This window comes from Aeromonas sp. FDAARGOS 1407 (genome assembly GCF_019048725.1).
Taxonomy (GTDB): Bacteria; Pseudomonadota; Gammaproteobacteria; order Enterobacterales; family Aeromonadaceae; genus Aeromonas; species Aeromonas enteropelogenes.
Genome location: NZ_CP077399.1, coordinates 2,052,838 through 2,110,508, shown reverse-complemented (window position 1 = coordinate 2,110,508; position 57,671 = coordinate 2,052,838). Strand labels below are relative to the sequence as shown.

47 protein-coding genes and 1 pseudogene (2 of these 48 only partly in view) are annotated in these 57,671 nt (G+C 61.5%); 24 read left to right on the top strand and 24 right to left on the bottom strand.

Going from position 1 to position 57,671, the window contains the following annotated elements; genetic code table 11:
• Positions 1-214: the final stretch of a DMT family transporter gene (locus I6L37_RS10215; protein WP_216993966.1), read on the top strand. It extends 674 nt beyond the left edge of the window; only the last 214 of its 888 coding nucleotides appear in the window; its start codon lies beyond the left edge, outside the window; the stop codon is at positions 212-214.
• A gap of 106 nt (positions 215-320) precedes the next feature.
• On the opposite strand, the gene I6L37_RS10210 is transcribed toward I6L37_RS10215, so the two are convergent.
• From I6L37_RS10210 to I6L37_RS10200, 3 genes are all read right to left on the bottom strand, one after another.
• Entirely contained in the window at positions 321-1,013 is a 693-nt protein-coding gene (locus I6L37_RS10210; RefSeq protein ID WP_042073085.1) for a response regulator, read from the bottom strand.
• Positions 1,014-1,016: 3 nt separating this feature from the next.
• Positions 1,017-2,585: a sensor histidine kinase gene (locus tag I6L37_RS10205; RefSeq protein ID WP_216993965.1), complete on the bottom strand. Its 1,569-nt coding sequence runs from the start codon at positions 2,583-2,585 to the stop codon at positions 1,017-1,019.
• Between the two features lie 626 nt (positions 2,586-3,211).
• A complete protein-coding gene (locus tag I6L37_RS10200) occupies positions 3,212-3,370 on the bottom strand; it encodes a hypothetical protein (protein ID WP_216993964.1) in 159 nt (52 codons plus the stop codon).
• Between the two features lie 255 nt (positions 3,371-3,625).
• Between I6L37_RS10200 and slyA the strand changes: the two genes are divergently transcribed.
• The 4 genes from slyA (at position 3,626) to I6L37_RS10180 (ending at position 6,770) form a co-directional block, all read left to right on the top strand.
• The gene (slyA, locus tag I6L37_RS10195; RefSeq protein WP_216993963.1) at positions 3,626-4,126 is read left to right on the top strand and encodes a transcriptional regulator SlyA; all 501 of its coding nucleotides are present in this window, start codon (positions 3,626-3,628) and stop codon (positions 4,124-4,126) included.
• Between the two features lies 1 nt (position 4,127).
• On the top strand, positions 4,128-5,183 hold the full coding sequence (locus I6L37_RS10190) for an HlyD family secretion protein (protein ID WP_216993962.1): 1,056 nt from the start codon (positions 4,128-4,130) through the stop codon (positions 5,181-5,183).
• 10 nt (positions 5,184-5,193) lie between these two features.
• Positions 5,194-6,222, top strand: a complete 1,029-nt coding sequence (locus I6L37_RS10185; RefSeq protein ID WP_216993961.1) for a DUF2955 domain-containing protein — start codon at positions 5,194-5,196, stop codon at positions 6,220-6,222.
• A 191-nt stretch (positions 6,223-6,413) separates the two neighbouring features.
• A complete protein-coding gene (locus I6L37_RS10180; protein WP_216993960.1) occupies positions 6,414-6,770 on the top strand; it encodes an MliC family protein in 357 nt (118 codons plus the stop codon).
• Between the two features lie 44 nt (positions 6,771-6,814).
• On the opposite strand, the gene I6L37_RS10175 is transcribed toward I6L37_RS10180, so the two are convergent.
• The 4 genes from I6L37_RS10175 to nrdD form a co-directional block, all read right to left on the bottom strand.
• Complete coding sequence (locus I6L37_RS10175; protein ID WP_026456627.1) at positions 6,815-7,207, bottom strand: energy transducer TonB; 393 nt, start codon at positions 7,205-7,207, stop codon at positions 6,815-6,817.
• Between the two features lie 167 nt (positions 7,208-7,374).
• Positions 7,375-7,545 (bottom strand): YqaE/Pmp3 family membrane protein, encoded by a 171-nt coding sequence (locus I6L37_RS10170; protein ID WP_010673454.1) that lies wholly within the window; start codon positions 7,543-7,545, stop codon positions 7,375-7,377.
• A 64-nt stretch (positions 7,546-7,609) separates the two neighbouring features.
• Positions 7,610-8,119: an anaerobic ribonucleoside-triphosphate reductase-activating protein gene (nrdG, locus tag I6L37_RS10165; protein WP_216993959.1), complete on the bottom strand. Its 510-nt coding sequence runs from the start codon at positions 8,117-8,119 to the stop codon at positions 7,610-7,612.
• A 99-nt stretch (positions 8,120-8,218) separates the two neighbouring features.
• Positions 8,219-10,336, bottom strand: a complete 2,118-nt coding sequence (gene nrdD, locus I6L37_RS10160; protein WP_216993958.1) for an anaerobic ribonucleoside-triphosphate reductase — start codon at positions 10,334-10,336, stop codon at positions 8,219-8,221.
• A gap of 446 nt (positions 10,337-10,782) precedes the next feature.
• Between nrdD and I6L37_RS10155 the strand changes: the two are divergent.
• Positions 10,783-11,756: pseudogene (locus I6L37_RS10155) on the top strand (ABC transporter substrate-binding protein).
• A 63-nt stretch (positions 11,757-11,819) separates the two neighbouring features.
• On the opposite strand, the gene ligA reads toward I6L37_RS10155, so the two are convergent.
• The 3 genes from ligA to I6L37_RS10140 form a co-directional block, all read right to left on the bottom strand.
• Positions 11,820-13,826 carry an NAD-dependent DNA ligase LigA gene (gene ligA / locus I6L37_RS10150; protein WP_216993957.1) on the bottom strand — a complete coding sequence of 669 codons (2,007 nt, stop codon included), beginning with the start codon at positions 13,824-13,826 and terminating at the stop codon, positions 11,820-11,822.
• A 99-nt stretch (positions 13,827-13,925) separates the two neighbouring features.
• A complete protein-coding gene (gene zipA, locus I6L37_RS10145; RefSeq protein WP_216993956.1) occupies positions 13,926-15,041 on the bottom strand; it encodes a cell division protein ZipA in 1,116 nt (371 codons plus the stop codon).
• 15 nt (positions 15,042-15,056) lie between these two features.
• Positions 15,057-18,431, bottom strand: coding sequence for an AAA family ATPase (locus tag I6L37_RS10140; RefSeq protein WP_216993955.1), 3,375 nt, complete (start codon positions 18,429-18,431; stop codon positions 15,057-15,059).
• A 215-nt stretch (positions 18,432-18,646) separates the two neighbouring features.
• Here I6L37_RS10140 and cysZ point away from each other — a divergent pair, with 215 nt between their 5' ends.
• Together cysZ and I6L37_RS10130 are read left to right on the top strand one after the other, a co-directional pair.
• A complete protein-coding gene (gene cysZ, locus I6L37_RS10135) occupies positions 18,647-19,411 on the top strand; it encodes a sulfate transporter CysZ (protein ID WP_026458070.1) in 765 nt (254 codons plus the stop codon).
• 152 nt (positions 19,412-19,563) lie between these two features.
• Complete coding sequence (locus tag I6L37_RS10130) at positions 19,564-20,178, top strand: trimeric intracellular cation channel family protein (protein ID WP_042027855.1); 615 nt, start codon at positions 19,564-19,566, stop codon at positions 20,176-20,178.
• An 85-nt stretch (positions 20,179-20,263) separates the two neighbouring features.
• Here the strand turns inward: I6L37_RS10130 and I6L37_RS10125 are convergent, their stop codons facing one another.
• The 4 genes from I6L37_RS10125 to I6L37_RS10110 all read right to left on the bottom strand — a co-directional run bounded on the left by I6L37_RS10125 (position 20,264) and on the right by I6L37_RS10110 (position 23,592).
• Complete coding sequence (locus tag I6L37_RS10125) at positions 20,264-20,515, bottom strand: lipoprotein (RefSeq protein ID WP_026458071.1); 252 nt, start codon at positions 20,513-20,515, stop codon at positions 20,264-20,266.
• A 47-nt stretch (positions 20,516-20,562) separates the two neighbouring features.
• Positions 20,563-21,108: a DUF882 domain-containing protein gene (locus I6L37_RS10120; protein ID WP_216994146.1), complete on the bottom strand. Its 546-nt coding sequence runs from the start codon at positions 21,106-21,108 to the stop codon at positions 20,563-20,565.
• Between the two features lie 150 nt (positions 21,109-21,258).
• Positions 21,259-22,743 carry a murein L,D-transpeptidase gene (locus I6L37_RS10115; RefSeq protein WP_216993954.1) on the bottom strand — a complete coding sequence of 495 codons (1,485 nt, stop codon included), beginning with the start codon at positions 22,741-22,743 and terminating at the stop codon, positions 21,259-21,261.
• Between the two features lie 72 nt (positions 22,744-22,815).
• Positions 22,816-23,592: an ABC transporter substrate-binding protein gene (locus tag I6L37_RS10110; RefSeq protein ID WP_216993953.1), complete on the bottom strand. Its 777-nt coding sequence runs from the start codon at positions 23,590-23,592 to the stop codon at positions 22,816-22,818.
• A gap of 336 nt (positions 23,593-23,928) precedes the next feature.
• Between I6L37_RS10110 and I6L37_RS10105 the strand changes: the two genes are divergently transcribed.
• The 5 genes from I6L37_RS10105 (at position 23,929) to I6L37_RS10085 (ending at position 29,396) form a co-directional block, all read left to right on the top strand.
• Positions 23,929-24,474 carry a hypothetical protein gene (locus I6L37_RS10105; RefSeq protein WP_216993952.1) on the top strand — a complete coding sequence of 182 codons (546 nt, stop codon included), beginning with the start codon at positions 23,929-23,931 and terminating at the stop codon, positions 24,472-24,474.
• A 55-nt stretch (positions 24,475-24,529) separates the two neighbouring features.
• On the top strand, positions 24,530-25,546 hold the full coding sequence (locus I6L37_RS10100) for a glycosyltransferase family 2 protein (protein ID WP_216993951.1): 1,017 nt from the start codon (positions 24,530-24,532) through the stop codon (positions 25,544-25,546).
• Positions 25,543-25,914, top strand: a complete 372-nt coding sequence (locus tag I6L37_RS10095) for a GtrA family protein (protein ID WP_216993950.1) — start codon at positions 25,543-25,545, stop codon at positions 25,912-25,914. Before I6L37_RS10100 ends, I6L37_RS10095 begins: the two co-directional genes overlap by 4 nt.
• Positions 25,914-27,074: a hypothetical protein gene (locus I6L37_RS10090; protein WP_216993949.1), complete on the top strand. Its 1,161-nt coding sequence runs from the start codon at positions 25,914-25,916 to the stop codon at positions 27,072-27,074. The genes I6L37_RS10095 and I6L37_RS10090 overlap by 1 nt, the downstream gene beginning before the upstream one ends.
• Positions 27,075-27,284: 210 nt before the next feature.
• Positions 27,285-29,396: an alpha-amylase gene (locus tag I6L37_RS10085; RefSeq protein ID WP_216993948.1), complete on the top strand. Its 2,112-nt coding sequence runs from the start codon at positions 27,285-27,287 to the stop codon at positions 29,394-29,396.
• 70 nt (positions 29,397-29,466) lie between these two features.
• On the opposite strand, the gene I6L37_RS10080 is transcribed toward I6L37_RS10085, so the two are convergent.
• The gene (locus I6L37_RS10080; RefSeq protein WP_216993947.1) at positions 29,467-30,102 is read right to left on the bottom strand and encodes a glutathione S-transferase N-terminal domain-containing protein; all 636 of its coding nucleotides are present in this window, start codon (positions 30,100-30,102) and stop codon (positions 29,467-29,469) included.
• A gap of 158 nt (positions 30,103-30,260) precedes the next feature.
• Between I6L37_RS10080 and I6L37_RS10075 the strand changes: the two genes are divergently transcribed.
• The 4 genes from I6L37_RS10075 to I6L37_RS10060 all read left to right on the top strand — a co-directional run bounded on the left by I6L37_RS10075 (position 30,261) and on the right by I6L37_RS10060 (position 33,828).
• Complete coding sequence (locus I6L37_RS10075; protein WP_042027862.1) at positions 30,261-30,905, top strand: response regulator transcription factor; 645 nt, start codon at positions 30,261-30,263, stop codon at positions 30,903-30,905.
• Between the two features lie 128 nt (positions 30,906-31,033).
• Positions 31,034-31,615: a TetR/AcrR family transcriptional regulator gene (locus I6L37_RS10070; RefSeq protein WP_216993946.1), complete on the top strand. Its 582-nt coding sequence runs from the start codon at positions 31,034-31,036 to the stop codon at positions 31,613-31,615.
• A 59-nt stretch (positions 31,616-31,674) separates the two neighbouring features.
• Positions 31,675-32,553 (top strand): alpha/beta hydrolase, encoded by an 879-nt coding sequence (locus I6L37_RS10065; protein ID WP_216993945.1) that lies wholly within the window; start codon positions 31,675-31,677, stop codon positions 32,551-32,553.
• 111 nt (positions 32,554-32,664) lie between these two features.
• Positions 32,665-33,828 (top strand): patatin-like phospholipase family protein, encoded by a 1,164-nt coding sequence (locus I6L37_RS10060; RefSeq protein ID WP_216993944.1) that lies wholly within the window; start codon positions 32,665-32,667, stop codon positions 33,826-33,828.
• 6 nt (positions 33,829-33,834) lie between these two features.
• Here the strand turns inward: I6L37_RS10060 and I6L37_RS10055 are convergent, their stop codons facing one another.
• Positions 33,835-35,787 (bottom strand): monovalent cation:proton antiporter family protein, encoded by a 1,953-nt coding sequence (locus I6L37_RS10055; protein WP_216993943.1) that lies wholly within the window; start codon positions 35,785-35,787, stop codon positions 33,835-33,837.
• Between the two features lie 119 nt (positions 35,788-35,906).
• Between I6L37_RS10055 and I6L37_RS10050 the strand changes: the two genes are divergently transcribed.
• Positions 35,907-36,809, top strand: a complete 903-nt coding sequence (locus tag I6L37_RS10050; RefSeq protein ID WP_216993942.1) for a GGDEF domain-containing protein — start codon at positions 35,907-35,909, stop codon at positions 36,807-36,809.
• 45 nt (positions 36,810-36,854) lie between these two features.
• Here the strand turns inward: I6L37_RS10050 and tilS are convergent, their stop codons facing one another.
• On the bottom strand, positions 36,855-38,216 hold the full coding sequence (gene tilS / locus I6L37_RS10045; protein WP_216993941.1) for a tRNA lysidine(34) synthetase TilS: 1,362 nt from the start codon (positions 38,214-38,216) through the stop codon (positions 36,855-36,857).
• 166 nt (positions 38,217-38,382) lie between these two features.
• On the opposite strand from tilS, the gene I6L37_RS10040 reads away from it, so the two are divergent.
• Positions 38,383-40,416 (top strand): M13 family metallopeptidase, encoded by a 2,034-nt coding sequence (locus I6L37_RS10040; RefSeq protein WP_216993940.1) that lies wholly within the window; start codon positions 38,383-38,385, stop codon positions 40,414-40,416.
• A gap of 45 nt (positions 40,417-40,461) precedes the next feature.
• On the top strand, positions 40,462-40,914 hold the full coding sequence (locus I6L37_RS10035) for a PliI family lysozyme inhibitor of I-type lysozyme (protein WP_216993939.1): 453 nt from the start codon (positions 40,462-40,464) through the stop codon (positions 40,912-40,914).
• 66 nt (positions 40,915-40,980) lie between these two features.
• Here I6L37_RS10035 and pdxY read toward each other — a convergent pair whose 3' ends face one another.
• From pdxY to I6L37_RS10005, 6 genes are all read right to left on the bottom strand, one after another.
• Entirely contained in the window at positions 40,981-41,859 is an 879-nt protein-coding gene (gene pdxY / locus I6L37_RS10030; protein WP_042073125.1) for a pyridoxal kinase PdxY, read from the bottom strand.
• A 58-nt stretch (positions 41,860-41,917) separates the two neighbouring features.
• Positions 41,918-44,059 carry a lysine decarboxylase CadA gene (locus I6L37_RS10025; RefSeq protein ID WP_026457947.1) on the bottom strand — a complete coding sequence of 714 codons (2,142 nt, stop codon included), beginning with the start codon at positions 44,057-44,059 and terminating at the stop codon, positions 41,918-41,920.
• A gap of 78 nt (positions 44,060-44,137) precedes the next feature.
• Entirely contained in the window at positions 44,138-45,472 is a 1,335-nt protein-coding gene (gene cadB, locus I6L37_RS10020; protein WP_042027882.1) for a cadaverine/lysine antiporter, read from the bottom strand.
• Between the two features lie 760 nt (positions 45,473-46,232).
• Positions 46,233-47,762 (bottom strand): lysine decarboxylation/transport transcriptional activator CadC, encoded by a 1,530-nt coding sequence (cadC, locus tag I6L37_RS10015; protein WP_216993938.1) that lies wholly within the window; start codon positions 47,760-47,762, stop codon positions 46,233-46,235.
• Positions 47,763-48,128: 366 nt separating this feature from the next.
• Positions 48,129-49,409, bottom strand: coding sequence for an L-methionine/branched-chain amino acid transporter (gene yjeH / locus I6L37_RS10010; RefSeq protein WP_216993937.1), 1,281 nt, complete (start codon positions 49,407-49,409; stop codon positions 48,129-48,131).
• 268 nt (positions 49,410-49,677) lie between these two features.
• A complete protein-coding gene (locus tag I6L37_RS10005) occupies positions 49,678-50,970 on the bottom strand; it encodes an HAAAP family serine/threonine permease (RefSeq protein ID WP_216993936.1) in 1,293 nt (430 codons plus the stop codon).
• A gap of 498 nt (positions 50,971-51,468) precedes the next feature.
• Between I6L37_RS10005 and I6L37_RS10000 the strand changes: the two genes are divergently transcribed.
• Both I6L37_RS10000 and I6L37_RS09995 read left to right on the top strand, forming a co-directional pair.
• Complete coding sequence (locus I6L37_RS10000; protein ID WP_042027891.1) at positions 51,469-52,407, top strand: LysR family transcriptional regulator; 939 nt, start codon at positions 51,469-51,471, stop codon at positions 52,405-52,407.
• Between the two features lie 73 nt (positions 52,408-52,480).
• Positions 52,481-53,893 carry an MATE family efflux transporter gene (locus I6L37_RS09995; RefSeq protein ID WP_216993935.1) on the top strand — a complete coding sequence of 471 codons (1,413 nt, stop codon included), beginning with the start codon at positions 52,481-52,483 and terminating at the stop codon, positions 53,891-53,893.
• Between the two features lie 84 nt (positions 53,894-53,977).
• On the opposite strand, the gene tyrS is transcribed toward I6L37_RS09995, so the two are convergent.
• On the bottom strand, positions 53,978-55,177 hold the full coding sequence (gene tyrS / locus I6L37_RS09990; protein WP_216993934.1) for a tyrosine--tRNA ligase: 1,200 nt from the start codon (positions 55,175-55,177) through the stop codon (positions 53,978-53,980).
• A gap of 109 nt (positions 55,178-55,286) precedes the next feature.
• Between tyrS and I6L37_RS09985 the strand changes: the two genes are divergently transcribed.
• Positions 55,287-56,612: a peptidoglycan DD-metalloendopeptidase family protein gene (locus tag I6L37_RS09985; RefSeq protein ID WP_216993933.1), complete on the top strand. Its 1,326-nt coding sequence runs from the start codon at positions 55,287-55,289 to the stop codon at positions 56,610-56,612.
• 233 nt (positions 56,613-56,845) lie between these two features.
• Positions 56,846-57,671 carry the 5' portion of an anhydro-N-acetylmuramic acid kinase gene (locus tag I6L37_RS09980; protein WP_216993932.1) on the top strand. The gene runs 284 nt beyond the window's last position, so only the first 826 of its 1,110 coding nucleotides appear in the window; the start codon lies at positions 56,846-56,848; its stop codon lies beyond the right edge, outside the window.

The window sequence follows — 57,671 nt, the reverse complement described above, 5'->3', positions numbered from 1 at the left end:
CTACTGCTGGATGCGCGGCCTGGCCACTCTCGGGCCGGAGCGCACCTCGGTCTTCATGAACCTGATGCCACTGTGCACGGCGCTGATCGCCGTCATCACCCTGGGAGAGCCCATCCACGGCTATCACCTGCTGGGGGGTGGCCTCATCCTGGGGGGCGTCATGCTCGCCCAGCTCAAGCCAAGAGCCCGCCCCGCCCTTGCCCGGGAGGCATAAAAACGACGCTCCCCTCGCAAGGACACGGGACCACAAACAGACAAAAGGGAGCCTCGGCTCCCTTTTGTCTGAATATTCGTTTGTGTATGCGTGGCGAGCTGGCAGATCAGCTCTCCCGGCGCCAGCGATAGCGACGCTCCGGCCGGCCCCGCTGGCCATAGTTGAGCTCCACATCCACTCTGTCTTCCGACTCCAGATACTCCAGATAGCGGCGCGCCGTGGTGCGACTCAGGGAGAGGCGCAGCGCCACGGTATCGGTGGAGAAGACGCTGTCCGGCTCCCCCGCCAGCAATTCAAGCACCTGACGCAGGGTGATGCTGTCGATCCCCTTGGGGGTGATGCGCATCTCTCTGGCCTGGGGTCGCCCCTTGCCCAGCAGCTTGTCGAGATCTTCCTGCTCCAGCCGCCCCCGCTCACACAGCTTGCGATGCAGTTGCAGGATCTCGTCCAGGCTCTGCTGGATGCGAAACAGCCGCAGCGGCTTGATGATGTAGTCATGCACCCCGAGATTGAGCGCTTGCTGTATGGTCTCCACCTCGCGGGAGGCGGTCACCATGATGACATAGGCTTCACGGTTGTGACTGCGCAGGCGGTTCACCCATTCAAGACCCGAGCCATCGGGCAGGGAGATATCCACCAGCAGCAGTTGCGGCACCACCCCGGCCATCATCTCGTCGGCCTGGGCCAGGGTGCCGGCCCGCCCCAGCAGGGAAAACCCCGGGGTCGCCGCCACCAGCTCCGACAGGATGGCGCCGATCCGATCGTCATCTTCAATAACAAGCGTGATTATTGGGTCCATGGCTCACATTAACTGGTTTTTATTCAAATAGATGCCAAACAATGTGGTCCGTTCGGCAGTTCGCCGCCATTCTATCACACCCTGATGTCGTCCCACCGTCTCCTTGACCAGGAACAGGCCCACCCCGTGATCACCGCTCTGGCGAGTCGCCCCGTAATCGAACAGATGATCGGCCAGCTCCTCGTCAACTCCTTCGCCACTGTCTTCCACCTCGATCACCAGCCGGCGCCCCACATCGCACAGTGACAAGAGCACCCTGGGGGGGCACTGCTGGCGGTTGCGCCAGGCGGCCTGCAGACCGTTGTCCAGCAGGTTGCCGATGAGAGTAATGAGATCCGCCGAGACCGAGGCGGAGTACTCCCCGAGCGACGAATCGGGGTCGAGCTCGAGTGTCACCCCAAGCTCCCTGGCACGGCTGAACTTGCCGAGAATGAGACCGGCCACCGGCTTGTTGTCGATGAGCCGCAACAACTCCTGCAGCATGGTCTGGCAGGCTTCATTCTCCTGCTGGATAAGCTCCACCGCCTGATCCACGTGGCCAAGCTGGAGCAGACCGGAGAGGCTGCTCAGCTTGTTGGCAAACTCATGGCTCTGCATTCGCAGCATCTCGGCATACTGGCGCAGGTGGGTCACCTGCACCCCGAGGCTCGCCGCAACTTCGGGACGACTGAAGATGAACAGCCGCCACGGAGCCCGGCCATTGACCACCTGCCAGCGCCCGACAAAGGGCTCCCCCTGGATGGCGAAGCTGAGCTCGCCCCCCTCCTGCGTCAGGCAAGGGGCCAGCGATGGCACCAGTTCGGCCAGCGACAGCCCCAGGAGGGCATGGCGACCCGTACCGGGCAGGCGCAACTGGTAGCAGGCGGTGCTGTTGATCATGCTGATGTTGCCGTTGTCATCGAGCGCTATCACCCCTTCGGTGATGTATTCGAGCAGCAGATCCTGCAGGGTGAAGCGGCGCACGATCGCCTCGGGCTCCAGATCGAGCAGGGTCTTGCGCAGCCGCTGCTGCATCCAGAATGCCAGCACCAGCGCGCAACCGAATACGGCGGCGATGGCGCAGACCAGCAGCGAGATGCGCTGCAGATAGATGCCCTCCACCGCCGTCATCAGGTAACCCACCACGACCGCCCCCATGGGACGGCCATCGGCCCCGATCACCGGAGAGAAGCAGCGGATCGCCAGCCCCAGGGTCCCCTCGTCACGGGAACAATAACTGCGCCGCTCCTGCAGGGCAGGCCAGATATCCTCGCCGCGAAATTGCTGGCCGATCAGCTCGGCTCTCGGATGGCTCAGACGCCGGCCATGTTCGTCGGTCACCACCATGTAGGTGGCATCGGTGCGCCGGCAAATCCCCTCCACATAGTCGCGCAGGGCGGGATCCTCACCGCGTTGCAGGGCGGCGACCACCCGGCTGTCGGCAGACATGATGCGGGCCAGATCGCCCCCCTTCTCCTCCAGATTGCTCTCCAGCAGATGACGGATGAAGAGGGCGAGCAGCGAGCCCAGAATGAGGATCAGCAGCAGGGACAAACCGAGGGAGAGGGTCACCAGTTGGTGGCGAAGTTTCATGCACAAACCTTACAACGTCAGGACGCCACTCAATAGTGCGGATGCCGGGAGGCAGGGTCAATCATGGATGCCGGCGTTTCGACGCGTGCGGCCCGATGATGACAGTATCACCCGTACGGAGCAGGTACATCACCGGGCGGATATTATTGGCGACCCCGGACGGGGTCGCCGTTTATTGTGATACTGCGTGTGTTTCATCCTGCACTCTATTGCGTGTCATCCCTGTCGTCATTTAACCAAGCGACAAAATCATATAAAAACATTAAAAACTTAAACACCACGGCTCCCATCCCGACATGCTTTACCGACACCGGGGCATGGCAACCAGGCGGCCAGTCTTTCACACTATTGCTCCATGCAGCATTCACCTGTGAGAAACCGGATCAACTGCCAGTGCCAATCAGGACGCCAGGCCCAACAATAATAAAGAGGAGTATGGCGACCCCAGATTCTTCTCGTCAGCAACAGACCGTCATCCAGGCCGTATCGCCATACAGGGAGCCAGCGCTCCCGTCGGCAGAGCGCGGGAAAGGTGATGGGAAAATGAGTGCGTGAGAGAGAGCCGGAACAAACCGGCCAATACCTGCATATCGGTTTATTCATTCGAGCAGATATAGATGCTCCAGTTATTCCGCCAGCAACACAGGAATATTGGCAGGGTCAAATTCATGACATATTTCGCTACTATCCCAAGCCACTCCCGCATGAAATTCAGATGCATTTTCTGCATCGCTTAACAGGCATTCCAGTACCAGATATCCCCCATCCACCTCATATTTATCCATCGCAAAATGCCTCCCTGATCCAGACCTGAATAATATTAGCGAATAAAAAACAAGCTGCACGATAGACATGAAAATACGCTGAAAATAATGAGTCACTATTTTCCTCTGTCCGTACCATTGCAAAAAAAGACTCCATTGACCCCACTCAAGACTCACCTGCCACCCTGCGCAAAAAGATGATCCACATCACACTATTTACTTAGCCTGCTAAATAAATATAATGCTTAGCAAGCTAAGTAAACTGAGGTGACCGACGTGAAGGATTTGGAAAGGTTGCGCGAGCTCTCCCTCGCCGAACAGATAGCCCGCATGCACCGGCTCTGGCGCACCGCCGCAGATCTGGAGCTCGCGCCCCTGGGCCTCACCCATCCTCGCTGGACCGCCTTGTGGAAACTCTCCCGCATGGGGGGAGAGGTGAGCCAGAAGACCCTGGCCGATGCCCTCGAGATCGAACTGCCCTCCCTGATGCGCACCCTGGGCCAGCTGGAGGAGCAGGGGCTGATCGAGCGCCACTGCTGCAGCCAGGACAAACGGGCTCGCATCGTCTGCGTCACCACCGAGGGCCAGGCACTGCTCGACCAGATTGCCGGTCGCATCATGCGCGTTCGCCAGGAGCTGCTGGTCGGCATAGATGAACAGAGCCTGCGCCAGTTTGAAGCCATAGTGCAGCGCATCTCGGCCAATGCCCTCGGCAGGATCGAGTGGCACCACGAGCAACTGGCCGGCCACCAGAAACACCCTGAAGCAGGAGAGTAAAATGACCCCGGATCAACAATTTGCCCGCTGGATCAGATGGTCCATGGCCGGCTTCGTCATCCTCTTTGCCTACTTTCTGGTAGCCGATCTGCTGATGCCCCTCACCCCCCAGGCCATGGCGACTCGGGTCGTCACCAAGCTGGCCCCCCAGGTTAGCGGCAAGGTGGTGGAAGTGACCGTCCACAACAACCAGCATGTCAAGAAAGGGGATCTGCTCTTTACCCTGGATCCCGTGCCCTTTGAACTCGCGGTGGAACAGGCCCGGCTCGCCCTGGATCAGGCCGAGCAACAAAACAGCGAGCTGGATGCCGCCCTGGCCGCCGCCGATGCGGATATCAAAGCCAAGGAGGCCCTGGCCAGCCAGAAGGGACGGGAAGCGGCGCGGATCGGTTCCCTCTACCAGCGCCACATGGTGTCACTGCAACAAAAAGACGAAGCGGACAGCGCCCTGCGCAACGCCCGGGCCAACCTGGCGGCCAGCAAGGCCAAACGGGACGAGATCAGGGCCAGCCGCGGTGCCCACGGTGAGGACAACCTGCTGCTGCGTCAGGCGCGCAACAAGCTGGCCCAGGCCGAACTGGCGCTGACCTACAGCCGGGTTCATGCCGATCAGGATGGCATCATCACCAACCTGCAACTCAAACCGGGCAGCATGGCGACGGCAGGTGGTCCGCTGCTGGCGCTGGTGGCGGATCAGGTGGACGTGATCGCCGATTTTCGCGAGAAGAGCCTGCGCCATGTGGGAGATGAGACCCGGGCACTGGTCGCCTTCGACGGCAATCCAGGCGAACTCTACCCGGCCCGGGTCAGCAGCCTGGATGCCGGGGTGAGCGCCGGCCAGTTCGATGCCAATGGCACCCTGGCGGCCCCGGTGGAGTCGGATCGCTGGGTGCGGGATGCCCAACGCCTGCGCCTGCACCTGACCCTGGAGCAGCTGCCCAGCCATCTGCCGGCCGGCGCCCGCGCCACCGTGCAGTTGCTGCCGGACAACGGCCTGACCGCCATGCTGGCTCGCGCCCAGATCCATCTGCTCAGCCTGCTGCACTACATCTATTAAGGTGGCAACCATGACTCTGTGGCACAGGCCCCTGACCGGCAACGAGTTGCGCCAATGCCTGCGCATCGCCTTTGGCAGCACCACGGGGTTCTTGCTGTGCAAGATGTTCGGCTGGAACTATGGCGTCTTCTACACGGTGACGCCCGTCCTGCTGCTGGGCATGGTGCCGGTGATGAATGGTCATGCGGCACGCCAGCTGATCGCCTCCGCCATCGTCTGCGGGGTGGAGGTGGGCCTGCTTGGGGGGCTGTTTGGCAGCCACCCGGCGCTGATGACCCTCCTGGTCTTCTTGCTGTTTCTCTATCGCTTTGCCGCCATGTCCCGGGGTAGCCTGTTCCTGTTCGGTGCCAATGGCGTGCTGAGTCTGAGCATCATGCTGCACTTTGCCAGCTATCCCCAGACCGATCTTAACGACCTGATCCTCAACAACCTGTGGGCCAGTGTGCTGTCGGTGCTGATCGCCTACCTGATGACGGCCCTGCTCCCAGATGTGGAGCCACGCCCGACGCCGGCGGCTGCCCCCAAGGCTCCGCACCGGATGCGCCACGAGGCGCTGCTGGGAGCCAGCATCGCCACCCTCTCCTTCCTGGTGTTCCAGGCCTTCGATCTGCGCGACTCCATGTCGGCCCAGGCCACCACCCTGCTGCTGCTGTTTCCCATGCACTGGAATGGCGCCCTGAGTTATGCCCGCAAGCGGGCCATGGGCACCCTGCTCGGGGTGAGCTTTGGCCTCATCGGCCAGCTGCTGCTCTATGACTGGTCCGGGCAGCTGATCCTGGTCGCGCCCCTGCTCTGGCTCGGCGCCATGCTGTTCAGCCATGCCCATGTGAAAGAGGCGAGCGGTTCCGGCGTCGGCTTCGGCGCCCTCACCACCCTGGGGATCCTGTTTGGCCAGTACCTGACTCCGGGCAACGATCTGGTGTTCAGCGCTCTCTACCGGGTGAGCAGCATACTGTTTGCCATCGTCGCCACCCTGCTCGCCTGCTACCTTATCCATCGCCTGCTCAACCGCTTTGAGGCGACCCGCTTCGGCTACTGACTTTTCATGGTGCTTCAAGGATGATCCGCTTTTCGCCCCGCAGCCTGCCGGGGCGATTTTTTATGGCCAAGCCCTATGGCGTGGCGGCAGATGCGCTATGGACAGCCGTCGACGCATCCCAAAAACGGACAATTGCAGATCCTGCCCAACCTGTTAGGCTCACGGCGTTAGATAGCAAAGGAGTCCACATCATGCGCCGCATTTCCCTTTTCACCACCTCGGCTTTGGCGTTTGCCCTGCTCACCGGCTGTGCCCAGAATGGCACCCTGGTCGCCACCGGTGGCGAGCCAGTCAACTACCTGTGCGAGCAGGGGCAAAAAGTACAGGTACGCTATTTCACCCTCTCCGATCAGAGCCTCGACTTTATCAAACTGGCACTGCCGGATGGCAAGGATTACACCCTGCCCCAAGCCGTCTCCGCGTCGGGGGCCCGCTATAGCGACGAGTTCCAGGCTGTCTGGTGGAACAAGGGGGAAGAAGGTTTTGTCGAGCTTAGGGATCCGCAAGGGGAGTGGCAGATCGCCTATCGGGAGTGCAAACAGCAATAAGAGAGACCCCGGCACGGCCGGGGTCTGATGTCATCGCGCTCGGGTCAATTGACCTCGATGTTGAAACGGTTGGTCACCTGCACCGGAATGGCGTCTGGATTGTCCTCTGCCGGGCTGTAGCGGATCCGCGAGAGAGTCGCCAGGGCGCTCTGCTCCAGCTCGCCGGGCGGCTCGGCCGCCACCACCTCGGGTTTGGTCGGCCTGCCATCCTCATCAATCACATAACGCACGTCCACATAGCCCTTGACCGGTTTGGTGGGCAGCGCTTCTTCATCGCTGGCAAACCATGAGCGCTGGTTCTGCTGTATCCAGTAGTTCGGCAACTGTTCCAGCGTCACAGCGACAGGCTCACGGTCGACCACCGCCACCTCGCGGGACAGGCACCCTTGCAGCAGTGCCAGCATTACCCCTGACCAGATTGCCATCTTCCACTTCATACCACGCTCCTTGTTCTCTCTGCCGGGCCTGCAAGCCATCGGGCTTCTCCATTTGGTCAGTGATGAATCCTAACGAAAAAGCTGTCGGCTGAACATGTACAAAAGGGCCAACCCGTGAGGTTGGCCCTTCTTTTTCAACAATTGAGCGGGATGACGAGGGAAGATCGTCAGGCGCGCTTGTCGCTCACCACCAGCCAGAGCGCGTGAACCATGCCGGGCAAGCCGCCGAGCAGGGTCAGCACTATGTTGATTAAGAAATGCAGGCTGAAGCCGACCTGGATAAAGGCGCACACAGGGGGCAGGAAAATGGCCAGCAGGATCTTGAGCAGATTGTTCATCTCGCAATGCCTCATCAAAGATTGTCACGATACTTGGGTGGCCTAACCATAAACAGCATTGGCCTCAACTGCAAACCAGACAGGGAATGCGCTCACCCCCTTCCCGCCAGGCGTTGAGATCGTGGATCTGCTGATTGCTGCTGCCGCGCCAGAGCAGACCGGGATCCGCCAGCCCCTTCTCGAACCTGCCATCCACCAGCACGTCCAGCAAGCAAACCAGCTCGCGCTGGGCATCGGAGAGCTCGCCAAGCAGATAGCCGGTCCAGCACCAGATGTCCTTGCCGGGGCACTCGGCACGCACCCGCTTCACCAGCGCCAGCACGTGGGGCACGTTGGCCGGATGGAGCGGATCACCGCCGGAGAGCGACAGACCCCGCCGCTTGATGCGGGTGTCGTTGAGATCCGCAATGATGCGATCGCTCATGGCCTGATCGAACGAGTGGCCACCGTCGAGCCGCCAGGTGCTCTGGTTGTAGCAGCCGGGGCACTGGTGTTCACAACCCGAGACAAACAGGGTGGCTCGGGTGCCGGGGCCATTGATCACGTCGACCGGGTAGTACTGGTGGTAGTGCATCGCTTCTCTCCTGCCTCGCTCGGGCAACGACAGAGACCTGTCGCCGCCCAATGAAAATGGCCCCTTGAGTCAGGGGCCAGCTCTTCATCACGATTGCGCTTACATATGCTTGACGCGGCGCTTGACCTCTTCCTGCTTGCCCGCGTTGAAGGGGCGCGCATCCGGGCTGCCGAGGTAGCCGCAGACACGGCGGGTCACCGACACCTTGGCCGGGTCGTGGTTGCCGCAGCGCGGGCAGGTGAAGCCCTTGGAGGTGCACTCGAACTCGCCGGTGAAGCCGCACTCGTAGCACTCGTCGATGGGAGTGTTGGTGCCGTAGTAGGGCACCTTGTCATAGCTGTAGTCCCAGACGTTCTCGAGCGCCTCCAGGTTGTGCTGGATGTTGGGGTACTCGCCGTAGCAGATGAAACCGCCGCTGGCGATGGGCGGATAGGGCGCCTCGAAGTCCAGCTTGTCATAGGGGTTCACCTGCTTCTCCACGTCGAGGTGGAAGCTGTTGGTGTAGTAGCCCTTGTCGGTCACCCCCGGCACCACGCCAAACTCTTTGGCATCGATGCGGCAGAAGCGGGAGCAGAGGTTCTCGCTCGGGGTGGAGTAGAGGCTGAAACCGTAGCCGGTCTCCTCCTTCCACTCGTCGGTGGCGGCCTTGAGGCGCTCGACGATGGCGATGGCCTTCTGTTGCAGCTCGCCATTGTCGAACAGGTGCACCTTGTCGCCAAACAGGGCGTTGATGGTCTCGTGGATCCCGATATAGCCGAGCGAGATGGAGGCGCGACCATTCTTGAAGATCTCGCTGACGTTGTCGTCCGCTTTCAGACGCACGCCGCAGGCTCCCTCCATATAGAGGATGGGAGCAACCCGCGCCTTGACACCATCCAGACGCTTGATGCGGTACATGAGCGCCTTCTTGGCGACCCGCAGGGCGGCATCCAGCTTGTCCCAGAAATCCGCCTCGCCCTTGGATTTGAGGGCGATGCGCGGCAGGTTGAGGCTCACTACCCCCAGGTTGTTGCGCCCCTCGTGAATGAGCTCGCTATTCTCCTCGTAGGCACCGAGGAAGGAGCGGCAGCCCATGGGGGTCTTGAAGGAGCCGGTCACCTTGACCACCTGGTCGTAGTTGAGGATGTCCGGATACATGCGCTTGGAGGCGCACTCCAGGGCCAGCTGCTTGATGTCGTAGTTGGGATCGCCCTGTTTGTGGTTGAGGCCATCCTTGATGGCGAACACCAGTTTCGGAAACACGGCGGTCTTCTTGTTTTTACCGAGGCCGGCGATGCGATTTTGCAGGATGGCGCGCTGGATCATCCGCGACTCCCAGCTCTCTCCCAGGCCAAAGCCGAAGGTGACGAACGGGGTCTGGCCATTGGCGGTATGCAGGGTGTTCACCTCGTATTCGAGGGACTGGAAGGCGTCGTAGCACTCCTTCTCGGTGCGGGCCATGGCGTAGCCCTCGGCGTCCGCAATGCCCCACTCCTCGGCCACCTGGCGATTCTTCTCCCAGCTGATGGTCACATAGGGTGCCAGCACTTCATCGATGCGGTTGATGGTAGTGCCACCATAGATGTGGCTCGCTACCTGGGCGATGATCTGGGCGGTTACCGCGGTGGCGGTGCTGATGGATTTGGGGGTGTCGATCTCGGCATTGCCCATCTTGAAGCCGTGGGTCAGCATCCCTTTCAAATCGATCAACATGCAGTTGAACATGGGGAAGAAGGGGGAGTAGTCGAGATCGTGGAAGTGCAGATCGCCGCTCTCGTGCGCCTGAACCACATCACGGGGCAGCATGTGGCTGGTGGCGTAGTGCTTGGCAACGATGCCCGCCAGCAGGTCGCGCTGGGTCGGGATCACCTTGGAATCCTTGTTGGCGTTCTCGTTGAGCAGGGCCGCGTTGGTCTGCTCCACCAGGCCGCGGATCTCCTGGGCCAGACGGCCGCGGGCCTCGCGGGCCAGATCCCGATCGTGACGATATTCGATATAGGCACGGGCAATGGCCTTGTCGTCGGAAGCCATCAGATGGTTTTCGACCCGGTTCTGGATCTCGTGGATATCAACTTCACCACGCCCCTCCAGTTCCTGGCTGACCGCATTGGCAATGCGCTCCGCCAGGGCAGGATTGGCCTGATTGACCGCTTCCGCCGCTCGACTGACCGCTTCGCCGATCAGTTGGGCATTGAATGGTGCGCGACATCCGTCACGTTTGATCACAACCGGTTTCATGGATTTTCCCCGTTAAAAGGCCAGGCTCTGTGCCGATGGCTCACCCTTGTTGAGCTCCCCTCCCCGCATCTCGTCCTGGACGCAAATAAATTCAGCCGAGGCTTGACAAGCCAGGGCTGAAGATAGAAAGGGAACAGCTTATACACAGCTTAATAACACAACATATAGGGATTAAAATCGAATGCAGACCTATATGTGGGGTCTATTAGGCCCGAAAGCCGATCATCATTTATTGATCCAGAACAGGTTTTGCCATTGGCGGGACAGATCACAACCAGCCAAAAAGAGCGCCAAACAGACCTCTTCTCAATGGGGATGCGGGCTGGCGTCCGATCCGGCCTCATCAGAAAATTTGATGCCTGCGCCAGCATGCGACACATGACAACCCGCCCCCTGCCCCCGCATACTGGCAAGACACACACCACATACAAAAAACGGGAAACTGCATGCTCAAATCCCTGATGCTGGTTCTGCTTTGCACCCTGCCGCTTCCCCTGTGGGCGGCCCATATTCTGGTGATCAGCAGTTATCACGCCGGCTATTCATGGGATCAGAGCTACAACGAGGGGCTACGTGAAGGCCTCAAGGGTGATCACACCTTCAGCCACTTCTACATGGATACCAAACGCCACCCCGCCAGCAATTACGACGAGGTAGCCGACAGGGCCCTCGCCTACTACCACAAGGTCAAACCGGATCTGGTGGTATTGGGAGACGACATCGCCATCCAGTATCTGGCCAACGATATCGCGTCCTTCGGTACCCCTGTGGTCTTTCTCGGGATGAACGAGAACCCCCGCAACAACGGACTGGTCGGTCACGTCAAGATCACCGGGGTACTGGAGCGCCCCCTGCTCAAGCGCAGCATCAGCGAGATGAGCCAGCTGATGGGCGGCCTTGGCAAAGCCCTGGTGCTGTTTGATGCCAGTCATGTGGCACGCACCGCCATCGAGTACGAATTCAAGCAGCAGACCAGCCTGCGCATCGGCCGTACCCTGATCGACAGTCAGCAGATAGGGGACTACGCCAGTTGGCAGAAGGCAATTCTCGATGCCAGGAAAAATGGTTACCAGGCCATCTTCATCGGCCTCTACCACACCCTGGCGGACCCCAACGGCCAGCATGTCAACGAGCAGACTGCGCTGGCCTGGGCCAGTGCTCACAGCCCGGTTCCCCTGTTCAGTTTCTGGGAATTTTCGGTGGGCAAGGGCAAGAGCATCGGCGGTCTGGTGCTGGATGGCCACGAGCAGGGGATCAAGGCCGCCGAACTGATCAACACCATACTGGCCGGTACCTTCCCCGACGCTTATCCCCCAGGGCCGCGCTGCGCGGGGAGTATGTCTTCAGCAAGTACGAACTGGCCCGCTGGGGCCTGACCCTGCCAGAAAGATGGCAAAACAAGGTCCAATGGCGTGACTAATCCCCCAAAATGAAAACCCGGCCTGATGGCCGGGTTTTCATGATGGAACGACGTACCCAATGGTCAGCCCTGCAGCGCCGCCTGCAACTCCTCTTCGGTCCAGATGGTGATGCCGAGCTCCTGAGCCTTGGCCAGTTTGGAGCCCGCCGCTTCACCGGCGACCAGCACGTCCGTCTTGGCCGATACCGATCCCGCCACCTTGGCGCCAAGCGCCTGCAGCGCCGCCTTGGCATCATTGCGCGACAGGGTAGTGAGGGTGCCGGTCAGCACAAAGGTCTTGCCGGCAAAGGGTTGCTCTGCGGCCTCCTTCTTCTCGATGGCGGGCCAGTGAATGCCGGCCGCCAGCAGGGCCTCCAGCACTTCCACGTTGTGGGGCTGGCGCAGGAAGTAGTAGACATGCTTGGCCACCACGTCCCCCACGTCCGCCACCTCGAGCAGCTGCTCGACCGAGGCGGCGCGCAATGCATCCAGAGTCAGGAAGTGGTTGGCCAGGTTCAGCGCCGTCGCCTCCCCCACCTCGCGGATGCCGAGGGCAAACAGGAAGCGCGGTAGCGTGGTACTGCGGGCCTTGTCGATGGCAGCCACCAGATTGAGGGCAGACTTTTGCCCCATCCGCTCGAGCCCGGCCAGCTGGATGGCGTTGAGGGCAAACAGATCGGCCGGAGTCTTCACCAGCCCCTTGTCCACCAGCTGCTCGACAATCTTGTCGCCAAGGCCGTCCACGTCCATGGCACGGCGGGCGGCAAAGTGCTTGATCGCCTCCTTGCGCTGGGCTTCGCAAAACAGTCCGCCAGAGCAGCGGGCCACCGCCTCCCCTTCCAGCCGCTCCACCGCAGAGCCACACACCGGGCACTCGGTCGGGAACAGGATCGCGCGGGCATCCGCCGGGCGCTGCGCCTCCACCACGGCGACAATCTGCGGGATCACATCCCCCGCCCGGCGCACGATCACGGTATCGCCGACCATGACGCCGAGCCGCTCGATCTCGTCGGCATTGTGCAAAGTAGCGTTGGAGACTGTCACACCGCCGACAAACACCGGTTTGAGCTTGGCCACCGGGGTCACGGCGCCGGTGCGACCAACCTGGAACTCGACGTTCTCGAGGAGCGTCATCTCCTCCTGGGCCGGGAACTTGTGGGCGGTGGCCCAGCGCGGGGCTCGGGCCACAAAGCCCAGCTCCTGTTGCAGGGCAATGTTGTCGACCTTGTAGACCACGCCATCAATCTCGTAAGGGAGCTCGCCACGGCGGGCCAGGATGTCGTCGTGGAAGGCCTGACAACCGGCCGCCCCTTCCTTGAGTTTCACCTCGGGACTGAGCGGCAGTCCCCAGGTTTTCAGCTGATTGAGGCGGCCGAAGTGGGAATCCCCCAGCTCGTCGCCACCGACCCCGACACCGTAGGCATAAAAGGCCAGCGGACGGGCGGCGGTGATACGCGAATCGAGCTGGCGCAGGCTGCCGGCGGCGGCGTTGCGCGGGTTGACGAACACCTTCTCGCCCGCCGCCAGCGCCTTGGCATTCATCGCCTCGAAACCGGCCTTGGGCATAAAGACTTCGCCACGTACCTCCAGCCTTGCCGGCCAGCCCGTGCCGCGCAGGGTGAGCGGAATGGCCTTGATGGTGCGCACGTTTTCGGTGATCTCCTCACCGGTGGTGCCATCCCCCCGGGTGGCGGCCTGCACCAGCTGGCCATCCACGTAGAGCAGGCTCACCGCCAGACCGTCCAGCTTGGGCTCGCAGCAGAAGGTGAAGCGAACCTCGCGCTTGAGGCGATCGCTCATGCGCTGCTCGAACGCCTGCAGCTCCTCATCGCTGAACACGTTGTCCAGGCTCAGCATGGGGATCTCGTGGCGCACCTGCTTGAACGCGGACAGCGGCTGGCCTCCCACCCGCACGCTCGGGGATGCCGGGGTTTTCAGTTCGGGATGGGCCGCTTCCAGCTCAAGCAGCTCGCGCATCAGGCGATCGTATTCGGCATCTGGCACTGTGGGGTTGTCCAGCACATAGTACTGATGCCCATATTCGGTCAGCAGCTCACACAGTTGACGGTGGCGGGAGAGGATATCGCTCATGAAAAAGTCTCGAAGTGTGATGGGTAAAACCTGCCAGGGGACAAATAAAAATGCGGCACCCAGGTACCGCACTTTTTATTGCTCAGAGCCCGTGGCGTCTTAGTCGCGACTGGCCTCGTAGGCCGCCAGTTCCTGGCGGTAACGGGCGATGGTCTCGTCGCTCAGGGGGCTGCGCTCCATGTCGGTCAGCATGGCATCCAGATCGCTGGCCAGCTGATCGGCGGCCTGCAGCATGTCTTCGAAGGCGAAGGCAGCGTTGCTGCGCAGGGGCAGCTGCATGAAGAGCGACACACCCGGGGTGGAGAACTGCTCCATCCGGTACGGATTGAAGGTGCCCGGCTTGACCATGTTGATCATGGAGAAGAGCACCTCGCCCTTGCCGTTGGGATCTTCGTGGCGGTGGAAGATGTCCATCTCGCCAAACTTGAAGCCTAGCGCCATCAGGGAGGAGAGCAGGGTCGCCCCTTGCAGATCGTGACCCGGACGACCCATCAGGTTGATGACATAAACATCCTGCCAGATTTTCTCAACCGGCTGCGGGGCGAGACGCGGCTCTTCGGCCACGGGCGCTTCATAGGCCGGCTCCTCATGCACGGGCTCGGGGGCCACATGACGGGGCTGGGCCTGGTATTCGGGGGCATGAGCCGGTTCGCGGGCACCGAAGGTCGGTGCGGTGGCGTAAGCGGGCTCGACCAGCGGTTCATCGTCGGCCACCGGCATCACGGGTTCACGCTGGGGACGGGAACGGTAAACCGGAGTACGGCGATTGACCTGGGCAGGCTTGCGCACGGGGGCAGCAGGCACCTCTTCCAGCGGCTCGGGCAGCGGCTCGTCGAAGGCTTCCTCTTCCTCGTAAACCGGAGGGGGCGGAACCGGACGGGCGGCAGGCTTGCGCACGACGGGGGGCGGCAGATCGTCTTCTTCATCTTCATCGAAGGCAGGGGCGGCAGGACGACGGCTCAATTCGGGCTGACGCTCTTCGCGGTGGAGCTTGGGCTCGGCACGACGGCCACCACTGACTACACGAACCTGACCTATGCCATCGCTGTCGAAGGCATCGTCATCACGATCCCGCGATTTGGAGTCCATCCGGCCAAGCGGTTTTTCCTTGATCGGTGCCTGACGATTTTTTCTGTTGCTCCACAACCCGTGAATGAGCAATGCCGCGATGGCAATACCGCCCAGGGCAACCAAGATGTAACGCAATTCCTGCATTAGCTGCTTCTCTTTCTAGTTTTGCTCAGCCAAAGCGACGGCTTCACCGATATCGACCGACACAATGCGCGAAACTCCGGGCTCTTGCATCGTGACGCCAACCAGCTGCTCAGCCATCTCCATGGAGACCTTATTATGACTGATGTAAACGAACTGTACTGTGCTCGACATCTCTTTGACAAGAGAACAGAAGCGACCGACGTTCACTTCATCGAGCGGTGCATCCACCTCATCCAGCAGACAAAAAGGTGCTGGATTGAGTCTGAAGATGGCAAAAACCAGCGCAAGGGCGGTTAGCGCCTTCTCCCCCCCGGAAAGCAGGGCAATGGTAGCATTCTTCTTACCCGGAGGTCTCGCCATGATGCTCACTCCGGCCTCCAAAAGATCATCCGAGGTCAGTTCAAGCCAGGCACTGCCTCCCCCGAACACTTTTGGAAACAGGGATTTTAAATCTTCGTTGACCTTATCGAAAGTGTCCCGGAACCGTATTTGTGTCTCTTTATCAATTCTTTTAATGGCTTGGCTCAAGGTTTCGAGGGCCTGCTCAAGATCCTGGCACTGGTTTTCGAGGTAGGTTGCGCGGGTTTTCGCCTCCTCATACTCCTCCAGCGCCGCCAGGTTGATGGCGCCAAGCGCTTCCACTTGCGCCTCCAGGGTCTGGATCTCCTGGCGCAGCTTGCCGCGATCGGCGGCAATCAACACCGCCTGATCGAGATCCACCAGCCGCACGCCCAGCTCCTCGAACTGTTCGTGCAGTCCCTGGCGGCGGGTCAGGTTGCGCTCGCGCTCGAGCCTGAGCTGGGCCAGCTTCTCCTGCAAGGCCACCAGCTGCTTGTGATCGGCACTGCGCGCCTGTTCCAGCTCGTTCAGCTGACGTTCCAGCTCCGCGAGCCGCTGATGACAGGCCAGCTGCTGCGCCTCCAGATTGCGCTGCTCGGCGAGCAGGGGAGCGAGATCCGGCACTCCTTCGCTATCCGGCCCTTTCAGGCTGGCCAGCTCCAGCCCGAGTCGTGCCAGCTCCTCCTCCCCCAGGGTGATCAGCTGACGCAGATTCTGCTGCTCCAGTTGCAGACGCTGACAGACCCCCCCTTGCTGCTCGCGCCGCACACGCGCCTCTTCCAACATTCGCTCACATTGGCTGACCCGCTCCTGGGCGGCCTGCAGCCCTTGGGTCAGCGGCTCGCCCTGCTCCTGCAACTCGGCAAGCTGCGCCTCCTCCTGCGCCAGTTGCTGGCAGGCAAGCTCCAGCCGCTGCACCTCGTCGGCCTGCTCCTGGTCAAGCCGGGCAAGCTCTTCACCCAGCTGGCCGAGCCGCTGCATTCGCTCCTGCCGTTGCCCCTGTTGCAAACTCCAGGCTTCCCGCAGTTGCTGCCACTTTTGCTCCTGCTCGCGCAGGGTTCGCTGCGACAGCTCCTGCGCACTCGACAGCCGGGCTCGTCCGGCCTCGGCCGCGGTTAACTGCTCGGCCAGCCGCGCCAGATGCGCCATGGCAGTGCTTTGCTCAGTATGCAACCGCTCACGCTCGCCGAGCAGCGCCAAGGTGCCCAGGGTGCTGCCCTGCCCCAGATCGGCCCAGTTGGGGCCAAACCAATCTCCGGCAGGAGTCAGCACCGACTCACCGGCCAACAGCGTTGGCTGGCGGGCCAGGGCTGCGTCCCGCGTATCGGCCAGCCAGATGGCGTTGAGAAAGGCGGGAATATGGTCGCCATTGAGTTGCGCCGCCAGGGTGCCGGGAACCACGGGCTGGGCTGGACCAATCCAGAGCCCTTCTTGTGCCAAATTGCACTCATCGGACGGGGTGGCCGTGAGCCAGCGGCCAAGCACCTTGTCCAGGGCCTGGGCCCACTCGGGGGCTACCTGCAGCCGGTCTGCCAGGGTATCCCCTTCCATCTGCTCCCCGAGGATCTGATCCAGGGTGGTCAGCCTGGCTTCGAGTTCGCGCAGCAAACTCTGCTGCTGACCATGCTCCTGCCTGAGCCGCTCATGTTCATCCACCGCCTGTTGCAATTGTGCGGTCAGCTCCCCCAATCCGGCCCGGGTCAGCTCCAGCTCGGCGCCCAGCTCGTCGAGACGGGGTTGCAGCATCTCATCGTCCCCCTTGATGGGACCGGCACGCTCATCTTCCAGCTTGAGTCGCGCCAGCCGGGTCTTGGCTTGCAACTCCTGCAAGCCTCCGACCCGGGCGCGAGTCTGGTTGATCTGCCCCTGCAGTTGCGCCAGTTGCTGTTGCCACAGTTGTTGTCGCTGACGAGCCTGCTCCAGCTGTTCGCTGGCGATAAGTCGCGCCTCCTGCTGCTCGGTGAGCAACTGCTCACACTGCTCCAGCCTGGCATCCTCAAGTTCGGCTTTGAGTACCCCGTCGGTCAGTTGTTCCTGCTGGCTGGCGAGCTGGGCCTTGCGCTGGGCGATCCGCTCCCCCAGCGTCTGCTGGCGGGCCTGCCAGTCACGGCCCAGTTCGTGCTGGTGAAGTTGCTGCTGCTCGAGACGGGCGATGGCCTGGCCGCCGAGAAAAATCTGCTGCTGGCGGCTAGCCTGCTCGGCCTGGGCCTCCTGGCGGGCCACCGACAGAGTGACGTGGCGCCCCTCGTCGGCAGTGCGCTTGGCATCAAGCGCCGCCAGCGCCTGTTCGGCCTGGGCCAGCTCGCTTTTCGCCTCGCCAAGGCGGGTCTCCAGCGCCCACAGCTCGGAGCCAATCAGCTCGGCACGGGCGGCGCGCGAGCGGCTCTTGAGCTGCTTGTAACGCTCGGCGGTCTCGGCCTGGGACTTCAAGTGCTCAAGGCGAGATCCCAGCTCGCCGCGAATATCGCCGAGGCGTTCAAGGTTTTCCTGGGTGTGGCGGATACGCTGCTCGGTTTCCCGGCGCCGCTCCTTGTAGCGGGAGACCCCGGCCGCCTCTTCCATAAAGAGTTTGAGGTCGGCAGGGCGCGATTCCACCAGCCGGCTGACGGTGCCCTGCTCTATGATGGCGTAGCTGCGCGGCCCAAGACCCGTGCCGAGGAAGAGATCGGTGACATCCTTGCGGCGGCACTTCTGGCCGTTGATCTGGTAGTGGTTGGAGCCGTCGCGCAGCACCTCGCGGCGTACCGAAATCTCGGTGAAGCGGCCGAACTCGCCGGGCACCCGGTTGTGGGGGTTGTCGAATACCAGCTCCACCGAGGCGCGGCCATGGGGACTGCGGTTGATGGAGCCGTTGAAGATGACATCCGTCATGTTCTCGCCGCGCAGGTGGCGGGCCGAGCTCTCTCCCAGCACCCAGCGCACCGCGTCGATCACATTGGACTTGCCGCAGCCATTGGGCCCGACCACGGCGGTCATGTCAGCATCAAGCTCGATACGGGTCGGTTCGACAAACGACTTGAAACCGGCGAGTTTGATCAACTTCAGACGCATGGAGGCCTACACAAATAAAAAATAAAGAGGGGGGCGAGCAGCCGACGTTACCAAATCCAAACCGGAGCCTGGTTTGTCACAGGCAGGCGGCTTCTCCGCAACAACATCCGGAGCCCGGCTGAACCGGGTCGGAAAAGGAATGGACTGGCGACTTTACCAAATCAAAGGCTTGTTTGTAATATGCAGGCACTTTCCCATGAACAGATGGAGCTCATATGAGCCAATCACCCCGTATGGTAAAAGATTCAATCAGCGGCGCCGATTACTTCCTGCGCGGCTTTTCTCTCATCCGCCAACCCGGTATCCGCACCTTCGTCCTGATCCCCCTACTGGTCAACTTCGTGCTGTTTGCCGGCGCCTTCTACGCCCTGCTGCTGCAGCTGGACGGTCTGTTCGCCTGGCTGCACCAGCAGATCCCCGCCTGGCTCGACTGGCTGGACTATCTGCTCTGGCCCATCGCCCTGGTGACCATACTGGTGGTCTTCTCCTTTGTGTTCAGCTCGGTGGCAAACTGGATAGCCGCCCCCTTCAACGGCCTGCTGGCGGAGAAGGTTGAGCAGATCCTCACCGGCGAGACCCCGAACGACAGCGGCATGCTGGATATCGTCAAGGATGTACCGCGCACCTTCGGCCGCGAGTGGATCAAGCTGAAGTACTACCTGCCCAAGGCGATCGGTTGTCTCATCCTGTTCCTCATCCCCGTGGTCGGCCAGACCCTGGCTCCCGTGCTCTGGTTCCTGTTCAGTGCCTGGATGATGGCGATCCAGTACGTCGACTATCCGTTCGACAACCACAAGATCGATTTCATCACCATGCGCGACGCCCTCAAGCAACGCCGCGGCAAGTGCCTGAGCTTCGGTGCCCTGGTCACCCTCTTCTCCGCCATCCCGGTGGTGAACCTGTTCGTGATGCCGGTCGCCATCTGTGGCGCGACCGCCATGTGGGTTGATCACTACCGCCAGGAACAGCTTGGCCGCTGATCCCCAAACCTGATACAACCAAGGCACCTTCGGGTGCCTTTTTCTTTTTCGCCCCATTTCACATGAATTAAACTAATGAATACATTGCTTTCCTTGTCCCATATGGCGCGACTTGTTAGGATGCAGGCCTGAAACGCACCCTGGGATAACTCATGTTACATGCTCTCTTCTTGCTCGGCCTGGTGGCCGAAGGGATGACCGGCGCGCTGGCAGCGGGTCGGCGGCGGATGGATCTGTTTGGCGTAGTGATCATCGCGTCTGCGACGGCCATCGGAGGGGGTACCATCCGCGATGTGCTGCTGGGCCACTATCCCCTGCTCTGGGTTGAGCATCCGGAATATGTGCTGTTGGTGGCAGGCGCCGCCATGGCGGGAGTTATCTCGGCACCGCTGATGCGCTACCTCGGCAAGCTGTTCATGGCGCTGGATGCCCTGGGGCTGGTGGTCTTCTCCATCTTCGGTGCAGCCCGGGCTCTGGATATGGGCCATGGTGCCGGCATCGCCTGCATCATGGCGGTGGTGACCGGGGTGTTTGGCGGTGTGCTCAGGGATCTGCTCTGCCAGCGCATTCCGCTGGTGTTTCGTCGCGAACTCTATGCCGCCATCTCGCTGGTGACAGCCGCCCTCTACTGCTTTGCCCTGGAGCAGGGCCTGCCCAACGACTGGGCTGCGTTCGGGTCTATCGGTATCGGTTTTGTGTTGCGCCTGCTGGCGGTACGTTTCAAGTGGGGACTCCCCACCTTCAACTACCAGTACGCAACCCACTGATTACGCCAGCTTCTGGCAAAGCCGCTTAAATTCAAAACACAAAAAAGCGCCCTCGGGCGCTTTTTTGTCATGACAGACTAAGGTGTCAGTTGATCCCTTCCGAGCTGAAGAAGGTCGCCTTGTCAGCGATGAAGCGGATCTTGATGTTCTTGCCTTCCCCGCCCCAGACGCAGCTGGTGGTGCCCAGCGCATCGTCACACCGCTCCGCCTTGCCAAGGATTTCACTGGCCTGCGCGTACGTCATGCCCATCTTCAACTTGTCGTAATTGTCGCGGTTGAGTTTGCTGCAACCGGTCAGCAAGAGGGCGACCAGAGCGCCAATCATTATCTGTTTCATCGTTATCTCCTCACTGGAGCGACGATCTTGTCAGCTTGTTGATACATTTACCAGCTACGAACCGGGCCGGTATCGAGATGGACAAAGTTGTCATGGGGATAATAACCGACCCCGCCGACCCCCAGATTGAGGGCGGCCTTACGCAGGTGGGCCAGTTGCACCCCGGGGATCCGTACATCCACCGCCTGCCCCAGGGTGTGATAGCTCTGCTTGGCCACGCCGCGGCTCTTGCTGCGCTTCTGGCGATTGGTGGCCGGTGAACGATAGCCGGAAATGAGCTGGATCTCGCTGCGCCGCCCCAGTTTTTGCTGCAACAGATAGAGTTGATCGAATAACCGCCTGTCGATATTGAACACTTCGTTGCGACGGTAATCCCGCAGTATGTGGTTGAGCTCGGCCAGCCCGTCGCTCAGGTAATGGCCATTCTCCCAGTAACTGGCGCGCACCCGCTCGCCGGTGTTGAGATTGAAAAAGCTCAGTTCACGCCCGGCCGTACTGCGGCTTGCCAGCGTCGGGAGGGGGAGCATGGCCCCGCCCAGCAGACAACCGGCTCCCAACAGCAGACGACGTCGACTTATCTCTTGTTCCAGCATAAGGAGTTGATCCATCGCTCATTGATGCAAAACGGGTAAGTAAATGTGACAAAGACGCTTGAAACTACCCGTGTGCGAGGGACTATGTCAAACCGCAAGGCCCCATGAAAAAGCCCGACCGGGGTCGGGCTTTTCACACTGTGGCAGGGATCACAACAAACGGCTCTGGAAGCTGACTCGATCAAATCCGTAAATATCGTTGCGCAGTTGCTGGCGCCCGGTCTCGTCGACCCAGCTGCTCCAGTAGACGGTAAACACCGGGATCGGGGAGGTCAGCGGCAGCCACTTGGTCTGGGACTGCTTGAGGATGCTGGCGACCTTGTCCGGCTGATAGCGGGAGTCCGCCAGCAACAGTTCAGCCAGATCGTCGGCATGTTCCACCCGGATGCAACCCGAGCTGAAGGCCCGCGCACCCTGCTCGAACAATCCCTTGCGGGGGGTGGAGTGCAGATAGATGGCATCGTTGTTGGGCAGGTAGAACTTGTAGCGCCCCAGGGCGTTGTGATCCCCCGGCTTTTGCCGCAGGCGGTAAGGGAAGCCTGAGGCCAGCGCCTGATGCCACTCCTCTTCGGTGAACTGCACCGGATTACCTTCACCATCGACCACCTCGAACTGCTCACGGCTCAGGTAGGCGGGATCCCGCCCGAGTTTGGGCAGAATATCCTTGCTCAGAATGGATCGCGGCACATGCCAGGCCGGGTTGAGCACGATGGATCGGATCTCGCTGGCCAAGATGGGGGTCGCCCGCTGCTCCTTGCCGACGATCACCCGGCTGGTAAACACCTCGCTGCCGGACTCCACCACGCTCAGGCGGTAATCGGGGATATTGACCAGTACATAACGGGGCTTGGCGAGCTGATCCACCAGATCGCGACGCCACAGGTTGCGCAGCAGCAAGCTGGCGCGCACCTCGGGGCCGGTATTGAGCCAGGTTCGGGTCTGACGGCCTATGATGCCGTCGGCGGTGAGGCCATGACGGCGCTGGAATGCCTTGATGGCCTGTTCTGTTTCGGCATCATAAACGGCATCCTGATGCAGGGGGGCGACATCCCCCAGCTCGTTCAGCATGGCGCGGATCGTCCCGAGCTCGGCGGAGGTTTCACCGGCACGCAGGGTAGGAATGTCGAGGGAAGGCCACTTGCGAGCCATCGGCATGGCCAGCAACTTGCGCACTTTTTCCCGCACAGCCTCATACTCGGCGACCTGCGGACGCAGCGCCCTGACCTGAGTCAGCAGATCATCAGTCGTCGGGGCCAGGTTGATTGGCTGATTGAGATCCAGTTTGAGGGTCTTCATCTGCTCGCGGGAGACCAGATCCATCCCCCGCCAGGCGTGCTGGAAACGGGTGAGCTTGGTAAAGACCTCGTCATAAATGGCGCCACGCTGGGAGGCGGGTGTGGCGTTCAAACGCTTCCACAACGCAAAAAAATCCGGATGCAAGCGGGCCAGCACAGCCTCCTGCAACTGCTGTTCCAGTTCGGCCCGGGCCAGTTCGGCCTGGGAACTTTGATACCAGTCATGCCGGGTTTCACCGACAGTCACCACGATGGGCGTCTCTGCAGCCTGTGCCATAGTCGCGGGCAGGCAGCCCAGCCACACCAGATTGGCCAGAGCCAGCCAATACTTCATCCCCATGGATACCTCAAAAACGATTTATTTACTCTGCCCGACCCTGCGGTCGGGCTGCTCATGATGCGCGAATGGCTATCACTTTGCCAGTTCCGGCGACACATAACGTCGCCAGATGGCGTCATACTCGCTCGTCACCTTGAAGGCGGCCAGCTCCTGATTGAAACGCGCAATAAAGTCCGGAGAAAAACGCTTTTTGCTGAAAAGAAAGAAGGTGGGCAACTCATGCACCGGCTTGCCATGAGGGACTATCTGGCCGGCCAGCCCTTGCTCCTTGAGCCCCCAGGGGGTGGCCAGCATGTCACCGAGGAAACCGTCGATCCGCCCGAGCACCAGTTTGCCGTAGTTCTGCTCATCGTTGACCGTGCTCACCTGGGCACTATGGTAAGCCAGCAGGGCCATCACCTCGTCACCATAGAAGTAATCCTTGGTCACCCCGAGTTTGTGACCACTGACCAGCCAGCTCGCCAGGTCCTGCTCGTGATAATGCTGCCCCTTGCGTACCCACAGGAGCGTGCGTCCCGGGTTGTAGGTATCGGAGAAATAGCCGTAGCGGGCCCGGTCCTCGTTGAAATAGACCTCCATCGCCATATCCAGCTTGCCGAGCTCAATCTCGTGCAACACCCGTTTCCAGGGCAGTTCCACATAATTGGCCTGGCAGCCGATGCGGGCCAGCACGCCGTTGAGCGTCTCGACGGCAAACCCGTGCACCTGCTGGCGTGCATCTCCGTCATCGTAGTAGTGATAGGGTGGCCAGTTGTCAAAACCGACCCGAAGTGGAGCCGGGCAGAGGCTGGCGGCAAATGCCTGCGACATCCAGCAGCAAAGCAGCAAACAGTAGGCAGTCCATTTCATATGTCGTCCTTGACAAACAGATGAGTCATCATAAAACGGCCTCGCCAAAATGGCGATAGCACTCCTATGACGATCTATATGTGCAGGAAGCTGACGCAGCAAGCAATCGGGTCGTATTTCTTCCCAGACCGAAGCCCCCCTGCCGTCAGCACGTCTTGCCGTCCGAGCGGCAGATTACCGAGTCCTGCCTTTTGAACTCCCGGGGTTGGGCACAGGAAGTGAAGGGGTTAATATGTGAGCAAATATTTTTTTGTGATCCACTATGCTTTTTTTGCAATTGGATTAGCATATGCGCGAAATCGGCCTACCTATTTTTTGTCAGGCGTAGAGAGTGATATGACGTACAAAAAGTTTGGTTTTCTGACTGCAATCCTGGCGTTGAGCGGTTTTTACCTCTACACCCTCTATCTGGCCGCTCACCCCAACGTGAGCCTGGCCTACCGGCTCTATTACCTGGAGGGCAAGACCCGCTTCTGGGAGCACAACTCCAGCATGACCTATCAGCCGGGCAACGAGCTCAATCTGACCAAACCAAGCCGTTTTCTCTCCAGTGAAGGCTGGGCCAAGAAACCCGGCGCCGAGGGCACCCAGCTTAGCGGTCAGGGTGGCCTCTATTTCGTGTTGCCCAAGCAGGCAGCCAACCCCGATGAGCTGACCGTGCATGCCCGCATCAACAGCCCGCAAGCCGGCACCCTGCTGAAGGTGGCTCTGGGCAACAACTTCACCACCACGGTGAAGCTGGCGAAAGCGGGTATCAACGAGATCCGCCTCAGCCTGCCGGGCAATTCACTGACGGCAGACCCAAAACACCCCAACTTTCTGGCCCTGTCGGCACCGACTCCCATCAATGTGCAGTCGGTACGCATGACCCTTGCCCAGTGAGCCTTGCCCCGCGCACGGTTTGATAAAAGCAACTATCCAAAATAAGGACGTTCTTATGTCGTATCCAGATTTTCGACTCTCTCTGGTCGTTCCCGTATACAACGAGGAAGAGAGCATCGATGCCTTCATCAATGCGATAGACAACGAACTGGCCCCGCTGAAAGACCAGCTTGAAATTGTATTCGTCAACGACGGCAGCCGTGACCGCACCCGTGACGTGGTCGAGCAGGCCATCGCTCGCGATCCCCGCGTAACCCTGGTCAACCTGGCCCGCAACTTCGGCAAGGAGGCGGCCCTCACTGCCGGTCTGCACCAGGCCAAAGGGGATGCCATAGTCCCGATGGACGTGGATCTGCAGGATCCCCCCGCCCTCATTCTCGAATTCGTCAAGCTGTGGCAGACCGGCGACTATGACACCGTCTACGGCATCCGGGTGGATCGCAGTGCCGACACCCCGATGAAACGTGTCACCGCCGGTGGCTTCTACCGCTTCTTCAACGCCCTCTCCACCAGCACCAAGCTGCCGGAAAACGCCGGCGATTTTCGCCTGATCGACCGCCGAGTGGTGGAGGCGATCAAACAGTTGCCGGAGCGCAACCGCTTCATGAAGGGGCTGTTTGCCTGGGCCGGTTTTCGCGCCGTTGGCGTTCCCTACGAGCGCCCTGCCCGCCACGCGGGTGAGACCAAGTTCAACTACTGGAAGCTGTGGAACTTCGCCCTCGACGGCCTGCTAAGCTTCTCCAGCTGGCCGCTGCGCGTCTGGAGCTATGTGGGTGTCGGTGTCTCCTTCATCGCCTTCCTCTATCTCATCAAGATCATCACCCAGGTGGTCTTCTTCGGCATTGACGTACCCGGTTATGCGTCCCTCATGTCCGTGGTGCTGTTCCTCGGCGGTATCCAACTGTTGTCTCTCGGCATCATTGGCGAGTACATCGGCCGCATGTTCGTGGAAGTGAAGCAGCGCCCTGTTTACCTTATCGAAGGGGTCTATGGCCAGTATGCCCGGCAGGAGGCCCGGCAAGGGCAGGATGCCAATCCAGAAGCTGACAAGCAGGAGCAGGCGTCCCAATGATCTCCCGCGAGGAATTCTGGCGGCTGGTACGGTTCGGTTTTGTCGGCGGGGGCGCGACCCTCGTCGATCTCGGCACCTCGTTCGCGCTGTTTCACACCTGGCCCACCATCTCCGAGCATCTGGTCACGACGTTGGCGTTTGCCATCGCGTTCTGGTTCTCCTTTTTCGGCCATCGTTACATCACCTTTCAGAAGCAGGGCGCCGCCAGCAAGTTTCTGCTGGTCGCCCTCTTCTCGCTGGCGGTACGTAACCTCATTCTGAGCGGCCTGCTGTTTGCAGGGCTCTCCGGTCTGTTGCCCGTGGTGATCGCCACGCTGACCGTGACCGTGCTGACCTATCTCCTCTCTCGCATCTGGGTGTTTGCCTGATGAATGACATGACCACCATAGCCCCCGCGCAGGCGGGCCCCTATCGTCCATCACTGCGGATCAGCAGCCGTGACTGGCTGATGATCATCGCCGCCTTCGTGCTGAGCCGGGTTGCTCTCTATGGCATGGGCTATTTCGGGGTCCAGCTCTACGGCGCCACCGATATCGGTCCGCTGCAGGCCTACTGCCAGTTCGACTGCGTCTGGTTCCAGCGCATCATCGAGAACGGCTACGACCTCTACCCGCGCTGGCTCAGCAAGGGCAATGCAGCCAACTGGGCTTTCATGCCCCTCTATCCCATGCTGGCCGGCTCCCTCTCCAGCCTGCTCAACGTAGAGAGCCTGATCGGCCTGATGCTGGTGGCCAACATCGGCTTCTTCGCCAGCATGCCGCTGATGCTGCTGGTGCTGCGTCAACTCAAGCTGGGTGACGAGACCGCCCGCTTCGGTGTCTGGCTGCTCGCCTTCTCCCCCTTCTCTGCCTATTTCGTCTCCGGCTACACCGAATCGATGTTCATGGCGCTGATGCTGGGAATGTTCCTGTTCGCCTATCGGGAGCAGTGGCTGATGGTGGCGGCGCTCGGGGTCTGTATCTCGGCCACCCGCAACCTGGGGGTCATGATGGTGTTCCCGGTGCTGATCCTGGCGCTGCAAGCCTACGGCTGGCGCGAGTTCTTCCGCTTCACCGAGCGCGCCTTCAAGGTGGTATTCACTCTCTGGCTGATCCCGTTCGGCCTGTTCGCCTATATGCTCTACCTCTATCACCTCACCGGGGATGCGTTTGCCTTCAAGCACATTCAGGTGGCCTGGGGCCGTTCCATGGACAGCCCGCTGGACTGGTGGCTGAGCGGTTTCGAGCTCGGCGGTCGCAAGGCTTACCTCTCCATCATGGTGATCTTCGGCTGGTGCCTGAATGCCTATCTGTTCAGCCAGAAGCGCTGGGCCGAGGCGACCCTGATGTTCATCTGCTGCACCATACCGCTGATGACGGGGCTCAACGCCATGCCGCGCTACATGTTCGGCCTCTACCCGACCCTACTGGCCATCATACTGATGACTCATCGCTGGCCGGCCATTCGTCCGGCAGTGCTCTGCATCAGCGGCATGGTAGCCTCCTTCATCGCTGTCGCCTTCGTCAACTTCAAGTTCTTTACCGTCTGACGACACCACAGCCTGACAATGCCGGTCCCTGGACCGGCATTTTTTATGGCAGCGGTTTTTACACCGACACGGCAGGCATCACACTTTCCCCTTCTTGAAAACGTAACCATTTGAACTAACGTCACAAATCGGCGTTTTAGCGCTCCAGGGCCAAGGGCCTGCCTCCTAGAATGGGCGCACCTTCATCTCGCCCCGCTCAAGGAATGGCTTATGCGTCGCGCTAATCGTCTCTCCCCCTTGTGGCTCGCCCTGCTGGCCAGCCAGCCCTTTGTCTCCCAGGCTCTGGCCGCCCCCGACATCCACCTCTATGTGGATGGCCAGGCAGTGGCGACCCCGCTGGCGCTGGACAATGGGACGGTGACGCTGACCCATCCCCTGGCCAAGGGGAGCCATCAAATTCGCATCGGCGACGCCGCCAACAGTTGTGGCTCCAGCTTTGGCCCGAGCGAGGCCAAACCGCTCCCCTTTGGCACCGCCCAGCCAATGGACAAGTGCAGCAAGGGAGAGAGCTTTACCCTGCGGGTGATGCTGGCAGGGGACTACGAGTTCACCTTCAACCCGGATATCCCCAGCCTCAAGGTGCTGCGCGCCACCAAAAAGAGCGAGTTCAAGCGCCAGCCACCACAAGAGCCCTGCATCAGCTGGGATGGCGGCCCGGTTACGGTATCGCTGGACGGGGTCTGGCCCGACGGCACCCGGTTGCGAGATGCTTATTCGGGGCAGGAGGGCGTGGTGAAACAGGGCAAGCTGACCCTGACGCCAACCAAAGAGAGCGGCGGCCTGCTGCTGCTCGAGCCGGTCAAGGCGGCCAAACCGGCTCCCTTCAGCTGGGATCAGGCGAGCGTCTATTTCCTGCTGACCGATCGCTTTCACAACGGCGACCCCGCCAATGACCACAGCTTCGGCCGCCAGAAGGATGGTCAGGACGAGGTGGCCACCTGGCACGGTGGAGATTTCAAGGGGTTGACCGAGAAACTCGACTACATCAAGAGCCTTGGCATCAACGCCATCTGGATCACCCCCATGGTGGAGCAGGTGCACGGATTTATTGGCGGCGGCGAGCGAGGCAACTTCCCCTTCTACGCCTACCACGGCTACTGGGCGCTGGACTTCACCAAGATAGATCCCAACTACGGTGACGAGGAGAGCCTGAAAACCCTGGTGGACGAGGCGCACAAACGCGGCATGCGGATCATCCTGGACGTGGTGATGAACCACGCCGGTTACGCCACCCTGGCCGATTTACAAGATCTGGGGCTCACGGACCTGGCCCAAAATACCGGAAATTTGCCAGGCCGCTGGAGCGAGTGGCGCCCGAGCGGCGGCCTCGACTGGCATGGCTACAACCAGTTTATCGACTATCAATCACCCGCCTGGAGCAAGTGGTGGGGCCCCGACTGGGTGCGCGCCGGCCTGCCGGGCTACCCGCAACCCGGCACTGATGACGTGACCGGCTCAGTGGCCGGGCTCCCTGACTTTCTCACCGAGTCCACCAAACCGGTGGGCCTGCCGCCTCTGCTCACGGCGAAAAAGGATACCAAGGCCAAAACGCTGCCCAACGCCACTGTGAGCGACTACCTGATCGCCTGGCACACCGACTGGGTGCGCCGCTTTGGTATCGACGGTTTTCGCGCCGATACTGTCAAGCACCTGGAGCCCGAGGTGTGGGCCAAGCTCAAGCAAGCCGGCACCGCCGCCCTCAAGGAGTGGAAGGCCGCCAACCCGGACAAGAAGCTCGATGACCTGCCCTTCTACATGGTGGGCGAGGTGTGGGATCACGGGGTCGCCAAGGACTTCTGGTACCAAAATGGCTTCGATTCCCTGATCAACTTCGACTACCAGCGTGAGTTCGCCCTGCCCCAGGCCCAGTGTCTAGCGGGCGCCGAGCCCACCTATGCCAGCTACGCCAGCCGTATCAACCAGGATCCCGGGTTCAACGTGCTGAGCTACATCAGCTCCCACGACACCAAGCTGTTCTTCGGTGACTATCAGGACGTGCCGCTACAGCGCAGGGTCGCCAGCAGCTTTATGCTGTTGCCGGGGGGCATTCAGATCTACTACGGCGATGAATCGGGCCGCGGGCTCGCCAGGGATGGGGGCGTGTTCGACCAAAGCGTGCGCTCCGACATGAACTGGCAGGAGTTGGCAAGCGGCGAGAAGGCCGAGCTGGTCAGGCACTGGCAGCGCCTCGGCCAGTTCCGCGCCGCCCATCCGGCCATTGCGGCAGGCAGCCACCAGAAGCTCGAAGATGCCCCCTACGCCTTCGTGCGGGAGAAGGGAGATGACAAGGTGGTGGTGGTGTTCGCCGGGCGCCAACCGTAAGCCAGCCGGTTTAACACCCGCCATTTGACAGGAGGGGAGCCCATGGCTCCCCTCCTCTTTTTGCCGAATGCTAGGCGCTGGCGTCCTGGCGCTGTGCCTCGGCCGGCCACTGCAGCCGTGCCTTGACCAGGGTTTCCTGCCACAGGGGCCAGGCCAGCAGAGCTTTTTGATACTCTCCCGCCAAACCGGGCAACTGGATGCCATAGCTCGCCAGCCGGTAGGCCATCACGGCGTAGAAGGCATCCAGGATGCCCGCATCACCAAAATAGAAGGGACCCCGCGCCTGCCCCCAGATCTCCTGCAATCTGGCCAGCTCGCCGATGGCCTCCACCGGCGGGTCGATGCGGGTCGGCGCTCCCAGAAAGAAGGGCAGCAGGGTGCGAATGTGGCGAAAGCCGGCATGCAGCTCGGCACACAGACTGCGGGCCAGGGCCCGCTCGACCAGCGAGGGGGGATAGAGCTGGCGATCCGGGCACAGCTCGTGGATATATTCGGCGATAGCCAGCGAGTCGTGTACCCGCACCCCGTCATGATCCAGCCAGGGCACCAGCCCGGCCGGTGCCTGCCGTTTGAGCCGCGCCAGGGCGGCTGCGTCGTCCAGATCGAACACCTGCACCTGCCACTCCAGTCCACTCATGGCGAGCACCAGCGCCGCCCGCATCGCCCAGGTGGAGCCCGTGCCCACCGTCAATACCAGGGATCCCATCTTTTGCCTCCTGCATGAATCCGTGCCAGCCATCCTGTCTACCCCAGTGGCATCACATCCGATGGTCACCTCACATTTGCACACCAGCGGGTTTGACCCCCTTGGGGAGCGATGCTAGTTTGAGTTTTCAAAACAATCAGTTAGCAACCATGTGAGCTATGGATAGCCAATTTACCATCGTCATCGCAGATGACCACCCCCTGTTTCGCAGCGCCCTCTATCAGGCAGTCCACATGGCCATCGACGAGGCCCAGTTGCTGGAAGCGGACTCCATCGACAGCCTGACCCAGCTGCTGGGGGAGCACCCCGAGGTCGATCTGCTGCTGCTCGACCTCAAGATGCCGGGGGCGAATGGCTTCGAGGGGCTGGCCCATCTGCGCGGTCAGTATCCGGATCTGCCCATCGTGGTGGTCTCTGCCTCGGAAGATCCCGCCATCATCCAGCAGGTGCTGCGGCTGGGAGCCCTCGGTTTCATCCCTAAATCCGCCCCCATGAAGGAGCTGGTCAGCGCCCTCAATACGGTGATCGGGGGGGACAACTGGGTGCCTGAGGGCATCTCGCTGCACCCGGAATCCGAGGACGGTCCCGATTTTGCCAGCAAGCTGGCAAGCCTCACGCCCCAGCAGTACAAGGTGCTGGTGATGCTGCGCGATGGCAGCCTCAACAAACAGATCGCCTGGGAGCTCAACGTCTCCGAGGCCACCATCAAGGCCCATATCACCGCCATCTTCCGCAAGCTCGGCGTCAAAAACCGCACCCAGGCAGTGATCGCCCTGCAACAGATGGATATCAAGGACAACTGAGCCGCTCCCCCTTGGCGGCTCCTCTTCTTTCGTAGACCCGACAGAAAGCAACAGCGCCCCGAGTGCTTTGCCGCTCGACAATTAGCACGATCGTACTTTATGCTGCCCGGGCAATGGAGGAGAGAGCGATGAGCAAGGGGCGCCTGACCCGCGACAACATTTTGCAGACTGCGTTCGAGCAGGCGAGCCGACAAGGGCTGGAGAGCCTGACCATAGGCTCGCTGGCAACGGCATGCGAGATGTCCAAAAGCGGCCTGTTTGCCCACTTTCAGTCCCGCGACAACCTGCAGATCGCCGTGCTGGAGTATGCCGCCCAGGTGTTTCGCGAGCGGGTGATCCAGCCGGTGCGCCAGCAGCAGCACGCCAGCCAGCACGACAAGCTGACCGCCCTGTTGCAAGCCTGGCTGGCCTGGAACCAGTGCTTTGCCGGTCGCTGCATGTTCCTCGATGCCTGGACCTCGGCCCAGGATGGTGAGGTGCAGCAGGCGGCCCGCCAGCTGGTGCGTTTCTGGCTCGACTACCTGGCTCGCCAAGTAGTGAAGGGCCAGGCGCAGGAGGAGTGGCGCGGCGACATGGATCCCTGGCGCGCCGTCTACCGGCTCTACGGCCTCTATCTGGCGGATCAGGTGTTCAATGCCCTGGATCTTTGCCAGGATCCGGCCCGTCACTTCTGGCCCGAGGTGGAGAAGGTGCTGGCCAGCTGGCGCTGATCCTTTTAAAAACCGAAAAAAAAGCACGACCGTTCGAACACAAAACCGACAGGATTATCATGAGCAGCAAGATCTACTTCAACACCCGCCGCTTCAACCCGAGCAAATGGTTGCTGGGGATCGGCACCCGTCTGCACCACAGGATCGCTCCCGCCCACGCCAAGCGCACCGCCAGCAAGCTGCTGCTCACCCCCCAGCGCAGCCAGCGGGACGAGACGCCCCCGGCCGGGCTGGTCAAACAGGCCGTGCATACCAGCGAAGGCGTCTTGATGAGCTACCGCCTCGGCCAGGGGCCGGTCTGGCTGCTGATGCACGGCTGGTCCGGTAGCGCCAGCCAGTTTTATCCGCTGATGAGCCATATCGCCGCCCAGGGCTTTACGGCGATTGCCTACGATCATCCGGCCCACGGCCACAGCGCTGGCCAGACCGGTCACCTGCCCCGTTTCGTGCGCGCCTTTGACGAACTGGCCGCCAGCGTGGCCGACGAGCTGGGCCCCATCGCCGGCATCATAGCCCACAGCATGGGAAGCGCCGTCACCCTCTCCAGCCGCCAACCGGCCATGGATACACTGCCGCTGCTGCTCATCTCGCCGGTGCTTGACTATGTGCCCCAGCTCTACGGCATGGTGGCCCGCTCCGGCTATTCCATCCGGCTGTTCGATGCGGTGGTCAAGGAAATCGAGCAGGAGTACCAACACCCCTTGAGCACGGTCGATCCCCTGGGCCGGCTCGCCAGCCGCCACGGCCCCGCCATGATAGTGCATGATGAGGAGGACAGATTTGCCCCCCACGACGATTCGCTTCGCGCCAGCCAGGAGGGCCACACCCGATTGGTGAGCACCCGGGGACTCGGCCACGGGCGCATCCTCGCCAGCGCCCCTGTCTTTGCCGCCTTCGACCAGCTGGCAAGGCCCGAGCATCCTCATCGCGACTTGTAAGCAAGGGGCGAAAAAAAACGCGTCAGCGCCCTTTTTTATATTTGATACAGCGCTTTATAGTTAACTTGTCAGTGGGAAAAACGGCATGGATAACGATAAGGCGCACCCCCTATGGCCAGACCCAACACCGCATTGTTGCTCACCGGAGGCGGCGCCCGGGCCGCCTATCAGGTCGGCGCCCTCAAGGCGATTGCGGAGCTCTATCCCCGCAATCTCGGCATCCCGTTTCCCATCCTGTGCGGCACTTCGGCGGGGGCCCTCAATGTCACCGCGCTGGCCTGTTACGCCTCCTGCTTTCATCTTGGGGTGCGCAAGCTGGAGTGGGTCTGGCGCCGCTTCGAGACCCACCATATCTTCGACTTTCATCCCGGCCGTCTGCTGTGGCGCCTGATGTATGAAGGGTCAGCGGGGCTCATCACCCCCAACACCAACCATGCCTTTCACCTGTTCGACAATGCCCCGCTGCACCGCCTGCTGGATCAGCTCATCGACTATCACCGCATCGACGACAACATCCTCTACGGCAGCCTGGAGGCGCTGGCCATCACTGCCTCCGACTATGACGACGGCCTCTCCACCACCTTCTTCCAGGGGCGCAACGAGCACCATCCCTGGGAACGGGCCAGACGGCGCGGAGTGCGTACCCTGCTCACTTCGGATCACCTGCTGGCCTCCGCGGCGCTGCCCTTTGTCTTTCCGGCGACCCAGATAGAGGGCAAGTTTTACGGCGATGGTTCCATCCATCAGTTAAGCCCTCTCAGCCCGGCGATCCATCTGGGGGCGGAGCGGATCCTGCTCATCACCCTGGATCCGCCGACTCGCACGGCGCCCACCCAGCACCATGGTCACCTGACCAGCTCCAACATCGCCAGCCACCTGCTCGATACCGTGTTCACCGACACCCTCAACTCGGATCTGGAGCGGCTGTGGCGCATCAACCAGACCCTGGATCTCATCCCCGAGCGCGAGCGCCGACGCCTCAAGCTCAAGCGGGTGGAGACCTGCGTGCTGAAACCGAGTCAGGATCTTGACGAGATGGCGCTTCCCTACTTGCGCAAGTTGCCGCTGCATCTGCGCCGCCTGTTGCGGGTTCTGGGAGTGAAGGGGGACGAAACCAGCAGTCTGGCCAGTTTCCTGATGTTCTATCCGGGCTACTGCCAGCAGCTCATCAAGCTGGGCTATCAGGACACCCTGAAAGAGCGGGCGCGGGTGATCGAATTTCTCAATCTGGAGGCGCTGCTCAGAGACGAGACCATGCTGGAACCCCAGTTGTAACTGGGTTCAGTGCCCTTCCAGCAGTCGCTGCTCGGCCTGCTCCATGGCCACCGCGGTGCCAAACAGGATCAGCCGGTCGCCGGCGGCGAGCCGCAGCTCGGCCCTGGGTTCCAGGGTCTGATCGCCGCGCTGCACCTCCTTGATCCTCACCTCCCCCAGCGGCAGCTCCTGCACTTCGCGTCCCACCGCCCAGGCCTGATCGTGCAGCAGCAGCGGATGGAGCCGTTCGAGCAGCTGATCGGCCTCCATGTTGCTGGCACTTTGATCCCCCCAGTAGAAGCCGTGCAGGAAGCGATACTGGCTGCTGCGCTCGTGCTCCATGCGCCGGATCACCCGCCCCAGTGGGATGTCGCAGTTGACCAGCAGATGGGATACCAGCATCAGGGCCCCCTCCTGGGATTCGGGGATCACCTCGAACGCCCCCGCCTGTTTCAGCTGCTCGAGAAAGCTGTCATCCCGGGTACGCACCAGCACCTTGAGATCCCCGGCCAGCTCGCGGATCAACGCCAGCATGGCTTCGACCCGCTTGCGATCGTCGAAGGTGATGATTACCAGCCGGGCCCGCAGCAGGCCGGCAGCCAGCAGGATATCGCGCCGGCTGGCATCGCCGAAGGCCACCTGTTCCCCCGCCAGTTTTGCTTCGCTCACCCGCTCGGGATCGAGATCCAGCGCCAGAAAGGGGATCTCTTCGAGCTTCAGAAAGCGGGCGCAGGTCTGCCCGGCACGGCCGAAGCCGGCGATGATCACGTGCTGGGTTTTGCTAAGGCCCGACTGAGCTACCTCGGAGCGAGTCAGCAGGGCGGGATCGGTCAGACTGCGGGCCAGGGAGTGAGCCTGGATCACCAGCCAGGGGGTCATGGCGATGGAGATGATCCCCATGCCGATCAGCAGCGACACCAGTTCCCTGGCCAGCAATCCATGGTGGCTGGCCAGCGCCAGCAGCACGAAACCGAATTCGCCGACCTGGCTCAGCATGATGCCCGCCGCCAAGGCGTCGCGCTTGCGCTCCCCCATCAGACGACCGGCCAGCAGCACCAGCAGGGCTTTGCACAACACCAGTCCCAGCACGCAGAGCAGTACCAGCCACCAGTTTCTGGCCACCAGCTCCCAGTTCATGGCCATGCCGATGGTGATAAAAAAAAGCCCCATCAGCACGTCGCGAAACGGCTTGATGTCCACCTCCAGCTGGTGGCGATAGTGGGACTCCCCCAGCATCATGCCCGCCAGAAAGGCCCCCAGCGCCATCGACAAGCCCAGCGAATAGGTCATGGCGGCAGCCAGCAGGGCCACCAGCAGGGCGCTCAGCACGAACAGCTCGTCGGAGCGGGCTCGCGCCACCTCATGAAACAAAAGCGGCAGCAACCACTTGCCGACTGCCAGCAAGCTAAACAGGGCGAACAGCCCCTTGAGGGTGGCCCAGGCGATCTCCGCCAGCAGGGCGCTGCCCTGCACCTCGGGCCGGGCTAGAATGGGGATCATCACCAAGAGCGGCACCACCGCCAGGTCCTGAAACAACAGCACGCTCACCCCGAGCTGGGCACGGCGGGTATGGAGCTGTTTTTGCTCCCCCAGCTGCTTGATCACCACGGCGGTCGAGGAGAGCGCCAGGGTGCCGGAAACCACCAGCGCCTGGGGCAGGCTAAGCCCCCACCAGCGGGCAAGCCAGAAAAACAGCAGGGAGGTGAGCAGCACCTGCAACCCGCCCACCCCCAGCACCAGCCGGCGCATCGCCAGCAATTTGGGCAAGGAGAACTCCAGCCCCAGGGAAAACATCAAAAAGACGATGCCGAGCTCTGCGATGGTCTGCATGGTGGACTGGCCGGTCACCATGGCAAGTCCGTGCGGGCCGAGCAGTACCCCGGCGATCAGGTAGGCGAGGATCACCGGCAACCCGAGGCGCCGGAAAATCGCCACCAGCAAGACGGCGGCAAACAGCAGGATCAGCAGATCTGTATACAAATTTTCCTCTCCTTTTATCAACTTAAGTCTAGTCAGCCGGGCCGGGAGGCAGGAAAGATATATTGGGCATGCCAATTGCAGGGAAGGGGGAGTAGTCAGGTGTTTACAGGTGGAAAACCATGGAAAATACGTCGTCACTCAATGGTTTTGCCCATAGCCTCGAGCTGTGGGTGCACCAGAGCGAGCGGGTCGTGCCGTTACATAGCGTCGAGCGTAACCAGTTGCTGGAACAGTTGCTGGGGCAGCAGGATCTCGACGCTCTGCTGACAACCTTTGCCGCCCAGGCGGCAAAAATTGTCAGGATCCACAGCCTCTACTTCGAGCACGAGCAGCCCCGCTCCCTGATCCAGCATCCGCCCCTGGCGACCCTGACACCGCACAACCACTCCTTCGAGCTGCGCGGCCAGCATGGCCAGCTGCTCGGCCAGCTGCACTACGAGCTGGATCTGCCCATGAGCAGCCACCAGCAACGGCGGCTGCTGCAGTGCCATCAGTTGCTGAGCCTGCTGCTGCCGCTCTATCTGCGGCTTGAAAAGCTCGATCAGCTGGTGCGACTCGATCACCTGACCGGCCTTGGCAACCGCTCCTACTTCGATGAGGCCATCGGCCGCGCCATCGAGCAGCATGGCCGCGAGCCCCACGGGTTGGTGCTGGTGTTGCTGGATCTGGATCGCTTCAAGCAGATCAACGACACCTGGGGTCATCCGGTGGGGGATCTGGTGCTGAGCCGCTTCGCCCTGCTGCTCAAGGGGTGTATCCGCAGCACGGATCAGGCCTTCCGGCTCGGGGGGGACGAGTTTGCGCTGCTGCTGCAACCGGCCGAACCCGAGGCATGGCGTCCGGTCTGGCTGCGTCTGCAGCACATGCTGATGACCAGCAAGGAACTCTCAGCCTTCTCGGTTGGCTGCAGCCTGGGGGCCGCGACCTGGCAATCCGGGGTCGACGTGCAGAGCCTCTACGAGGCGGCCGACAACCACCTCTATGCCCGCAAGAGAGCAGGCAAGACAGAGCCCGGCGAATAGACAATCTGACGGCCCCGCCATGGCAACAGGATGGGGGGCCGCGATTCAATCCAGATCGCCTGATTCCGGCATGACGGGGGCAAGCCGGGCCGTCTGCCACTCACATCTCAGCCCCTCCTCCTGCGCCAGAAAACCGTCACAGACAAAGAACCCCACCACGGCCGCCACCTGATCGCCATAGTAGAGGATGGGAATGCGCCCCCGCTGCCAGGAGGGCACGCCATACTCCTGCAGCAGTTTTTTCAGACGGCGACTGCCGGCGCGCCCTACTGGTTTGAGCATGGTGCCGGGCACCACCTGAAAGCGCACCGAAAGCGGTTCGTCCCCCCGGGGCAACCGCAGCAATCCCTCCCCGCCGGTTTGCCGGCGCAGCAGGAGCGAGCCCAGTCCGTCAGGCAGTGAAATCACCTCTCCCGTGGTCAATGGCAGCACCTGCTGGCAGGGCTGCAGGTCGGGGGCGACTAGATAGAGGCGATCCTGGAAGCGGCGACAGCTCTGCTTGCCCCAGTTGAGCTGCGGGTTGGCATCCCCGCGGGCCAGTGCCACCTCCTGCCAGAGCCGGTTGAGCTGTTCGCGAGAGGGCATCTCACCCCCCTGGCGACGGATCCAGTAGCGCAGCAGATTGTTGCGCCGCGCAAGCGAGAGGGACTGCAGGGCCGCGATATGGAGCGCCTCCCCCTCGCCCGCCAGATGCCAGTCCTGTTCGGCCAGCTCCTCCAGCAGTGCTTCTTGCTCCGCGCAGATCGCCATGGTGCGGCTCGCGGTCTGGGCCATGGCGGGCCAGCGCGCCTTGAGCCGGGGAATCAGCTCCTGGCGCAAAAAGTTGCGATCGTAGCTCACATCCCGGTTGCTCTCATCCTCCACCCAACCATAAGGCAGGGTGGCGGCCACCTCGGCCAGCTCACTACGGCTGATATCAAGCAAGGGGCGCAGCAACTGCCCCCCGGCAAAAGGCTGGCGTGGCAGGATCCCGGCCAGGCCACGTAGCCCGGCGCCCCGTTTCAAGGCCAGCAACAGGGTCTCCAGCTGATCGTCCTGATGATGGGCGGTGAGCAGCCACTCCCCCTCCCCCATATGCGCGGTCAGACACCGGTAGCGCGCCTCCCGGGCCTGTGCCTCCAGGCTCTCGCCATTGCCGCGCACCAGCTGCACTCGCTCCACCATGAGGGTTACCGCCAATTGCTGACAGACGGTTTTGCAGTGGGCAACCCACTCATCGGCGTGGGGGCTCAGACCATGGTGAACGTGGAGGGCGCGCAGGCCAAGGCCGTGCTCGCGGGCGAACTGCGCCGCCAGCACCAGCAGCACGGTGGAGTCGAGCCCGCCGCTGAACGCCACCAGCAGACGGGTGGAACCTTCCGGCACAGGCAGGGTCTGACAAAAGCGAGAATAAAGATGAGAAATCATAGGCTTCCCCGAAACGAACCGGCCGATCTTAACAGAGTCAGGCTTATCAAGCTGCAGCCCGACTGCTAGAGTGAGCCGCATCCCAGTACCCAAGATGGTACCGAAAGTGGTACCAGGATGCCCCCGTTGCAAGGGAAGCAAACAACCGGAATTGGAATCAAACAGCATGAACAACAAGAAAAGCATACTGGCCGGCCTCATTGGACTGGCCCTGCTGGCCGGCTGCAGTCAGGCACCGCAAGGCGACCCCAAACACTCGGGACTGGCGCTAGCCAACATGGACACCACCGTCAGCCCGGGCGACGACTTCTTTCGCTACGTAAACGGCAAATGGCTCGCCAGCGCCAAGATCCCCGACGATCGCCCCGCCGATGGCGCCTTCTACATGCTGAGGGACAAATCCCTCGCAGACGTGCGGGTGCTGGTCGAGGGGCTGGCCAACCAGAGCGCCGCCAACGGCACGCCTACCCAGCAGATACGCGATCTCTACGCCAGCTATCTGGATCAGGCGGGCCGTGATGCCAAGGGGCTGTCACCACTCGCTCCCGCCCTCGCCCAGATCGATCAGATCCACGACCAACGGGATCTGGCCCGCGCCTTTGCCGAGGCGAGCAAACTCGGGGGCGGCGCCCCGTTCGGGATCGGGATCGGCCCCGACGCCAAGGCGCCGGATCGCTACGCTGTCTACCTCTATCAAGGGGGCCTGGGACTGCCGGATCGGGATTATTACCTCAAGACGGATGCCGACAGTCAGGCCCTGCGCCAAAAATATGAGCGCCACATCGTCAGCATGCTGACCCGGCTCGGTGAGTCCGACCCGAGCGGCAAGGCCAGACGCATTCTCGCCCTCGAGACCCGGCTCGCAGCTATCCAGTGGGACAACGTCACCCTGCGGGATCGGGAGAAGAACTACAACAAGCGCCCAGCCAGCGAGCTGGCCCGCCTCGCTCCCGCCATCGACTGGCAGGCCTATCTCGATGGCGCCGGCATCGCCGCCCAGCCCGAGCTCATCATCGGCCAGCCGAGCTACCTGAGCGCGCTGGACAAGGTGATGGCCCAGACTTCCATCGCCGACTGGCAGGCCTACCTCAAGTGGCAGCTGCTGACCGACTACGCCCCTTACCTCGACGGCGAGACGGATCGCGCCAACTTCGCCTTCTACGGCACCATCTTAAGCGGTACACCCAAGCAGCGCGCCAGCTGGGAGCGGGCACTGGGGGTGCTCAATGAGCACCTGGGCGAGGCCGTCGGCCAGCTCTACGTGGCCCGCTACTTCCCGCCAGAGGCCAAGGCCCGGATGGAGCAACTGGTGGAAAACCTGCGCACCGCCTACGGCCAGAGCATCGAAGAACTCGACTGGATGTCGCCAGAGACCAAGGCGCAAGCCCTCGAGAAGCTGGCCAAGTTCAGACCCAAGATTGGCTATCCGGACAAGTGGAAAGACTACAGCGGTATCGTCATCAAGCCGGACGATCTGGTGGGCAACCTGCAGCGGGCCCAGGCATTTGAATACGCCGACGATCTCGCCCGCCTCGGCAAGTCGGTCGATCGGGACGAGTGGCACATGTCGCCCCAGACGGTGAACGCCTACTACAACTCGAGCAACAACGAGATCGTCTTCCCGGCGGCCATACTGCAACCCCCCTTCTTCGACATGACGGCGGACGATGCGGTCAACTATGGCGCCATCGGCGGAGTGATCGGCCACGAGATGGGCCACGGTTTCGATGATCAGGGGGCCAAATCCGACGGCGACGGCATGATGCGCGACTGGTGGACACCGCAGGATCTCAAGGAGTTCCGCTTCCGCACCAGCCGGCTGGTGGCCCAGTACAACCGCTTCGAGCCCATCAAAGGACAGTTCGTCAACGGCCAGTTCACCCTGGGCGAGAACATCGGCGATCTCGGTGGCCTCACCATCGCCCACAAAGCCTACGAGCTATCGCTCGATGGCAAGGAGGCACCGGTACTGGACGGCTTCACCGGCGAGCAACGCTTCTTCCTCGGCTGGGCCCAGGTGTGGAAGGGGATGTACCGCCCCGAGCTGATGCAGATGCTGCTGCGCTCCGATCCCCACTCCCCGCCCGAATACAGGGTCAACGGCGTGGTACCGAACATTCCCGCCTTCTACGAGGCATTCAACATCCAGCCGGGTGACAAGCTCTATCTGCCGCCCGAGAAACGGGTGAAGATCTGGTAAACACCACCAACGGGGGCGCCCCACCGTCCCCGTAAGGAGTCAACGATGAAAAACAGGATGATGGCGCTGGGGCTGCTCGCCCTGCCTCTTTTCGCCCTGCCCATGGTCGCACAAGGGGCGGAAGGGGCCTCCCGCCAGCTGACCCTTCCCTCCGGCCAGATCCTCATGGTTAGCGAGGGTCGCGGCGAGCCTGCCTCCATCGGCAGCTATGACGTGCGCCTCTACACCGGGGCCAATCCCCAGTTTCCCCTCGACCAGTTTGTCGAGGGCAAGGTATTGCCCCGGGAGGGCAGCATCAAGGAGTTGAAACTGCTGGATCTCAACGGTGACAAGCAGCCCGAGCTGGTGGTCATCATGGAGAGTGCCGGCAGCGGCAGCTACCTGAGCGGCGATGCCTTCACCATAGGCCCCCAGGGGGAACTCGAACTGTTTCACCAGATAAGGGATCTGCCCCCGGGCGAGGACATCATCAAGGCGCTCAAGAGCCCGCAAGACTGACCACAGCCCAAACCGGCACGCAATAAAAAGCCCTGATCATCAGGGCTTTTTGCTATCTGGCGCCAATCAGGCGGCACAGGTCAGGGCAAGCCGGGTCGCCCGGATGCGCACATGGGGCTGCGCCATCTCGTGCTGGGCCGCCACCAGTTGCAGCTCATAGGCATTGACCAGCCAGGTCTGGGCCAGCACCGCATCCACGCTGGCGTTGGTCCGCTCGAACGCCACCACCGGCTCGTATCCGGCCAGCAGATTGGCCAGCATGGTGGCACTTAGCAGATCTCCCACCCCGATGGGCTGGCGAGCAAACGGATAGAGGGGGCGCGAGATATGAAAGGCCCCCTCGTCGCACACCAGCAGCATTTCGAAGCGATCGTGGCCAAATCCGGCCCGCCCCAGATGCTTGACCAGCACCAGCCTGGCCCCCCGCGCCCGCAGCTGCTGGCAGGCCGCCACCGCCTCGGGCACGTTGTGGATCTCGCGGCCGGTGAGCCGCTCCAGCTCCAGCAGGTTGGGGGCCAGCATGTCGGCGCAGGCCAGCGCCCGATCCTTGAAGAACTCGGCGACGCCGGGGGCGACGATACACCCCTTGTCGGGGTGGCCCATCACGGGATCGCAAAAATAGAGGGCGCGCGGATTGCACGCCTTGAGCCTGGCCACCGCCGCCAGTATCTCCTCCCCCTGAGCGGCAGAGCCGAGATACCCGCTGAGCAGCGCATCGCACTGCCCCAGCACGCCGATGTCGGTGAGGCCCGCCATCAGCTGACCGATGTGGCCCGCCGGCATCACCATCCCCTGCCACCCCTGGCTGTACTGGGTGTGATTGGAGAACTGCACCGTGTTGACGGGCCACACTTCCACCCCCAGACGGCGCATGGGGAAAACGGCGGCGCTGTTGCCGGCACAGCCAAAGACCACGTGGGATTGAATGGAGATCACTCGCTTCATGATTGGCGACTCACACAAGAAAACCGAAGGAAAAAACGGGCCTCGCGGCCCGTTGTGATTAGTCTGCCTGGCGCAGCACCTTGACGGTGTAGCTGCCATCGGCCTGGCGATAGAGGCCGTGGATGTCGGTCTCGAAACCCGGATAGTGGGCACCGATCTCGCACAGCATCTCGAGGAACTCGAGCACCGGCAGGGAGTCGGTGGTCACCATCTCGCCCGGCAGTACCAGGGGCACTCCCGGCGGGTAGGGCAGGATCATGTTGGCACTGATGCGGTCAACCATGTCACGCAGGGGCACTTCTTCCACGTTGCCGGCCAGCTCCTGCTGCCAGGCGGCGTGCGGGGTCATCTTCATCTCCGGCAGCACGTCGAACGCCTTGAACATCAGCTCCGGCAGACGGTACTTGCGGGTCAGATCGTGGATGCGCTGGGCCAAATCCTGGATGCGCATACCTTCATAGAAGGCCGGATCTTCACGATAGAGGCTCGGCAGAATGCTCTTGATGGTGAGGTTCAGATCATAGCCGCGCTTGAACTCGGTCAGGGCGCGCAGCAGCTGCATCGCCTTGGACTTGTCGATACCGATGGAGAAGAGGAACAGCATGTTGTAGGGGCCGGTCTTCTCGACCACGATGCCGCGTTCGTCCAGGAACTTGGAGACCAGGGAGGCCGGGATACCGCTCTCCAGCAGCTGGCCATCGCGGCCCATGCCCGGAGTGAGCAGGGTCACCTTGATGGGATCCAGGTACATGTGCTCGTCGTCGATATCCTTGAAGCCGTGCCAGTCATCTTTCGGATCCAGCTTCCAGCACTCCACGGTGTCGATGTTGTCCGGCTGCCACACGTCGAAGAACCAGCCTTCGCTCTCGGTACGCAGGCGCTTGATCTCTTTACGGAAAGAGATGGCGCGATCGATGGAGTCCTTGATCAGCCGCTTGCCGGTGTTGCCACGCATCATGGCCGCAGAGATCTCGGTGGACGCGACGATGCCGTACTGCGGCGAGGTGGAGGTGTGCATCATGAAGGCTTCGTTGAAGGTCTCTTCCTCCACGTCGCCCTTGATGTGGATCATCGAAGCCTGGGAGAAGGCCGCCAGCAGCTTGTGGGTAGACTGGGTCTCGTAGAACACCTTGCCCGGGATGGCGTCGCCGCTCATGCCGCACTTGCCCTCATAAATCGGGCTGAAGTTGGTGTAGGGCACCCAGGCGCTGTCGAAGTGGATGAAGGGGGTATCCAGCGCCTCCTTGATGAAGCCGGTGTTGTAGAGCAGGCCGTCATAGGTGGAGTTGGTCACCACGGCGTAACGCGGGGCCTGGGCACCCGGAGTCGCGGCCACCTTGGCGGCAATGGTCTCGCGGCGGAACTCGCTCTGCGGGATGCCACCGAGGATGCCGTAGGCGTTGCGGGTCGGACGGAAATAGATCGGGGTCACGTCGTTCATCATCATCAGGTGAGTGAGCGACTTGTGGCAGTTGCGATCCACCAGCACTGTGCTGCCCGCCGGTGCGGAGTACATGCCGACAATCTTGTTGGCGGTGGAGGTGCCGTTGGTGACTATGTAGGAACGATCGGCGTTGAAGGTGCGCGCAATGTACTCTTCGGCATCCTTGTGGGGGCCGGAGTGATCCAGCAGGGAGCCGAGCTCCGGCATGGAGATGGAGACGTCCGCCTTGAAGGCGTTGGGGCCGTAGAAGTCATAGAAGAGGCTGCCGGCCGGGCTCATCTGGAAGGCGGTACCGCCCATGTGACCCGGAGTACAGAAGGTGTACTTGCCCTCTTCCACATACTTGAACAGCGCCTTGGTGAACGGCGGCAGGATGGCGTCCTGATAGTCCTGGGTGGCCTGGTTCATCTTGAGGGCGATGTCGTCGGCCATGCCGAGACGGTACTCGAAGAAGTGCACGTTCAGGCGCAGATCGGTCAGATGGATATCCAGAGTGGACTGATCGTTGGCGAAGGCGAAGATCGGCAGCTTCTCGTTGCGATCGTGGATCTCCTTGCACAGACCCAGGGAATATTTGTCCCAGTCGAAGATGGCGCCGCAGACGCGGGGGTTCTTCTCGATAAGCTTGAGCAGATCGGCCACATCGACCGGATAGACGACCTCGAAACCCTTGCGCTCGAGGGAGGCTTGCAGCTGGCGGATGGGTTCTTCTTTAAAGAAAACGCCCAGGTGGTTGAGGATGGCAATGATATTCATCGTAATGCTCCACACGTAAGGGGGCGCTCTCCATCAGGGATGGTGAGTGAAGAGCGCACGGAAGATGAAAAGGGAGAATTAGTGGCTGGTCTGCTCTTTGAGCAGGGCGTCATGCTGACGCAGCCCCTGTTTTTTGGCGTAGAACATCAGGATGATGAGCGACACCACGAAGGTAGCGGTGAGGTTTGACCCCTTGGCACCCATCAGGGCCACCAGACAGAAGACACAGGCGACACCGGAGAAGATCATGGCGCCAACGCTGCGGGAGGTCATGCCCTCGAAACGGATCAGGTTAATGCTGGAGTAGAAGTAGGGCAGCATGGTCAGCAGCACAGCATCCGTGGTCAGCACGTTGAACAGGTCGGCCGCGTGGGCGGACTGAGAGGTGAAGGCGGTCAGACCGATCATCAGGGCAGTCATCTTGAGGGAAGCCAGGATCAGCCCCTTCTTGGCCACGCCGTTCTTGTCCACTTCGCCATAGACTTTCGGGAAGTTGCCGTCATGGGCGGCGCGCTTGCCCGCCTCGCCCACCAGCATCATCCAGGAACCCAAAGAGGTGAAGCAGGCCAAGGCGGTGAAGGCGGAGACAAACGGGGCGGACCAGCTGCCGAAGATGGCGGAAGAGGCCATGGCAAACGGAGCGCCGGAGGCGGCCACTTCATCGGCCGGGAACATGCCGCCGATCACCTGGGTGGAGAGGATGTAGATGACACCCGCGATGCCGGTACCCAGCATGGTGGCAAGCGGTACGGTGCGCTTGGGATTTTTCACCATGCCGGAGGAAACGGCAGCGGACTCCACCCCCACGAAGGACCAGAGGCAGATCAGCACGGCGCTGATGACCGCATGGATATCGCTGCTCCCTGTGGTGTTCCAGTTCTGGCTGTAGAGGGCGCTGTCAAAATGGCTCCAGCCGATCAGGGCAGTGCCCACCACCGGCAGCAGAATCAGCACCAGACCCAGGGTACAGAGCCGACTCACCCAGCTACCGCCAAGCAGGTTGACGAAGGTGAAGATCCACACCGCAGCGATGGTGGCCACGGCGGCCGGGATCGGGCTGTTCAGGATGGGGAAGAAGACGGAGAGGTAGGAGACGCCGGTGATGGCGATGGCCAGGTTGCCAATCCAGTTGGCGTGGTAATAGAGCACGCCAGTCTGGAAACCGAACACCGGGGAGATCTCGCCGGCGTAGGCGATGGGGCCCCCTTCCTGCGGGTTCTTGGTGGCGAGGCGGGCAAACACAAAGGCCAGGCCCATGGCGCCAACCAGACAGATGGCCCAACTGAAAATCGAGATGGAGCCAATAGTGGCCAGGGCAGAGGGCAGCAGGGCGATGCCGCTCCCCATCATGTTGCCGGCCACCACGCCTGTACAGGCGATAAGGCCGATCTTCTTGCTCGTATCTAGGGACATAAGATCTCCGGTGCTATAAAAAGTCGGGTCGTCACAGACATATCTGACGGCGTCACCCGCCAGGGAATGGCCACAGACTAGGCTCCCGGTCACCGGAAAACATAAAGTCCCGCTAAGAGATAAAAATATGAGTGAAGTTTTTTTCGCCTTCTTTCCCGTGGATATAAAATTGTTTAAAAACATAAACTTAATTGATTCATCAAGCTCCACCTTGATAAAACCTTGATACCGGCAGCGCCTCTTGATGGGCCTTGATAATCCCCTTATCAAGCCGCCTTGATATTTTTCTCATCCCCTTGATAAGTACAAAGGGCCGATGGCATTCCCCTGCCCTCCCCATCGCCAGTCGGCAACCGGATACGGCTTCGCAGCGATCGACAAAATCGCAGCCGGATGACACTCATCTCCACCAAGACGACAACCGCAAGCGTGAAAGGTGGTGCGCCGGACAAGCCATCCCAAGGCACAAAAACGGACCCCCTTCCCAAAGAGGCACAAAGGCAGAAGAAAGCGCGCAGTCGCTCAGGGTAGAGAGGCTGCAACGGGACAAGAGTGGCAAGTCGCAACCCGACCGGGCTGCGTCATGGCAAGAAGAAAGGGAGCAAAAGAAAGAAGGGACAAGGGCAAGCTAACACACCATCTGGTCTGCGAGCGACTCTTGCAGCCATCCCTGAATAGCGGACGCCAGACAAGCAAAAGGCCGCCCGCAGGCGGCCTTCACGACTGACCTGAGTGGCGGTCAGCCGGTTTGTGCAGGCTCTCAGAACAGCTTTACCTTGCTCTGCCCCAGAGTATTGAACAGCGCCGGGGTCAGGGTCTCCATATTGCTGTAGAAACCGAGTTGCTGGCAGAGCAGATAGGTCTGCTCGGTGGCCTCCATCAGGAAAGCGTGGCTGTAGGCATCCCCCGCCGCCTCGGGGCGGCCATCCAGCTCGGCCAGCTTGCCCTGCAGTATGTAATAGAGCACGGAACGGCCCCGACCGGCGGCCTGCGCCAGCAGCTCGCCTGCCTGTTGCTGCTGGCCATTCAGGATGGCTCTCAGGCTCAGTGCCTCCCAGACCCGGGCGGGCAAGGTGGCGCTCTGGAGCTGCACCACATGGGCCAGATGATCGCCAATCTCCTGCAGGGGGTCGCTCTCGGGTTCACCCGTGAGCGTCGCCAGCACTTCACCGGCCAGATAACGCTCCGCCAGTAGCAGGGGCTGATCCGGCTGGCTGGCCAGGGATTTGTCGAGCAGGTCGACCCCCTGCTTCAGCGCCACCGGGTCGCGGCTGTTGGTGTAGTAGCGGGCCTCCATCATGGCGATCAGGGAACCCGCGTCTGTAGGCCAGCCCATGCCCGGCTGCGCCTGTGGCTGTTCGAGCACCTGCAGCAAATCCCGGCTGCTCGCCTGCAGCACCTCGTGAACGTTGTCGCGACTGAACAGATACTGGTGGCTGAACAGCACCCGGTTGGTATTGAGATTGCGATACTCCAGATCCAGATAGGCGCCTCTCGGCTGGCGGGAGACCCGCACGCTCAGCTCCTTGCCGGGCCTGATCCCCCCAATCAACCGGGTAGCCCCATACTGCACCCGCAGCGGCGTGGCGGCAGCCACCTCCCCCATCAGGGTGCGGGTGATGCCGTCGGCGAGGCGCACATCCTGGTTGTTGCCATCCAGGCCGGCGTGGAAGCGAAACACCAGCAGATCCGGATCCAGCATGGTGTGCACCTGGGGAGCGGCATGCTGGTAGCTGAGCATGCTGACGATGGCGACCAGCACCAGGGCGACGAAGATATCGAAGCTCGCCATCTTCCAGCGGCTGCGACCGTCCTTGCCATGGGTGGAAATGGCGCGGGTCAGCGGGCCGGCCGGGAAGGGGGTCACATTCTGCGCCGTCTCATCCGCCACCTTGTCGACGCTCTCCGGCTCGCCGTCCGTCTGGCTGGCGGCCGGCAACTCGTCCGCCATCACCAGACCGACCACCTGCTGCACGCGCACTGGTGCCACCAGCTTGTAGCCGCGCTTGGGCACGGTCACGATATAGTCGGCCGTATCGGTGCGGCCATCTTTGAGGATCTTGCGCAACTCGAAGATGGACTGGGTAACCACCTGATCGGTGACCTCGGCGCCCTCCCATACTTCGTTGATCAGGGCGTCACGACCAAACACGGTGCCGGCATTGCACGCCAGAAACCGCAACAGATTGACCAGTCTGGGCTCGAGGTAGACCTCCCGCTCGGGGCGCGACAACATGTTGTCATCCACCCTCAGGGTCCAGTCATGGATCTCAAAAATCGATTCGCTCATGGTTCACTCACTGCAGATGAAGACGATGCACGATGAGAGCGACGTAAGGCCGATACTGACGAAACGGCACAGGCAGCTGTCACACCGGGCGACAGCGTTGGGAAACCGTGAAGATAATCGGGGGTCAGTCTGGCCAGACCATCCTGTTACGTCTGGATGGCATCCTTGCGGGCACCCCGAACTCGGCGAACGGGGAAAATCACTTTAAGCAAAACGAGAGATAGATCCCACTTTTTTTGGCGACAAATCGCCTCTGAATTGATCCGGCACGGGGGTTTTAGCGGGCTGGCGGGCAAGTCAGTATCCATATGAAAAACAAAAGCCCCCGTGTAGCGGAGGCTTGTTCTGTCCTTTATCCGTAGCCCTTTACTTGCAGACGGCGAGCATGTCCCGTTCGCGGCTGCGGCGCAGATGACGGCGCCACAGGGAGAAGATGCCGTAGCCTGCACTCAGCACCACTGCATAGAGCACCTCGGAGGCGAGTGCCACCAGCACGGCGGCGCAAAGCAGCACACTGAGCCCCGCCAACCCCTTGCCCACCCCGCCGAGCAGACGCCAGCCCGCCGCCATGCAGAGCAGATAGACCAGCACGAAGTTGCCGTTGGCGTAGCGGATCAATTCATCCAGCGGCAGCTTCAGCCAGATGATCAGGGTGATAGAGAGCAGGCAGATGGCGAGCACCCAGCTGAGCGCCAGCAAGGGGGCGCCCCGGGCGGTGAGGCGGGCCAGGGAGGCGGGCAGCTTGCCTTCGCGCGCCATGCTCCAGATCAGCCGGGCAAAGCCCTGCAGATAGATGTTGATGCTGGCAAAACAGGAGAGGTAGCCGAGGATCGCCACCAGCCACTTGGCGGTGGGACCAAACAGCAGGGCCAGCAGGGAGGGGATGGCAGTGGCATTCTTCGCCTCGTCCCCATAGAGGCCATATTTCAGTACCACCAGCGAGTGGATCCAGTAGATGAGCCCCGCCAGCAGCACGCCACCGAGCAGGGCAAGGGGGTAATCCCGCTCTGGCCGCTTGAACTCCTCTCCCATATGGGCGAAGGCTTCCAGCCCGACGAAACACCAGAACATCACCGCCAACGCCGTGCCCATGGCGGGCCACTCACTGGCGGCCGGCAACGGCTGGGCCGCGTCACGCCAGCTCAGATCCCCCTTGAACCAGATAAGCAGGGTGAGCCCCAAAATGGCCAGGGCGATCAGCAGCTGCAGGTTGCCGGAGGAGCGCGCCCCCCGCAGCCCGAGCAGAAAGACGCCGAGCAGGGTGAGCAGCTGGATGCCCCACAGGGTCCACTCCCCCATGTCAAACAGGGCGTGCCAGAAACCGGCGGCGATCATCAGGGCGGCGGGCAGCCCCACCGGCAACACAGCCAGAAACAGGAAGGCGGAGAAACGCTCGGCGCCATTGCCAAAGGCGAGGCCTATCAGGTGCGGCGCCCCACCGGCATGGGGATAACGGCGCCCGAGGCGGGCGAAGGTAAAGGCGATGGGCAGCACCAACGCAATCAGCAGCAACCAGGCCCAGAGCGAGGCCCCACCCGCCAGCGACGCCGCGGTCGCCGGTACCACAAAGATACCGGTGCCGAGCAGGGAGGTAGCGAGCAGCCCCATCCCCTGCCAGAGCCCGAGATCCTTCTTCAACGCAGACATATCCTTTTGTCCCGATTCAAAAAATGTCCAGCCATGTTAGGCCTCCCCCGCCCCTTTGTTAAGCCTTTTGGCGCCAGGTGGCCAAGGCTTGTCGACTGATCACTCAAAAAGCGTCAATGGGGAAGAAACACGAGGAGAACCGCGCCATCCCTGAGAAGAAAATACAGGCGCGGCCCGCTCTGTTACACGGCGCATCGCTCAAGCTCGAAAAACAAAAAAGCCGCCTCTTGCGAGGCGGCTTTCTCTTTCAACTGATTGATCTGTGTTATCAGGCAATCAGCTTGTAGATGATGCCGGACATGGCGATCAGGCCAATGATGGTCACGAAGCCGTTGCTGATGTTGCCGGTGTACTTGCGCATGGCAGGTACCTTGGCGACGGCGTACATCGGCATCAGGAACAGCAGCATCGCGATGATGGGGCCGCCCAGGTCTTCAATCATGCCGAGGATGCTCGGGTTGATGGTGGCGATGGCCCAGGTGGTCAGGATCATGAACACCGCGGTGATCTTGTTCAGCTGCTTGGTGTCAACCTTCTTGCCCTTCTCGCGCAGCGCCTTGGCCATCAGGCCGTTCATGCCCTCTTGCGCACCCAGGTAGTGACCCAGGAAGGATTTGCTGATGGCAACCATGGCGATCAGCGGTGCCACGGTGGCGATAACCGGGTTGTCGAAGTGGTTGGCCAGGTAGGACAGGATGGAGATGTTCTGCTCCTTGGCAGCCGCCAGGTCAGCCGGGGAGAGGCTCAGCACGCAGCTGAACACGAAGAACATCACTGTCATCACCATCATGACGTGGGCGCCCAGCAGGATGTTGCTGCACTTCTTCTCGGCACCTTCACCGTAGCGACCCTTGTTGTCCACCGCGAAGGAGGAGATGATCGGGGAGTGGTTGAAGGAGAACACCATTACCGGAATTGCCAGCCACAGGGTCTTGATGAAGTCACCGCTGAAGGCTTCGGACAGAGCCGGCGCTTCGGTGATGATGGCACCGTTCCAGTGCGGGATCAGATAGAGCGCCAGGCCCATCAGGGTGATCACGAACGGGAATACCAGCACGCTCATCGCCTTGACGATCACGTCGCCACCGAGGCGAACGATCGCCATCAGGCCGAGGATCAGACCCAGGGAGAGCAGGACGCGCGGGGGCGGCGTCATGCCCAGCTGGTGCACCATCAGGCTCTCGACCGTGTTGGTAATGGCCACGGAGTACATCAGCAGGATCGGGTAGATGGCGAAGAAGTAGAGCAGGGTGATGAACTTGCCTGCGGTCTTGCCGAAGTGCTCTTCCACCACTTCGGTGATGTCGCCATCACGGGTGGAACCGGACAGCACGAAACGGGTCAGACCACGGTGGGCGAAAAAGGTCAGCGGCAGGGCCAGGATCAGCATGGCCACCAGCGGCCACAGACCACCGACACCGGCGTTGATCGGCAGGAAGAGCACACCGGCACCGATGGCGGTACCGTACAGACCCAGCATCCAGACCACATCGGCCTTGTTGAGGCCACGGGAAGCCTTGCTGGCTACAAGACCATCAGCTGCAATATTCATGTCAGACATATGTTGTTCCTGTCATCTAGGAAAAGGGATTCTTGTTGTTCATTCGGGCCTTGGCCCGGCTCCTCATCCCTGGAACAGCGGTCGTCCATGCTTGCAATTCATCACGTACACCCCGGCAATCAGGTCATCACTCCTTGTGACAACAAGACCGCAACAATCGGTGCCGCGAAACATAGCCATTGAGGTCCAAATCAGCACAGATTAACAATCTGGAAACAAGAGACGCTCTCGATGGAATGACTGTAATTAAAAGACCCTATCAATCACAGCGTTTTTTTGAATTAATCAACCAAAGTTTGATTCGAGTCGCCTTTCGACCGACCAAGATCACATTAGAGACGCCTTGCCTTGAATTTTTTTTAACAATTCAAATTTCATTTGGCATTTTCACCCCGCTTTTAGCCGTTACTTTTCGGCAACATCCTGTCTTTTGCTGTGGATTGTGCCCCGCTCCCCCTTGGCGTACCCTTGTGAGCCACACCTCTTCGTGGATTACCGATGACCATTACCCGTACCGATCTCGCCGAACTGGCGGTGTTTGCCGCCGTCGCCCGCCACCGCAGTTTCAGCAAGGCAGCCCTTGAGCTGGGCGTCTCTGCCTCAGCCCTGAGTCACAGTCTGAAAGGTATGGAAGAGCGGCTGGGGGTACGGCTGCTCAACCGCAGCACTCGCGCCGTGGTGCCGACCGAGGCGGGACAACGCCTGCTCAAGCAGTTGCTGCCCACCCTCAATACCCTGGAAGAGGCTCTCAGCGAGCTGGCCCGCAACAGCGACGAGCCGGTGGGACGGCTCAAGATCTGCGCCCCGCGCAGCGCCATCGACAGCCTGCTGGCGCCAGTACTCATCGACTATCTGGGGCGCTACCCCAAAATGCAGGTGGAGGTGGTGGAGCAGGAACTGATGCCGCGGATGATCGAGGATGGCTATGACGCCGCCCTCTTTTACGGGGATCTGTTGCCCAAGGAGATGATCGCCATCCCTCTGGGCCCGCCCCAGCGCTATCTGGTGGTGGGCTCCCCCGCCTATCTGGCACAGCACGGCATGCCTAAGCACCCGAGCGAGCTTAGCCGTCACGCCTGCATCGGCTATCGCCTCACCCCTCATCATCACTACCGCTGGGCCTTCGCCGCCGATGGCAACCTGCTGGAGATAGAGGTGACAGGGCCGCTCACCACCAGCACCCCTGCCCTCTATCTGGGGGCGGCCGAGGCGGGGCTGGGGCTGGCCTATTGCCTGGAAGAAGAGGTGACCCAGAAGGTGGCCCAGGGCAAGCTCGTCACGGTACTGGAGCCCTGGAGCCCCACCTTTGCCGGCTTCTATCTCTTCTATCCCAGCCGGCACCAGCTGGGCAGCGGGTTGCGCATCCTGATCGACATGCTCAAGGCGCACTACCAAAACCCTGAATTAATGAGTAATACTCATCAATTCATCAAGTAAAACCCGGATTATCACCAAAAAAGAATTAATCTAGACTGTCTGCTCGATAATCGAACTCCGCAAGAGAACAGATATGTCTGCCTATTTCACATTGCGGCAACGGGCCATGACCCGCCGCTTCTGGGCCTACGCCCTCCCCTCGATCCTCGCCATGCTGGTATCCGGTGCCTATTACCTCATTGACGGCATCTTCGTCGGCCATTTTGTCGGCGCCGCCGGCCTTGCCGGCATCAACCTGGTCTACCCCGTCATCATGGTGCTGATCGGTCTCGCCGCCATGATCAGCATGGGAGCGGCCACCGCCATCTCCTTCCAGCAGGGGGCGAAGAACATCCCGCTGGCACGCCAGGCGCTGGTCAATGCCCTCTGGCTGCTGCTGGTGCTGGGGGTGACCGCTCCCGTGCTGCTCTATTACACCCACACGGATATATTGCTGGGGCTTGGCATAGAGCAGGGCACCGAGACCTGGCAACAGGCCAGCGATTACCTCTACTGGATCGGTGGCGGTACCCTGCTGCTGGCCAGCAACCTGGCTGTGCCCTATCTGCTGCGCAACGACGGGCGCCCCAAGCTCGCCATGGTGCTGGTGAGCGCCGGCGCCGTGCTCAACATCCTCCTCAACTATGTGATGGTGGCCAAGCTGGAGCTGGGCCTGACCGGTACCGCCCAGGCCACCCTGATGGCGGAGGGGACGGTGAGCCTCATCGGCCTTGGCTACTTCTTTACCCCCTATGCCAGGCTGCGGCTGGGCTGGCGTGATCTGGTGCCCCATCTTCCCGCCATGCCAAACTTGCTCTTTACCGGCCTGCCGAGCCTCATCGCCCAGTTCAACCTGGGACTGCTGCTGATGCTGCACAACAGCCAGCTGATGGTGCATGGCAACGTGAAGGATCTGGCGGGTTTTACCGTGGCAGGTTACACCGAGGCGGTCTTTATCGTGATCCTGCAAGGGCTCGCCTTCGGTATCCAGCCCCTCATCAGCCAGGCAGCGGGGGCCAGGCGTCATCGCAATCTCAAGTACCTGATGGAGATGGGCCTCAAGTTCACCCTTATCTACGGCATGCTGGTGTGGCTCACCATCCAGCTGCTGCCCCGGCAGGTGGCCATGCTCTATACCGGCAGGGAGGATCCCGAACTCATCGATGCCGCGGTCAGCAGCCTGCTGCTCAACTTGGGGGCGATTCCGCTCGAGGGGGTCATCATGTTCGGCATAGTGCTGCTGCAATCCATGGCGCGCACCCGCCAGGCGCTGATCATCTCGATCGCCAAGACGGTGTTGCTGCTGCCGTTCATCTTCCTGCTGCCGCTGATGTGGGGCAAAGACGGGGTACTGATGGCCCAGCCCGCCACCGTGCTGCTGCTCACCCCGCCGCTGTGCTGGCTGCTGTGGCGCGAGTGGCTGCGCCTCAAGCGTGCCTGTGCACCCCAAACTCATCGGCGCCGAGCCGTGGCAACGGCGGCCCGCACCATCGAGCTGGCCCGCTGACGCTCGGCAAAGACCGTGAATGACAGATACAAAAAAGCCTCCACAAGGGAGGCTTTTTCATGGCAGCGGTGTTCAGATCACTGCTTATTTAACGGTCACCCGGGCAAACTTGCGCTTGCCGACCTGGTAGACGGCGGTGCCGACACCAATAAGCACCTTGCCATCCTCCAGCTTCTCGCCGTCAACCTTGACCGCGCCCTGCTTGATCATGCGCAGCGCCTCTGAAGTGGTAGCAACCAGCTCGGCGTCTTTGAGCAGGTTGGCAATCGCCAGCCCTTCCCCTTCCAGCGCCAGTTCGACCTCCGGCATCTCGTCCGGAATGGCGTTCTTGGAGAAACGCTGGGTGAAATCTTCGTGGGCCGCCTCGGCAGCCGCCTCGTCGTGATAGCGAGTGATGATCTCTTTCGCCAGCCAGATCTTGACGTCGCGCGGGTTCAGGGTACCGGCGGCGATGCCGGCCTTGAACTCTTCAATCTCGGCGAGCGGGCGGAAGGAGAGCAGCTCGTAGTAGTTCCACATCAGATCGTCGGTGATGGACATGATCTTGCCGAACATCTCGCCCGGGGCGTCGTGCACGCCGATGTAGTTGCCTGCGGACTTGGACATCTTCTTGACGCCGTCCAGACCCACCAGCAGCGGCATCATCAGCACGCACTGGGCGGCCATGCCGGCATCTTTTTGCAGCTCGCGGCCCATCAGCAGGTTGAACTTCTGGTCGGTACCGCCGAGCTCGACGTCCGCCTTCAGGGCGACCGAGTCATAGCCTTGCAGCAGCGGATAGAGGAATTCGTGAATGGCGATGGACTGGCCGTTGCTGTAGCGCTTCTTGAAGTCGTCGCGCTCCATCATGCGGGCCACGGTCTGCTTGGCCGCCAGCTTGATCATGCCGGTCGCGCCCAGCTCACCCAGCCAGCTGGAGTTGTACTCGATGCGGGTCTTCTTGGGATCGAGGATCTTGAACGCCTGCTCCGCATAGGTGAGGGCGTTGTGCTTGATGGCCTCTTCGGAGAGCGGTGGACGGGTGGTGTTCTTGCCGGAGGGATCCCCCACCATGGCGGTGAAATCGCCGATCAGCAGGATGATCTCGTGACCCAGATCCTGGAAGGTCTTCAGCTTGTTGAGGATCACGGTATGACCCAGGTGAATGTCGGGAGCGGTCGGGTCCATGCCCAACTTGATGCGCAGGGGGCGCCCTTCCTTCAACTTGGCAACCAGTTCTTCTTCAACCAGAATTTCTTCCGCTCCGCGCTTGATCTCGGCTAGCGCCACCTCGAGCTGGGACATTTTTTGACACTCCAATCACGATTCCACAGGGCCAGACATATTACTGGAATGGCGGGCCAATTGGAAAGGCTGTAAAATCCTTCCATTCTGCTCGACTGCATCAACTTCCATGGTTATTTGGCACGCCTTCAATTCTCTTCCCCACTGGCATCGCAAGATGGTGCTTATCCTGAGCATCCTGACCATGATGCTGATCGCCTGGCCCAGTGAACAGGCCGTCGCCACCCGGGTCGATGACAACGGCAACGAGATTGCCATGAGCGAGCAAACCGACGAGGCCTTCGCTCCTGCCGAGCTGACTGCACAAGTGGAGCAGCCGGTCACCCCGCCCAAACCGACCTATATCACCAAGCAGGTCAAGGTTCGCCGGGGCGACAACATGGGGATCATCTTCCAGCGCCTGGGTCTGAGCACCACTGACCTGCACCTTATCGATCAGCTCGAGGGCAGCAACCCGCTGCGCATGCTGCAGCCGGGCCAGGAGCTCACCTTCAAGCTCACCCAGAACGGTGAGCTGCACAGCCTTTATTATCCTCATAGCCTGGAGCAGGCCCTCAAGGTGAGTCGTCAGGATGACACCTTCGTGGCCCGCAACGTCAAGATGGCCCTCGATACCCGGGAGCTGGTCAGCAAGGGGGAGATCCGCTCCAGCTTCTGGGGCGCCGCCGTCGAGGCGGGCATGACAGAGGATCAGATCATGGATCTGGCCGCCATCTTCGGCTGGGACATCGACTTTGCCCAGGATCTGCAGCCGGGGGACAGCTTCCGGGTGGTCTATGAGGAGAAATTCCGCGACGATGAGCGGGTTGCCTCCGGCGATATCCTGGCCGCCGAATTCATCAACCAGGGCGAGATCTACCGCGCCGTCCTCCATGACGATGGCAACTACTACACGCCCCAGGGCAAGGCGATGCGCAAGAGCTTCCTGCGCGCGCCGGTCAACTTCAAATACATCAGCTCCAACTTCAACCCGCGCCGCCTCCATCCGGTAACCGGCAAGATCCGCCCCCACAACGGCATCGACTATGTAGCGCCCGTGGGTACCCCCATCATGGCGGCGGGCTCAGGCAGCGTGGTGGCCGCCGGCTACAACCAGTTCAACGGCAACTATGTCTTCATCAAGCATGCGGGCAATTATGTGACCAAGTACCTGCACCTCACCAAGCGCACCGTCAACAAGGGGCAGCGGGTGAAGCAGGGGCAGACCATTGGCACCCTGGGGGGCACGGGCCGCGTAACGGGTCCGCACCTGCACTATGAATTCGTGGTGGGCGGCGTGCACAAGAATCCGCGTACCCTCACCCTGCCCCAGGCAGAGACACTCACCGGACGGGAGCTCGCCAACTTCAAAAAACTGGCGACGCCACAACTGGCCAAGCTGGACAGCAGCGAGATCCAGCTGGCCCAGAACAAGCGAAGCAACCGCGGCAATTGAGCCTCGGGCGGGTCATTACCGCCGGATGACAACTAACAGTAACGACGGGGGCATGGCCCCCGGACTTTTATCTGGCGCCTTTGGCACATGACTGAAGGCGACACACGGGGAGACAAGATGAGTGAACGTGATACAGGGCCAATGTCGGGCACCGGAGCTGGCCCCGGCATCATGTGTCACCCTCTTCCTCTCTGTAACCCCTGACCAGGTTTCCCGTCATACAAGGAGATGCCATGAGTGAGCGCTATATCGGGTTGATGTCGGGTACCAGCATGGACGGGATAGATGCCGTACTGCTGGCCATCGACGGGGAGCGACTTAAGGTCGAGGCGGCGCTCTGCCACTCCTGGCCGGCACCGGTTGCCCGCGAGCTGCATGCCCTCTGCACCTCGGGCGAGAACGAGATAGATCGCATGGGCGTCGCCGACAACCTGGTGGCCCGGGAATTTGCCGCCGCCACCCAAGCCCTGCTCGCCAAAGCCAAGCTGACCCCTGCCGATATCCGCGCCATCGGCTCCCATGGCCAGACCATCCGCCATCGCCCACAACTCGGGTTTACTCTGCAGATCGGCAACGCGGCCCTGCTGGCGGCCCTCACAGGTATCGATGTAGTGGCCGATTTTCGCACCATGGATATGGCCCTCGGTGGCCAGGGCGCCCCGCTGGTGCCCGCCTTCCATCAGGCACGCTTCGCCAGCCCCGGCGCCCTGCGAGTGGTGCTGAACCTCGGCGGCATCGCCAATATCTCTGTGCTGCCGGGCAGCGCCGACGGGGTATACGGTTTTGATACCGGCCCCGCCAACACTCTGCTCGATGGCTGGTATCGCCGCCATCACCCGCACGGGGGCGATTATGACGCGGGTGGCCGCTGGGCGGCCACTGGCACTCTTATCCCCGAGCTGCTCGCGCAACTGCTGACTCACCCCTACTTCGCCGCCCCCTGGCCCAAAAGCACGGGGCGCGAGATGTTTACCTTGGCCTGGCTGGACGAGGCACTGGCGGGTCAGGCTTACGACCCTGCCGATGTGCAGCGCACCCTGCAGGCACTGACCTGCCACA

Coding starts and splice junctions, on each gene's coding strand:
- I6L37_RS10210 (WP_042073085.1), bottom strand. CDS start 1,013: ATGGACCCAATAATCACGCTTGTTATTGAAGATGACGATCGGATCGGC.
- I6L37_RS10205 (WP_216993965.1), bottom strand. CDS start 2,585: ATGAAACTTCGCCACCAACTGGTGACCCTCTCCCTCGGTTTGTCCCTG.
- I6L37_RS10200 (WP_216993964.1), bottom strand. CDS start 3,370: ATGGATAAATATGAGGTGGATGGGGGATATCTGGTACTGGAATGCCTG.
- I6L37_RS10190 (WP_216993962.1), top strand. CDS start 4,128: ATGACCCCGGATCAACAATTTGCCCGCTGGATCAGATGGTCCATGGCC.
- I6L37_RS10185 (WP_216993961.1), top strand. CDS start 5,194: ATGACTCTGTGGCACAGGCCCCTGACCGGCAACGAGTTGCGCCAATGC.
- I6L37_RS10180 (WP_216993960.1), top strand. CDS start 6,414: ATGCGCCGCATTTCCCTTTTCACCACCTCGGCTTTGGCGTTTGCCCTG.
- I6L37_RS10175 (WP_026456627.1), bottom strand. CDS start 7,207: ATGAAGTGGAAGATGGCAATCTGGTCAGGGGTAATGCTGGCACTGCTG.
- I6L37_RS10170 (WP_010673454.1), bottom strand. CDS start 7,545: ATGAACAATCTGCTCAAGATCCTGCTGGCCATTTTCCTGCCCCCTGTG.
- nrdG (WP_216993959.1), bottom strand. CDS start 8,119: ATGCACTACCACCAGTACTACCCGGTCGACGTGATCAATGGCCCCGGC.
- nrdD (WP_216993958.1), bottom strand. CDS start 10,336: ATGAAACCGGTTGTGATCAAACGTGACGGATGTCGCGCACCATTCAAT.
- ligA (WP_216993957.1), bottom strand. CDS start 13,826: ATGAGCGATATCCTCTCCCGCCACCGTCAACTGTGTGAGCTGCTGACC.
- zipA (WP_216993956.1), bottom strand. CDS start 15,041: ATGCAGGAATTGCGTTACATCTTGGTTGCCCTGGGCGGTATTGCCATC.
- I6L37_RS10140 (WP_216993955.1), bottom strand. CDS start 18,431: ATGCGTCTGAAGTTGATCAAACTCGCCGGTTTCAAGTCGTTTGTCGAA.
- cysZ (WP_026458070.1), top strand. CDS start 18,647: ATGAGCCAATCACCCCGTATGGTAAAAGATTCAATCAGCGGCGCCGAT.
- I6L37_RS10130 (WP_042027855.1), top strand. CDS start 19,564: ATGTTACATGCTCTCTTCTTGCTCGGCCTGGTGGCCGAAGGGATGACC.
- I6L37_RS10125 (WP_026458071.1), bottom strand. CDS start 20,515: ATGAAACAGATAATGATTGGCGCTCTGGTCGCCCTCTTGCTGACCGGT.
- I6L37_RS10120 (WP_216994146.1), bottom strand. CDS start 21,108: ATGCTGGAACAAGAGATAAGTCGACGTCGTCTGCTGTTGGGAGCCGGT.
- I6L37_RS10115 (WP_216993954.1), bottom strand. CDS start 22,743: ATGGGGATGAAGTATTGGCTGGCTCTGGCCAATCTGGTGTGGCTGGGC.
- I6L37_RS10110 (WP_216993953.1), bottom strand. CDS start 23,592: ATGAAATGGACTGCCTACTGTTTGCTGCTTTGCTGCTGGATGTCGCAG.
- I6L37_RS10105 (WP_216993952.1), top strand. CDS start 23,929: ATGACGTACAAAAAGTTTGGTTTTCTGACTGCAATCCTGGCGTTGAGC.
- I6L37_RS10100 (WP_216993951.1), top strand. CDS start 24,530: ATGTCGTATCCAGATTTTCGACTCTCTCTGGTCGTTCCCGTATACAAC.
- I6L37_RS10095 (WP_216993950.1), top strand. CDS start 25,543: ATGATCTCCCGCGAGGAATTCTGGCGGCTGGTACGGTTCGGTTTTGTC.
- I6L37_RS10090 (WP_216993949.1), top strand. CDS start 25,914: ATGAATGACATGACCACCATAGCCCCCGCGCAGGCGGGCCCCTATCGT.
- I6L37_RS10085 (WP_216993948.1), top strand. CDS start 27,285: ATGCGTCGCGCTAATCGTCTCTCCCCCTTGTGGCTCGCCCTGCTGGCC.
- I6L37_RS10080 (WP_216993947.1), bottom strand. CDS start 30,102: ATGGGATCCCTGGTATTGACGGTGGGCACGGGCTCCACCTGGGCGATG.
- I6L37_RS10075 (WP_042027862.1), top strand. CDS start 30,261: ATGGATAGCCAATTTACCATCGTCATCGCAGATGACCACCCCCTGTTT.
- I6L37_RS10070 (WP_216993946.1), top strand. CDS start 31,034: ATGAGCAAGGGGCGCCTGACCCGCGACAACATTTTGCAGACTGCGTTC.
- I6L37_RS10065 (WP_216993945.1), top strand. CDS start 31,675: ATGAGCAGCAAGATCTACTTCAACACCCGCCGCTTCAACCCGAGCAAA.
- I6L37_RS10060 (WP_216993944.1), top strand. CDS start 32,665: ATGGCCAGACCCAACACCGCATTGTTGCTCACCGGAGGCGGCGCCCGG.
- I6L37_RS10050 (WP_216993942.1), top strand. CDS start 35,907: ATGGAAAATACGTCGTCACTCAATGGTTTTGCCCATAGCCTCGAGCTG.
- tilS (WP_216993941.1), bottom strand. CDS start 38,216: ATGATTTCTCATCTTTATTCTCGCTTTTGTCAGACCCTGCCTGTGCCG.
- I6L37_RS10040 (WP_216993940.1), top strand. CDS start 38,383: ATGAACAACAAGAAAAGCATACTGGCCGGCCTCATTGGACTGGCCCTG.
- I6L37_RS10035 (WP_216993939.1), top strand. CDS start 40,462: ATGAAAAACAGGATGATGGCGCTGGGGCTGCTCGCCCTGCCTCTTTTC.
- pdxY (WP_042073125.1), bottom strand. CDS start 41,859: ATGAAGCGAGTGATCTCCATTCAATCCCACGTGGTCTTTGGCTGTGCC.
- I6L37_RS10025 (WP_026457947.1), bottom strand. CDS start 44,059: ATGAATATCATTGCCATCCTCAACCACCTGGGCGTTTTCTTTAAAGAA.
- cadB (WP_042027882.1), bottom strand. CDS start 45,472: ATGTCCCTAGATACGAGCAAGAAGATCGGCCTTATCGCCTGTACAGGC.
- cadC (WP_216993938.1), bottom strand. CDS start 47,762: ATGAGCGAATCGATTTTTGAGATCCATGACTGGACCCTGAGGGTGGAT.
- yjeH (WP_216993937.1), bottom strand. CDS start 49,409: ATGTCTGCGTTGAAGAAGGATCTCGGGCTCTGGCAGGGGATGGGGCTG.
- I6L37_RS10005 (WP_216993936.1), bottom strand. CDS start 50,970: ATGTCTGACATGAATATTGCAGCTGATGGTCTTGTAGCCAGCAAGGCT.
- I6L37_RS10000 (WP_042027891.1), top strand. CDS start 51,469: ATGACCATTACCCGTACCGATCTCGCCGAACTGGCGGTGTTTGCCGCC.
- I6L37_RS09995 (WP_216993935.1), top strand. CDS start 52,481: ATGTCTGCCTATTTCACATTGCGGCAACGGGCCATGACCCGCCGCTTC.
- tyrS (WP_216993934.1), bottom strand. CDS start 55,177: ATGTCCCAGCTCGAGGTGGCGCTAGCCGAGATCAAGCGCGGAGCGGAA.
- I6L37_RS09985 (WP_216993933.1), top strand. CDS start 55,287: ATGGTTATTTGGCACGCCTTCAATTCTCTTCCCCACTGGCATCGCAAG.